Source organism: Pseudomonas sp. GL-RE-26 (genome assembly GCF_019956275.1).
GTDB classification, from domain to species: domain Bacteria; phylum Pseudomonadota; class Gammaproteobacteria; order Pseudomonadales; family Pseudomonadaceae; genus Aquipseudomonas; species Aquipseudomonas grandcourensis.
Window position 1 is genome coordinate 1 of sequence record NZ_JAHBDI010000003.1, and the last position, 54,015, is coordinate 54,015.

General features: G+C 57.7%; 63 protein-coding genes and 3 pseudogenes (1 of these 66 only partly in view). 42 read left to right on the top strand and 24 right to left on the bottom strand.

All coding sequences use genetic code 11. From position 1 onward, the window contains the following. Both KGB07_RS01755 and hutC read right to left on the bottom strand, forming a co-directional pair. Positions 1 to 178: pseudogene (locus KGB07_RS01755) on the bottom strand (urocanate hydratase); the annotation flags it as partial. 391 nt (positions 179 to 569) lie between these two features. Beyond that, positions 570 to 1,322 (bottom strand): histidine utilization repressor, encoded by a 753-nt coding sequence (hutC, locus tag KGB07_RS01760; protein WP_046038586.1) that lies wholly within the window; start codon positions 1,320 to 1,322, stop codon positions 570 to 572. A gap of 529 nt (positions 1,323 to 1,851) precedes the next feature. On the opposite strand from hutC, the gene KGB07_RS01765 reads away from it, so the two are divergent. Then, a complete protein-coding gene (locus tag KGB07_RS01765) occupies positions 1,852 to 2,211 on the top strand; it encodes a RidA family protein (protein WP_046038584.1) in 360 nt (119 codons plus the stop codon). A gap of 53 nt (positions 2,212 to 2,264) precedes the next feature. Beyond that, entirely contained in the window at positions 2,265 to 3,236 is a 972-nt protein-coding gene (locus KGB07_RS01770; RefSeq protein WP_046038582.1) for a threo-3-hydroxy-L-aspartate ammonia-lyase, read from the top strand. Between the two features lie 175 nt (positions 3,237 to 3,411). Here the strand turns inward: KGB07_RS01770 and KGB07_RS01775 are convergent, their stop codons facing one another. From KGB07_RS01775 to KGB07_RS01785, 3 genes are read right to left on the bottom strand one after another with little or no spacing between them, the layout of a single operon-like run. Next, positions 3,412 to 3,804, bottom strand: coding sequence for a DoxX family protein (locus tag KGB07_RS01775; RefSeq protein ID WP_046038580.1), 393 nt, complete (start codon positions 3,802 to 3,804; stop codon positions 3,412 to 3,414). Between the two features lie 9 nt (positions 3,805 to 3,813). Continuing rightward, a complete protein-coding gene (locus KGB07_RS01780; protein ID WP_046038578.1) occupies positions 3,814 to 4,299 on the bottom strand; it encodes a YybH family protein in 486 nt (161 codons plus the stop codon). 17 nt (positions 4,300 to 4,316) lie between these two features. Further along, positions 4,317 to 5,303, bottom strand: a complete 987-nt coding sequence (locus KGB07_RS01785) for a zinc-binding alcohol dehydrogenase family protein (RefSeq protein ID WP_046038577.1) — start codon at positions 5,301 to 5,303, stop codon at positions 4,317 to 4,319. Positions 5,304 to 5,439: 136 nt separating this feature from the next. Here KGB07_RS01785 and KGB07_RS01790 point away from each other — a divergent pair, with 136 nt between their 5' ends. Beyond that, positions 5,440 to 6,327: a LysR family transcriptional regulator gene (locus KGB07_RS01790; RefSeq protein ID WP_223464282.1), complete on the top strand. Its 888-nt coding sequence runs from the start codon at positions 5,440 to 5,442 to the stop codon at positions 6,325 to 6,327. 22 nt (positions 6,328 to 6,349) lie between these two features. Here the strand turns inward: KGB07_RS01790 and KGB07_RS01795 are convergent. The 3 genes and pseudogenes from KGB07_RS01795 to KGB07_RS01805 all read right to left on the bottom strand — a co-directional run. Further along, a pseudogene (locus tag KGB07_RS01795) lies at positions 6,350 to 6,472 on the bottom strand (IS30 family transposase); the annotation flags it as partial. Positions 6,473 to 6,621: 149 nt separating this feature from the next. Beyond that, a complete protein-coding gene (gene puuE, locus KGB07_RS01800; protein WP_223464285.1) occupies positions 6,622 to 7,515 on the bottom strand; it encodes an allantoinase PuuE in 894 nt (297 codons plus the stop codon). After that, positions 7,515 to 8,387, bottom strand: coding sequence for a GNAT family N-acetyltransferase (locus tag KGB07_RS01805; protein WP_223464287.1), 873 nt, complete (start codon positions 8,385 to 8,387; stop codon positions 7,515 to 7,517). Before KGB07_RS01805 ends, puuE begins: the two co-directional genes overlap by 1 nt. A gap of 706 nt (positions 8,388 to 9,093) precedes the next feature. Between KGB07_RS01805 and KGB07_RS01810 the strand changes: the two genes are divergently transcribed. Further along, positions 9,094 to 9,438 (top strand): DUF6124 family protein, encoded by a 345-nt coding sequence (locus KGB07_RS01810; protein ID WP_223464289.1) that lies wholly within the window; start codon positions 9,094 to 9,096, stop codon positions 9,436 to 9,438. Positions 9,439 to 9,604: 166 nt separating this feature from the next. Here the strand turns inward: KGB07_RS01810 and KGB07_RS01815 are convergent, their stop codons facing one another. The 4 genes from KGB07_RS01815 to KGB07_RS01830 all read right to left on the bottom strand — a co-directional run bounded on the left by KGB07_RS01815 (position 9,605) and on the right by KGB07_RS01830 (position 13,971). Beyond that, positions 9,605 to 11,344 (bottom strand): dipeptidase, encoded by a 1,740-nt coding sequence (locus KGB07_RS01815; RefSeq protein WP_223464291.1) that lies wholly within the window; start codon positions 11,342 to 11,344, stop codon positions 9,605 to 9,607. Positions 11,345 to 11,504: 160 nt separating this feature from the next. Continuing rightward, on the bottom strand, positions 11,505 to 11,804 hold the full coding sequence (locus KGB07_RS01820) for a hypothetical protein (RefSeq protein WP_080925276.1): 300 nt from the start codon (positions 11,802 to 11,804) through the stop codon (positions 11,505 to 11,507). A 167-nt stretch (positions 11,805 to 11,971) separates the two neighbouring features. After that, entirely contained in the window at positions 11,972 to 13,186 is a 1,215-nt protein-coding gene (gltS, locus tag KGB07_RS01825) for a sodium/glutamate symporter (protein WP_223464293.1), read from the bottom strand. Positions 13,187 to 13,410: 224 nt separating this feature from the next. Next, positions 13,411 to 13,971: a YSC84-related protein gene (locus KGB07_RS01830; RefSeq protein WP_046038566.1), complete on the bottom strand. Its 561-nt coding sequence runs from the start codon at positions 13,969 to 13,971 to the stop codon at positions 13,411 to 13,413. Positions 13,972 to 14,907: 936 nt separating this feature from the next. Between KGB07_RS01830 and nirB the strand changes: the two genes are divergently transcribed. The 4 genes from nirB (at position 14,908) to KGB07_RS01850 (ending at position 19,065) form a co-directional block, all read left to right on the top strand. Beyond that, positions 14,908 to 17,469, top strand: a complete 2,562-nt coding sequence (gene nirB / locus KGB07_RS01835; protein ID WP_223464295.1) for a nitrite reductase large subunit NirB — start codon at positions 14,908 to 14,910, stop codon at positions 17,467 to 17,469. Continuing rightward, a complete protein-coding gene (gene nirD, locus KGB07_RS01840) occupies positions 17,469 to 17,855 on the top strand; it encodes a nitrite reductase small subunit NirD (RefSeq protein ID WP_046038565.1) in 387 nt (128 codons plus the stop codon). Before nirB ends, nirD begins: the two co-directional genes overlap by 1 nt. Before the next feature lie 101 nt (positions 17,856 to 17,956). Continuing rightward, a complete protein-coding gene (locus KGB07_RS01845) occupies positions 17,957 to 18,397 on the top strand; it encodes a CBS domain-containing protein (protein ID WP_046038564.1) in 441 nt (146 codons plus the stop codon). A 146-nt stretch (positions 18,398 to 18,543) separates the two neighbouring features. Further along, entirely contained in the window at positions 18,544 to 19,065 is a 522-nt protein-coding gene (locus KGB07_RS01850) for a DUF3016 domain-containing protein (protein ID WP_223464297.1), read from the top strand. A gap of 437 nt (positions 19,066 to 19,502) precedes the next feature. Here the strand turns inward: KGB07_RS01850 and KGB07_RS01855 are convergent, their stop codons facing one another. Beyond that, positions 19,503 to 19,754 (bottom strand): cold-shock protein, encoded by a 252-nt coding sequence (locus tag KGB07_RS01855; protein WP_411741521.1) that lies wholly within the window; start codon positions 19,752 to 19,754, stop codon positions 19,503 to 19,505. Positions 19,755 to 19,926: 172 nt separating this feature from the next. Here KGB07_RS01855 and KGB07_RS01860 point away from each other — a divergent pair. Continuing rightward, positions 19,927 to 22,685: pseudogene (locus tag KGB07_RS01860) on the top strand (autotransporter outer membrane beta-barrel domain-containing protein). 265 nt (positions 22,686 to 22,950) lie between these two features. On the opposite strand, the gene KGB07_RS01865 reads toward KGB07_RS01860, so the two are convergent. Next, positions 22,951 to 23,853: a LysR substrate-binding domain-containing protein gene (locus tag KGB07_RS01865; protein ID WP_223464307.1), complete on the bottom strand. Its 903-nt coding sequence runs from the start codon at positions 23,851 to 23,853 to the stop codon at positions 22,951 to 22,953. Between the two features lie 110 nt (positions 23,854 to 23,963). Here KGB07_RS01865 and KGB07_RS01870 point away from each other — a divergent pair, with 110 nt between their 5' ends. The 6 genes from KGB07_RS01870 (at position 23,964) to KGB07_RS01895 (ending at position 29,004) form a co-directional block, all read left to right on the top strand. Beyond that, positions 23,964 to 24,830, top strand: a complete 867-nt coding sequence (locus KGB07_RS01870) for a pirin family protein (protein ID WP_223464309.1) — start codon at positions 23,964 to 23,966, stop codon at positions 24,828 to 24,830. Positions 24,831 to 24,906: 76 nt separating this feature from the next. Then, positions 24,907 to 25,587 carry a hydrolase gene (locus KGB07_RS01875; RefSeq protein ID WP_046038558.1) on the top strand — a complete coding sequence of 227 codons (681 nt, stop codon included), beginning with the start codon at positions 24,907 to 24,909 and terminating at the stop codon, positions 25,585 to 25,587. Between the two features lie 76 nt (positions 25,588 to 25,663). Continuing rightward, positions 25,664 to 26,290 (top strand): isochorismate family cysteine hydrolase YcaC, encoded by a 627-nt coding sequence (ycaC, locus tag KGB07_RS01880; RefSeq protein ID WP_046038557.1) that lies wholly within the window; start codon positions 25,664 to 25,666, stop codon positions 26,288 to 26,290. A gap of 155 nt (positions 26,291 to 26,445) precedes the next feature. Then, on the top strand, positions 26,446 to 27,384 hold the full coding sequence (locus tag KGB07_RS01885; RefSeq protein WP_223464311.1) for a pirin family protein: 939 nt from the start codon (positions 26,446 to 26,448) through the stop codon (positions 27,382 to 27,384). A gap of 31 nt (positions 27,385 to 27,415) precedes the next feature. Continuing rightward, positions 27,416 to 27,577: a hypothetical protein gene (locus KGB07_RS01890; RefSeq protein WP_185754748.1), complete on the top strand. Its 162-nt coding sequence runs from the start codon at positions 27,416 to 27,418 to the stop codon at positions 27,575 to 27,577. A gap of 5 nt (positions 27,578 to 27,582) precedes the next feature. Beyond that, a complete protein-coding gene (locus tag KGB07_RS01895; protein WP_223464313.1) occupies positions 27,583 to 29,004 on the top strand; it encodes an OprD family outer membrane porin in 1,422 nt (473 codons plus the stop codon). Positions 29,005 to 29,333: 329 nt separating this feature from the next. On the opposite strand, the gene KGB07_RS01900 is transcribed toward KGB07_RS01895, so the two are convergent. The 3 genes from KGB07_RS01900 to KGB07_RS01910 all read right to left on the bottom strand — a co-directional run bounded on the left by KGB07_RS01900 (position 29,334) and on the right by KGB07_RS01910 (position 31,536). Beyond that, positions 29,334 to 30,383, bottom strand: a complete 1,050-nt coding sequence (locus tag KGB07_RS01900) for a tyrosine-type recombinase/integrase (protein ID WP_223464314.1) — start codon at positions 30,381 to 30,383, stop codon at positions 29,334 to 29,336. Between the two features lies 1 nt (position 30,384). Beyond that, complete coding sequence (locus KGB07_RS01905) at positions 30,385 to 30,627, bottom strand: DUF4224 domain-containing protein (protein WP_150756586.1); 243 nt, start codon at positions 30,625 to 30,627, stop codon at positions 30,385 to 30,387. Between the two features lie 129 nt (positions 30,628 to 30,756). Beyond that, positions 30,757 to 31,536, bottom strand: a complete 780-nt coding sequence (locus tag KGB07_RS01910; protein WP_223464315.1) for a DUF2786 domain-containing protein — start codon at positions 31,534 to 31,536, stop codon at positions 30,757 to 30,759. Positions 31,537 to 31,620: 84 nt separating this feature from the next. Between KGB07_RS01910 and KGB07_RS01915 the strand changes: the two genes are divergently transcribed. After that, complete coding sequence (locus KGB07_RS01915) at positions 31,621 to 31,953, top strand: hypothetical protein (protein ID WP_317850401.1); 333 nt, start codon at positions 31,621 to 31,623, stop codon at positions 31,951 to 31,953. Between the two features lie 96 nt (positions 31,954 to 32,049). After that, a complete protein-coding gene (locus KGB07_RS01920; protein ID WP_223464316.1) occupies positions 32,050 to 32,298 on the top strand; it encodes a hypothetical protein in 249 nt (82 codons plus the stop codon). Here KGB07_RS01920 and KGB07_RS01925 read toward each other — a convergent pair whose 3' ends face one another. From KGB07_RS01925 to KGB07_RS01955, 7 genes are all read right to left on the bottom strand, one after another. Further along, on the bottom strand, positions 32,299 to 32,622 hold the full coding sequence (locus KGB07_RS01925) for a hypothetical protein (RefSeq protein ID WP_223464317.1): 324 nt from the start codon (positions 32,620 to 32,622) through the stop codon (positions 32,299 to 32,301). Positions 32,623 to 32,703: 81 nt separating this feature from the next. Further along, a complete protein-coding gene (locus tag KGB07_RS01930) occupies positions 32,704 to 33,165 on the bottom strand; it encodes a hypothetical protein (protein WP_223464318.1) in 462 nt (153 codons plus the stop codon). Beyond that, positions 33,162 to 33,434, bottom strand: coding sequence for a hypothetical protein (locus tag KGB07_RS01935; protein ID WP_223464319.1), 273 nt, complete (start codon positions 33,432 to 33,434; stop codon positions 33,162 to 33,164). The genes KGB07_RS01930 and KGB07_RS01935 overlap by 4 nt, the downstream gene beginning before the upstream one ends. A gap of 150 nt (positions 33,435 to 33,584) precedes the next feature. Then, a complete protein-coding gene (gene csrA, locus KGB07_RS01940) occupies positions 33,585 to 33,785 on the bottom strand; it encodes a carbon storage regulator CsrA (RefSeq protein ID WP_223464321.1) in 201 nt (66 codons plus the stop codon). A 265-nt stretch (positions 33,786 to 34,050) separates the two neighbouring features. After that, positions 34,051 to 34,500 carry a tellurite resistance TerB family protein gene (locus tag KGB07_RS01945; protein ID WP_056724262.1) on the bottom strand — a complete coding sequence of 150 codons (450 nt, stop codon included), beginning with the start codon at positions 34,498 to 34,500 and terminating at the stop codon, positions 34,051 to 34,053. A 318-nt stretch (positions 34,501 to 34,818) separates the two neighbouring features. Beyond that, complete coding sequence (locus tag KGB07_RS01950; RefSeq protein ID WP_115947873.1) at positions 34,819 to 35,067, bottom strand: DUF1654 domain-containing protein; 249 nt, start codon at positions 35,065 to 35,067, stop codon at positions 34,819 to 34,821. 162 nt (positions 35,068 to 35,229) lie between these two features. Then, the gene (locus tag KGB07_RS01955) at positions 35,230 to 35,952 is read right to left on the bottom strand and encodes a S24 family peptidase (RefSeq protein ID WP_056724264.1); all 723 of its coding nucleotides are present in this window, start codon (positions 35,950 to 35,952) and stop codon (positions 35,230 to 35,232) included. Positions 35,953 to 36,058: 106 nt separating this feature from the next. On the opposite strand from KGB07_RS01955, the gene KGB07_RS01960 reads away from it, so the two are divergent. The 25 genes from KGB07_RS01960 to KGB07_RS02080 all read left to right on the top strand — a co-directional run. Continuing rightward, a complete protein-coding gene (locus tag KGB07_RS01960; protein WP_056724266.1) occupies positions 36,059 to 36,280 on the top strand; it encodes a Cro/CI family transcriptional regulator in 222 nt (73 codons plus the stop codon). Positions 36,281 to 36,320: 40 nt separating this feature from the next. Beyond that, complete coding sequence (locus KGB07_RS01965) at positions 36,321 to 36,818, top strand: YmfL family putative regulatory protein (protein ID WP_223464323.1); 498 nt, start codon at positions 36,321 to 36,323, stop codon at positions 36,816 to 36,818. Position 36,819: 1 nt separating this feature from the next. Continuing rightward, on the top strand, positions 36,820 to 37,671 hold the full coding sequence (locus KGB07_RS01970; protein ID WP_223464325.1) for a hypothetical protein: 852 nt from the start codon (positions 36,820 to 36,822) through the stop codon (positions 37,669 to 37,671). After that, the gene (locus KGB07_RS01975; RefSeq protein WP_223464326.1) at positions 37,652 to 38,434 is read left to right on the top strand and encodes an ATP-binding protein; all 783 of its coding nucleotides are present in this window, start codon (positions 37,652 to 37,654) and stop codon (positions 38,432 to 38,434) included. The genes KGB07_RS01970 and KGB07_RS01975 overlap by 20 nt, the downstream gene beginning before the upstream one ends. Then, positions 38,434 to 38,934, top strand: a complete 501-nt coding sequence (locus KGB07_RS01980) for a hypothetical protein (RefSeq protein ID WP_223464327.1) — start codon at positions 38,434 to 38,436, stop codon at positions 38,932 to 38,934. The genes KGB07_RS01975 and KGB07_RS01980 overlap by 1 nt, the downstream gene beginning before the upstream one ends. A 29-nt stretch (positions 38,935 to 38,963) precedes the next feature. Next, complete coding sequence (locus tag KGB07_RS01985) at positions 38,964 to 39,173, top strand: hypothetical protein (RefSeq protein WP_223464432.1); 210 nt, start codon at positions 38,964 to 38,966, stop codon at positions 39,171 to 39,173. Beyond that, the gene (locus tag KGB07_RS01990; RefSeq protein ID WP_223464328.1) at positions 39,170 to 40,447 is read left to right on the top strand and encodes a tyrosine-type recombinase/integrase; all 1,278 of its coding nucleotides are present in this window, start codon (positions 39,170 to 39,172) and stop codon (positions 40,445 to 40,447) included. The genes KGB07_RS01985 and KGB07_RS01990 overlap by 4 nt, the downstream gene beginning before the upstream one ends. A 39-nt stretch (positions 40,448 to 40,486) precedes the next feature. Then, positions 40,487 to 40,807 carry a hypothetical protein gene (locus KGB07_RS01995; protein ID WP_223464330.1) on the top strand — a complete coding sequence of 107 codons (321 nt, stop codon included), beginning with the start codon at positions 40,487 to 40,489 and terminating at the stop codon, positions 40,805 to 40,807. Positions 40,808 to 40,811: 4 nt separating this feature from the next. Beyond that, positions 40,812 to 41,201 (top strand): antiterminator Q family protein, encoded by a 390-nt coding sequence (locus tag KGB07_RS02000; RefSeq protein WP_223464332.1) that lies wholly within the window; start codon positions 40,812 to 40,814, stop codon positions 41,199 to 41,201. 221 nt (positions 41,202 to 41,422) lie between these two features. Further along, complete coding sequence (locus KGB07_RS02005) at positions 41,423 to 41,869, top strand: hypothetical protein (RefSeq protein WP_223464334.1); 447 nt, start codon at positions 41,423 to 41,425, stop codon at positions 41,867 to 41,869. 822 nt (positions 41,870 to 42,691) lie between these two features. Next, positions 42,692 to 43,015 (top strand): phage holin family protein, encoded by a 324-nt coding sequence (locus KGB07_RS02010; RefSeq protein WP_151213748.1) that lies wholly within the window; start codon positions 42,692 to 42,694, stop codon positions 43,013 to 43,015. 81 nt (positions 43,016 to 43,096) lie between these two features. Beyond that, a complete protein-coding gene (locus KGB07_RS02015; RefSeq protein ID WP_223464336.1) occupies positions 43,097 to 43,837 on the top strand; it encodes a hypothetical protein in 741 nt (246 codons plus the stop codon). Positions 43,838 to 43,998: 161 nt separating this feature from the next. Continuing rightward, positions 43,999 to 44,553, top strand: coding sequence for a terminase small subunit (locus tag KGB07_RS02020; RefSeq protein WP_151213746.1), 555 nt, complete (start codon positions 43,999 to 44,001; stop codon positions 44,551 to 44,553). Continuing rightward, positions 44,516 to 46,597, top strand: coding sequence for a phage terminase large subunit family protein (locus KGB07_RS02025; protein ID WP_223464338.1), 2,082 nt, complete (start codon positions 44,516 to 44,518; stop codon positions 46,595 to 46,597). The genes KGB07_RS02020 and KGB07_RS02025 overlap by 38 nt, the downstream gene beginning before the upstream one ends. Continuing rightward, positions 46,588 to 46,800 carry a hypothetical protein gene (locus KGB07_RS02030; protein WP_056724288.1) on the top strand — a complete coding sequence of 71 codons (213 nt, stop codon included), beginning with the start codon at positions 46,588 to 46,590 and terminating at the stop codon, positions 46,798 to 46,800. Before KGB07_RS02025 ends, KGB07_RS02030 begins: the two co-directional genes overlap by 10 nt. Next, positions 46,797 to 48,341 (top strand): phage portal protein, encoded by a 1,545-nt coding sequence (locus KGB07_RS02035; RefSeq protein ID WP_223464340.1) that lies wholly within the window; start codon positions 46,797 to 46,799, stop codon positions 48,339 to 48,341. The genes KGB07_RS02030 and KGB07_RS02035 overlap by 4 nt, the downstream gene beginning before the upstream one ends. Further along, the gene (locus KGB07_RS02040; RefSeq protein ID WP_223464342.1) at positions 48,280 to 50,346 is read left to right on the top strand and encodes a ClpP-like prohead protease/major capsid protein fusion protein; all 2,067 of its coding nucleotides are present in this window, start codon (positions 48,280 to 48,282) and stop codon (positions 50,344 to 50,346) included. Before KGB07_RS02035 ends, KGB07_RS02040 begins: the two co-directional genes overlap by 62 nt. 68 nt (positions 50,347 to 50,414) lie before the next feature. Beyond that, entirely contained in the window at positions 50,415 to 50,735 is a 321-nt protein-coding gene (locus KGB07_RS02045; protein WP_057714287.1) for a capsid cement protein, read from the top strand. Beyond that, a complete protein-coding gene (locus tag KGB07_RS02050) occupies positions 50,732 to 51,097 on the top strand; it encodes a hypothetical protein (RefSeq protein ID WP_223464343.1) in 366 nt (121 codons plus the stop codon). The genes KGB07_RS02045 and KGB07_RS02050 overlap by 4 nt, the downstream gene beginning before the upstream one ends. Further along, the gene (locus KGB07_RS02055) at positions 51,090 to 51,629 is read left to right on the top strand and encodes a hypothetical protein (protein ID WP_223464344.1); all 540 of its coding nucleotides are present in this window, start codon (positions 51,090 to 51,092) and stop codon (positions 51,627 to 51,629) included. Before KGB07_RS02050 ends, KGB07_RS02055 begins: the two co-directional genes overlap by 8 nt. After that, positions 51,610 to 52,170, top strand: coding sequence for a phage baseplate assembly protein V (locus KGB07_RS02060; protein ID WP_223464346.1), 561 nt, complete (start codon positions 51,610 to 51,612; stop codon positions 52,168 to 52,170). The genes KGB07_RS02055 and KGB07_RS02060 overlap by 20 nt, the downstream gene beginning before the upstream one ends. Positions 52,171 to 52,228: 58 nt before the next feature. Further along, a complete protein-coding gene (locus KGB07_RS02065) occupies positions 52,229 to 52,450 on the top strand; it encodes a hypothetical protein (RefSeq protein WP_218497384.1) in 222 nt (73 codons plus the stop codon). Positions 52,451 to 52,463: 13 nt separating this feature from the next. Next, positions 52,464 to 52,790 carry a GPW/gp25 family protein gene (locus KGB07_RS02070; RefSeq protein ID WP_223464440.1) on the top strand — a complete coding sequence of 109 codons (327 nt, stop codon included), beginning with the start codon at positions 52,464 to 52,466 and terminating at the stop codon, positions 52,788 to 52,790. Continuing rightward, positions 52,787 to 53,665, top strand: coding sequence for a baseplate J/gp47 family protein (locus tag KGB07_RS02075; RefSeq protein ID WP_223464348.1), 879 nt, complete (start codon positions 52,787 to 52,789; stop codon positions 53,663 to 53,665). Before KGB07_RS02070 ends, KGB07_RS02075 begins: the two co-directional genes overlap by 4 nt. A 1-nt stretch (position 53,666) precedes the next feature. Continuing rightward, on the top strand, positions 53,667 to 54,015 hold the 5' portion of the coding sequence (locus tag KGB07_RS02080; RefSeq protein ID WP_223464350.1) for a phage tail protein I. 263 nt of this gene lie beyond the right edge of the window; the window shows 349 of its 612 coding nt (coding positions 1-349); the start codon lies at positions 53,667 to 53,669; its stop codon lies beyond the right edge, outside the window.

Consider the following 54,015-nt stretch of genomic DNA (forward strand, 5'->3'; position numbering starts at 1 on the left):
CAGCGCGACCGATACCACCGTAAACCACCAGTTCTTTAGGGTTCTCGGCGACTTCCGGGTCGAGGTTGTTCATCAGCATGCGCAGCGGCGCTTCGGTCAGCCAGCTCTTGGCGGTCAGCTTGTTACCGCGGGCAGAGCGGATTTCGACATCACGCAGGCGAGTGGTCTTGGTGGTCATGGTTATCTCCTCATTCAGTGGTGAACGGGGTGGTAGTCACGCTTACGATGTCTGTATGCGCTTATACCAACCTGTATGTACAAGTGAATGCAAGTGAAGGGCCAAATGCGCCTGATGAAAGCCGAATGAAAATTAGAAAGTAAATAAAATAGTTTTAAATCAAATAGTTAATATTTATACGAAATTTCTGAGCGGGGCGGGATGGACGAAAATGTTGTTGCAGCTTTTCGATAGGTAGTCACGGCAGCTGCGCGTTATGTAACACTTTTACGCGCTCGGCTTGAGGAGTGTCACCATTCTGCCAATTGGGTCGGCACGGGTAACAGCTTCAGAGGGATGGCTAGGGGGAGATGTCTATCGAGCGGCAGGCGGGGGCCGCTCGACCTGTGAGTCAGTTGCCGAACTTGCCTTCGAGGCGATAGCGCGAACCTGGGTAAACCAGGCGTGCGCAACCCACTTGACCCATTGCCGCCCATGTACGACGGCGAATCAGCAGGCACGGTTCATAGCGATTGATTTGCAGAAGCTTGCACTCGGCAGATTTGGCGTGAATCGACTCGACCACGTGCTCGCCTTCGGTCAGCGGGGCCAGTTGAATCAGATAGGCGTAAGGCGTGACCTTGGTAAAGTCCTGCTGCAGATAGGCGGGTGCGACCTCGGCATTGACGAAGCGCTCTTCGATCTGCACCGGCACATCATTTTCGTGATGCACGACAACCGAATGGAACAAGCGCTTGACCCCCTCGAGGGGAAAGGGCATCGAAGCTCGCGCCCGTTCAGGCATCTCTTCAAGCACGACCACTTCACAGCGATGCTCATGACCTCGGGCCGCAATCTCTTCCGCAATGTTGTGGATCTCGAAGAGCGCCGCATGGCCTTTTGGTTCGGCTACAAAAGTGCCTACACCCTGCATGCGCACCAGCGAACCCTCAATGGTCAGTTCTCGCAGCGCCCGGTTGATGGTCATGCGACTCACACCGAGCAAATTCAGCAGTTCACTTTCAGAGGGCAGTTTGGAATTGGGCAGCCACGCACCGGAGCGAATCTTCTGCATGATGATTTGCTTGACCCGTGCATAAAGCGGGGAGGGGCTTTCGAGCGAAAAGGGCTCGAGGGATGCATTATCCTCAATAGGTTTGGACACAATAATTCCCAATATAAAAATGAATTGCTCCGATAGGCCTGGAGCGAAGTTTACTCTGCAGCCAAGGATACGCCTATGCATGCAATGCATCGACGGGGTAAGGGGGCGCTGTTCTGAACAACCACTTGAGAGCGGCCTGCCGCCAATACTGGAAACCCGGAAGTCCAACCAGATTGAGGCGGGGTGATGGGCAATTAACTCAAGATGTACGCGGCTCCTGAGCAAGCGCTGTTAGCCCGGTCGTAACATGGGTTCAGTTGAACGTGAGGGGCCGCTTCTGGCCGAGAGCTGCCTGTCGCGAAGGGCAGCTACCCAAAGCAGTCATTCGTCGTCGACTGCCATCCCCAAGCTGACAATGGAAATCGAGGTCTCATAGGGTTATCGCCCGGACCAGCAGAGCCGAACTATGCGGGATACCAGCGGTCAGTCCGTGGCGCGCTCGCGTAGCCGTCCCCCCAGCCCGGCAAGCGATTTTTTTCAAGACATAACGTCCAGCTTCTGGACATATTGATAATTTGACAGTCGCTCTATCAGTCCTCCCGCGGGGCACTATGCTCACCTCTGCATCGTCGGCGGGTTTGTGATGAATTCGGGACAGTTGCCTGTCAATGCCCAAGGGCAGGCGTTGGCAGACAAGAGTTTCGAGGAACAGAACCGCCAGGTCCTGGCCAATCTTGAGCATTGTCTGACTCGGGCGGGTGTGGGCAAAGACAGCCTGGTGCAAATACGCGTCTATGTCACCGACATTGATCAATGGCCAGCTTTCAATCGTCTCTACGAGCAATGGTTAGGTGATCACCGGCCCGCCCGAGCCGTTGCAGGAGTGTCTCAATTGCATTTTGGCTCAGCCGTCGAGGTGGAAGCCATGGCACTTGCGGCGACTGCCTGAGCGTATTAATTGCGCACACTTCTGAAAATTTTCATATCAAAAGCGAGGGCCCTATGACCACGACGCAACTGACGCTCCCTACCTATCAAGACGTCCTTGACGCCGCCGAACGTATCCAGGGCCACGCTCATCGCACCCCGGTGCTGACCTCACGTACGTTGAACGGACAACTGGGTGCCGAGGTGTTCTTCAAGTGCGAGAACTATCAGCGCATGGGCGCTTTCAAGTTCCGCGGTGCTTTTAATGCATTGGCCCGTTTCGACGAGCGCCAGCGTAAAGCCGGCGTGGTGGCGTTTTCTTCCGGCAATCACGCCCAGGGCATCGCCTTGTCTGCACGTATCCTGGGTATTCCCGCGACCATCGTGATGCCCCATGACGCTCCGGCCTCGAAAATGGCAGCGACACGCGAATACGGAGCCAGTGTGGTGCTCTATGATCGTTACAGCGAGGACCGCGAAGCCATTGGTCGAAAACTGGCTGAGGAGCATGGTTACACCTTGATTCCATCCTATGACCACCCGGATGTCATCGCGGGACAAGGGACGGCGACCATGGAGTTATTGCAAGAGACCGGCCCGCTGGACGCACTGTTCGTTTGCCTCGGTGGCGGCGGACTGTTGGCGGGCGGTGCCTTGGCAACCCGTGCACTGTCGCCTGACTGCAAACTTTACGGTGTAGAGCCGCAGGCGGGGAATGACGGTCAACAGTCGTTTCGCAGGGGAGAAATTGTACATATCGACACACCAGATACCTTGGCCGACGGCGCCCAGACCCAGCATCTGGGGCACTATACATTTCCAATAATTTGCCGCGACGTTGATGACATCCTGACTGTCACAGACGTACAGCTGGTCGAGGGTATGCGTTTTTTTGCCGAGCGTATGAAGATGGTCGTGGAGCCTACCGGATGCCTGGGGTTGGCCGCAGTACGTGAGATGGGCAAGGTGCTGGAGGGTAAACGCGTCGGTGTGATCGTGAGCGGAGGTAATATTGACTTGGATCGGTATGCCCGGTTGCTGGCGTAATTTTTAGCGCTGACGCTAGTCGATCTCTTCGGGGCGGAGCCGAAGAGATCCTGTGCGATCTGTGGCTTCTTTTAGCGACCGCTGCGATTGCTGCCTTTCACGAAGGGCTGAAACCGACCCGTATCTGCCGGTGGTTTCCCACCGGCATTTTCTATTTCGCCTTATGACAGCTGAGTCAGACTGAAACCCTACGAGCGTCGAGACTAAACGCGCCGGGTCCCGCGACTGCCAACAGCACAAATCCACCAGCCATTGCGACGTTCTTGAGGAACATCACCATCTGGATTTGATCGCTGAACTGGCTGTGGAAAATCGCGCCCGTCGCCAGACTGAAGATAGCCAGCGACGCAGCGGTAACGCGGGTTCTGAAGCCGCCAACGATTAACAGCCCGGCACTAATCTCGAACAGGATCGTGGGCCACAACAATGCGCCGGGCACATGCATGATCTCCATGTAGCCGCGTATGGCATTAGCTTCGCCGATCTTGGACAGGCCGGACAAGATGAAAATCAGCGCCATCAACGTTCTGGCCGCGGCCATCACATAAGACTCGATCTTGGTATTCATGTCGGACTCTCACGGCAACCTGGGTGGATTGGTGGTCGAGAAGATGTAGCGCGCAAAGCGCCATTGACCATCGGTTTCTCGATGCATCAGGAAGATTTCCTGGTTGCCTTCGGCGCTGGCCTGCCGGTCGCCGGACAGCAGCTTGGCCGTTCCGTTAGAGCGCGTACGCGCAAACGCCCAGTCGCGTGACAGCGGTCGGATCTCATCGATGGTAAAACGTATGTCGAGCTTGATCGTGTTGAAGACCTGGCGATACGCCGCACGCACTGCGTCACGGCCTACGGCCGGCGGGCTGTGCTGTGGCATGAACACGGCATCGTCTCCATACAAGGTCATGACACTGTCGACGTCGGATGCGTTCAGTGCGGCTTCATAATGGTTGATTTGCTGGGTGACGGCAGTCTTCACCGCATTCTCGGAGGCGGGCTTGGCGGCCTGAACCGTCATGGGTAGTAGAAACGCGCCGAGAACCAGTGCGATCAATGCGGTACGCATGGCAGTACTCCTTAATGTCAGAGCAAGACGACGAGCTTGCCAAGTGCGCGATCGCTTTCCATCAAGCGGTGCGCGTGGCGGACCTCGTCGAAGGCGAAGGTTCGGGTATGGATGGAAGGCATCCGCTTGGCTGCGAGTTCCTTTGCGAGCCACGGCAACGGCGTGTCCTGCAATGGCAAGGCCGGTGTTCCCAATAAGCCGCTCGGGAAGAAGTTCAGTCGCGTTCCGCCAGGCAGGTCCTGTATCAGGTGGAATTGCTCCACTACCGGCGGGCCGCCGAGCAGGCCGATGACGCTCACCGCACCGAACGGTCGCAACGTCTTGATCGTGTCGCGCAGTGTTGTGGCACCGACGACTTCAAGTGCGGCATCCACGCCTTGAGGAGCGACTTCGCGAATACGCTGCGCGATGTCACCGCTGTCGATGACGACCTCGTCGGCCCCTATTTCGTACAAGCGTTGGGTGTTCGCAGAGCTGCGCGTTGTGGCGATCACTATTAATCCGCGGGCCTTGGCATAGGTGATGGCGGCCTGGCCTACTGATGAAGTGCCTCCCCGTACCAGCAGAGTCTGGCCATGTTGAATGGCTAAACTCTTGTCAAGCGCCCCCCAAGCGGTGAGATACGCCTCCGGCAGAGTGGCAAGTTCTTCCCACGAGAGAGACGTGTCGTCCAGTGAGATCACGTTGTTGCGCAGTACCGTAACCTGCTCGGCATAGCTGCCATTGCGGCTGAACTGCATGCCGCCCATGGCCGTGGCCACGCGCTGGCCGGTGCGCAAGACACCGGCGGGGTCATGGATGACTTCGCCCACGGCCTCGATGCCGGGCACGCGTGGTGTGGTGATGTCACCCATTTTGCCTGCGCGCAGGTAAGTTTCTGCGCGGTTGAGGCCAAACGCACGGACGCGGATCTGCACTTCGTCCGGAGCTGGCTCGGGTGACGGGATATCTCGCAGTTGCAGGACTTCAGGGCCGCCCGGTTGTTCAATCACATAAGCTTTCATGGTCGTTTTCTCAGGTACGTGGCTGGTTGGTTGAAACGTTGTTTTCAAGCAAGTGAGTGCACTATCCACTACTCGTATATGGAAGATAATCCACGCTAGAGATAAGCTTTATCTCAAAAATGAGAGGAACGCTGTAATGGACTTCAACGCCGTCCGGATGTTTGTCAGCGTGGCGCAGACCGGTAGCCTCTCGGCCGCAGCTGAGCGCCTGGACATTCCGCTACCTACCTTGAGTCGACGCATTCGCGAGCTTGAACAGCAGTTGAAGGTGCAACTGCTCGAACGTTCTGTACGTGGCACCAAACTCACTGATTCGGGGACGCGATTGTACGAACATGCGAGCCGTGGCATTGAGGCTTTGATTGAAGGCGAACAGGCCGTGATCAGTGATCAGGCGCATTTAAAAGGGCGCTTGCGGCTGTCATTGCCGCCGTCGTTTGAACCGTGGTGGGAGGTACTGTCGGCTTTCCAGCGCCGCTATTCGCAGATCCAGATCAGCGTCTACACCACCGAGCGCCGCATCGATCTCATCGAAGATGGTGTCGATGTGGCGCTGCGCGTAGGCATGATCGCGCACGAGACTATGGTCGCCCGCCGCATGCTGACCTATCGTCACATTCTCGTGGCCAGTCCGGCATTGATTGAGCGACTAGGTGCACTTAGCAGCGTCGAGGCTCTATACGGTTATCCATGTGCGGTCTGGAGCCAGGGTGCCAATGCGACATGGCAGTTGGGGGGAGTGGTATTCAAACCTGAGGCGATGCTGTCCACCAACGACTATGCGCACCTGCGCAGCCGGGCATTGATCGGTGATGTGGTAACGGAGCTTCCGCCATTTTTGGCGGCGAGTGCCATCCGGGAAGGGAAGTTACTTGCGCTACTTCCCGAACATCCACTACCGGAACAGCAAATCAACTTGCTCTACCCATCACATCGTCACCCGTCTGCCATTGTGCGGGCGTACCTGGACTTCTCGCAGGAGTACATGGGATATCTCGCAGAGGTGTCGTCTACTTCCGAGTAAAGGGCCGCTTTTGGCTGTGGATTCAACCGGTCGATGCAACAGATTGGCTAAATCGTTCAGCGGGCGTTTCGTAGTTTAGTGTTTTCCGAGGGCGGCTATTTAGCTGCCTTGCCACTTCATTGAGCGTGGCTTGCGAGTGAACAGAGTGGCTATCACTTGCGCAGTGGGGTAGATGTTCGGGTTGTCGTTCACCTCAGCCGAGACGAGCGCGGTCGCGTCTTTGTTACTCGAAAGGGGTAGTGATTGGAGGGTGATACGCCAGCGTGGCTCAGGCCGTTGCGAACCACTTGCCACTCACGCGGGGAATTGGGCTATCCAGTGCCTGGCAATCTCTTCGCGCCGGCAGATCCACACCGCATCGTGGCCTTGCACGTAATCAAGAAAGCGCGCCAGCGCCATCGCACGACCGGGATGGCCACTGATCCGCCCATGCAGGCCGACGCTCATCATCTTCGGGTGTTGCGCGCCCTCCTGCCACAGCAGGTCGAAAGCATCCTTGAGCAGCCCGAAGAAGTCTTCACCGCTGGCGAAACCATTGGGCAGCAGATAGCGGGCGTCATTGTTGACCAGTGTGTAAGGGATCACCAGGTGGGCGGGCGAGCCTGGGAGCCAATAGGGCAGATCATCGTTGTAGGCGTCCGAGCTATAGAGAAACCCGCCTTCCTCACGCAACAGGCGGCGGGTGTTCTGGCTGACCCTTCCTGTGTACCAACCTACGGGGCGTTTACCGCAGATCTGCTCGATCACGTCGAGGGTGAGGCGGATATGGCGCCGCTCCTGGTCTTCAGGCATGTCGCGATAATCCAGCCAACGGTAGCCATGCCCGGCAATCTCATGCCCGGCAGCGCAGAGCGCATGGCCAATCGCCGGGGTGAGTTCCAGTGCCCGGCCGACGGCGAAGGCGGTCAGCGGCAGGCCGCGGGCGCTGAACAGCTCCAGAATGCGCCACACACCTGCGCGCGATCCGTATTCGTACATGCCCTCGACGCTCAAGTCCGGTTCCCCCCCACGCGGCGGACGGCCAGGAAGTTCGTGAAGCCAGGCTTCCGACTGGGCATCGCCATTGAGGATGCATGACTCCGCGCCTTCTTCGATGTTGAGTACGAACTGGACCGCGACGCGTGCCTCACCGGGCCATCGCGGGTGGGGTGGGCAGCCACCATATCCGATGAGGTCGCGAGCGGCCATCAGCCCAACTCGAAGGTCGTGACGCCGAACACACGTTCGTGCGCGATTGCCGGAGGAGGGCCGAGGTACATGCGTGCGCAGCCGAAAACCTCGACCATGCCCTGTTGGTGCACGAGCGCCATCGCGGCGGGGTTATTCTGCGGGGCATCGAGAAACAGCGGGCCACCCTCGGCAAATTCCGCCAGGCGCGCGTAGATGGCATTGGCTGCCAGGGCGTCATCGGCGAACAAGGGGCCGATCTTGTAGCCTTCCCGGCAGCGCCTTACTACGCCATAGCCGCTTAGCCTGCCCTCGCGCCGGCAACCCACGGCGAGCGCGTCGGCCTGGGCTATCCACCCGCTCAGGAAGCTTGTGCGCGCGGCGGGGAAACAGGTGCGGTCGTAAGCGACAACCTGATCGAACGGGAAGGAGGCCAACGGGACTATGTCCTGGCCGTCTACCTGCGAGGTCGTCGGGCGGGCGGTGGGATTGGCACGAAAACGCATGTTGCGATGGGAGAAGACGAAACCACCTTTGGCGTAGTAGTCCTGCATCGCGAAGACGCCGTCCATGCCGATGCTCGCGCCTGGGCGCAGGCGGGCGAGGAGTCGCTCGCGGCGTGCGTGCCAGAGGGTATTGCCCAGACCTTGACCGCGATATTCAGGCCGGACGATGAAAAAACCCATGAAACCGAATTCGCCATTGTAGGAGGTGATGGCACCGCCACCGATCATTTCGCCGTCCTGGTACGCCGCGATGAAGGCGGCAGGGTCCGTAGCCCAGAACAGCTCGGCATCGTGAAGGCCGGGATTCCAACCTTCACGGGCAGCCCAGTCGACGAGCTCGTCCAGCTCGGGACGGGTCATGTTGCGTATGACCAGCTGATTCGACACCGCGAAGTTCTCCTCAGTCGCTAATCGAGCGTGTGGTCCATCCCACTCAGAACCCTTTCGGTATAGCTTCAACCTGAGTATTGATCCAGGTCGTCACGCCATTGTCGCGCATTGCGAGCTGAGTGGTCCCGCGGATCGACTGCCTGTCATCCGAGAGCAGAAGATCGCACGTGCCCAGAACAAGACGATGGGCACGTTGATGGTCAGGCTGCACGTCAGTGATATCGGCTGGGTGCAGGACCGCTGGGGAAACAGTAAGCGAGCTAACGGGTGAGCACTAGACGGGTAAATCGGTAAGGGTTCATGAGGTTTGTTCATCAATCCGGACAAGTGCGCCATGTCACTCAACATCGCCGGAGAGCGCTTGTTTAAAGGCGTTTAAGGTTGCTTCATGCAAGCTACAAGACCTTGCGCCGTTGCCTACGGTTACGCCAGAATCCGCCGGCTTGTGCGCCTTGGAGGCCGTCGGTAACTTGCTTCGTGTCACTGCTCATCAGTGATCGGGTTTAGTCGCCCGGTGGTTTCACGAAGCGTATTTGCATCCAGACAGTCAGGTCATTTCTTGCCTGCACTTCATGGTAGCTGTGCGCAGGGCGCCTTCGGGCGCGCCGGTTTCGTGTCTCCCCGGTCGACTAACCTGCGTACAGCTGCCACCCCCTTGTTTAGTCGCAAGTCGGTGATGGCTCCATTTTTTGGAGACAGAAATATGTTCAAGGTAACGCCAAACCCACCGGACGCCGATCCGGTCTCCCCACATGAATCCGACTCAACCAGGCTCAACGAAGCCACCCTCGATTTTCACATCCCCTCGATTGCCGATATCAAAGCCACACCGCGCACACCCAGTACCCTGTTCACCGTGAACCCGCAGGCGAGTTCCGAAACCTTGATGGTTTATCTGGTCGAAACCCTCGCGTCGGTCGATGTGATGGTCCATCAGTTGGTGGATCACCTGGACGGTGGATCGCGCAATGCATTGCTGGGTATTTCCAACAGCGTGATGCTGGCGGAGCTCACGGCGAACCGGGTGCTGGATCAAATCGCCCCGTAGGAGCGAGCTTGCTCGCGATGGTGGGTAACGATGACGCGGGAAGCCAGACTTACCGCGGCGTCCTCTGGTTTTTCGCGAGCAGGCTCGCTCCTACAAGGGCCGGCATGTGATTTGGGAGTGGGAGTGAAAGCAAAGGACCCGCCAGGGCGGCGGGTCCGAAGGGGGATCACAGTTTCGGCAATTGCCCGATGCGGCCCATCATTTCGGTCACGATCTGCAGGTCCAGCAGGAACTGCTCGGTGGTCTTGAACTCGTTGTCGTTGTGGCCGGTGTATTTGACGTCCGGCATGGCCAGGCCGAATTGCACGCCGTTGGGCAGTTCATGTACGGAGGTGGCGCCGGCGGAGGTGCCGAACTTGTGTTCCATGCCGAGGTTTTCGCTGGCCACCGCGAGCAGGGCCTTGACCCATTCACCCTCGGGGTTGCGGTACATCGGTTCGGCAATCGACAGGTCGAAGGCTGGTGCGATGCGGGTCTTCTTGCTCCAGGCGTCCAGCTTTGCTGCGATTTCGGACTTGAGCACTTGCGGCGTCTTGCCCTTCGGCACGCGCAGGTTGACCGCAAGCTTGAAGGCTTTGTCGTCCATCCCGACATAGGTCAGGGAGGTGGTCAGCGGACCCATGAATTCATCGGCAAAACCGACCCCCAACTTGCCACCCAGGTAGTCCAGCCCCCAGTTGTCGGCGGCGTAGCGGGCGGCGTCCGTGATCTGGTTGTGCTTGAGCGCGACCTTGCCGTCGAGGCCATTGAGGAAGTCGAGCATCCTGGCCACCGGGTTGACGCCGGACTCGGGCTCGGAGGAGTGGGCGGACACACCGGTGACCGTCAGTTTGACGTCCTTGCCGTCGACCTTGGCGGCGACCTCGAAGTTGCCGCCGTTACGCTTGGCATATTCGGTGCCGGCCTTTTGCAGGCTGGCGGCCAGTTCGGCGGGCTTGTCGGTCACCAGGGTCGCGACCGATGTCGACGGAATCTGGTTGGTGGCCAGGCCGCCGGTCATCGAGGTGATTTCCGCGCCCTTGCCCTGCGCTGCGCGCTTGGCGAAGCTGGCCATGACCGTGCCGTAGCCTTTCTCGGCGATCACCACCGGGTAGCCGCCATCCAGTGCCAGGTTGTAGTTGGGGGTGGGGTTGCGTTCGAAGTAGTAGGGGATGGCGTCGCCCGTGGTCTCTTCAGTGGTGTCCACCAGCAGTTTGAAGTTGCGGGCCAGCGGCAGCTTCTCTTCCTTGATGATCTTCATGGCGTAGAGCGCCACCACGATGCCGTTCTTGTCATCCTCGGTGCCCCGGCCATACATGCGATCGCCGATCAGGGTGACCTTGAACGGATCGAGGCGGGTGCCGTCCTGCAGTACCCAGTTTTCCGGCGTCACCGGCACCACATCGGCATGGGCGTGGATGCCCACGACTTCATCGCCGCTGCCTTCCAGGGAGATCTCGTAGACGCGGTTGTCGATGTTGCGAAAGTTCAGGTTGAACGCCTGGGCCAGGCCCTTGATCTTCTCGGCAATCTTGATGAATTCGGGATTGTCGTGCTGGGCTACCCCGTCCACGTTCACGGTGGGAATGGCCACCAGCTCCTTCAAGGTTTCGGTGGCCGCGCTGCCGTATTTCACCCGGGCATAGAGGCCAAGCAAACGATGGATTTCGTTTTGCTGTTCAGCGCTAAGCGTCTTGTTGTCGAGGAACGCGCTGATGGCCGAGCCGAGGTCGTCGGTCTTGGCGATATCGCTCTTGGCCAGGCTTCCCAGGAACTGCCTGAAATCCTTGACCGACGCATCGCTGAAGGTCTTGAGGATGATCGCGTTCTGTTGCGGGGTGATGTTGGCGTGGGCAGCGGTGGTGAACGACGAAAGGCTGGCGAGCATGAGGGTGGTCGCAGCCAGATGCTTGAGGGAAAAATCCATTGCTGGGGGCATTCCTTTGCAGGCGGTTTGTAAGAAATATCTGATCGGTCGATCAGAAACATTTCAAAACTAACACCGCGAGCGTGTGAAACGGGAGCCCCTGAAGTGGGATCTGTCGCACAAAAATGCAAAAGCGGCGCAGAAATGAAAAACCGCTCTATCAATGCTTACATTCCGCCATCACCACGTGGCAGGTATTCGGCGTGCCGCCGGAACGGCCCGCATAACGGATGCAATTATCCATGGATTTCTGGCGAGCCATGTCCAAGGTGTCCGCCCAGGCGAGGCCACCTTCGCCGACAGTGGGGAGGGCTTTTGCGTAGCAGGTTGAACCAGTGTTTGGGGCTGAATATCGAGCCGTGGTGGCTTTGCCTGAACATCCCGCTGTCAGTGCCAGGTCGATGGCGAGCAGGGATAGCAGGATCCATGACGAGCATTGGCGCACAGTGTGTCCCGTCATCCCGGTTCCCCTGTAGCAAGAGGCGCATTTGAGATCGTACCTGGCCGGATCAGGGCCGGGGTACACTCTTACTCTGAGCCTATCCTTGCGGCATCGATCCTGCTGCTCCTTTCGTCCGCTTTCCTGAGTTCGGTGTGTCTGGCCGTCCAAGAGTCCAGTTGAGGTCGCTACAGACCACTGAACATGCTGATGATCACGGCATTGACCAGGTCAATGAAAAAGCCGCACACCAGCGGCACGATCAGGAAGGCCTGGTGCGCCGCACCGTACTTTTGCGTCACGGTCGACATGTTGACGATGGCCGTTGCCGTGGAACCGAGGGCAATCCCGCCGAACCCGGAAGCAATCACGCTGGCTTCGTAATTGCGCCCCATAAAGCGGAAGACCACAAAATACGTATAGGCGACCGTCAGCAGGATTTGCAGGGTCATTGCGCACAGAATGAACATCAACGCGCCGTTGAGTTGCCATAGCTGAAGCCCCATCAGGGCCATGGTCAAGAACATGCCCAGGCAGATGTCGGAGATCAGCGACAGGCCCAGGCTGGCACCGCTCCAGGTTTTCAGTCGCTGATCACCTACAAAGGCCAGAACGAGGTGGTGAATGACGATGCCCGCGAACAGGCAGCTGACAAACTTGGGCAGGGTGACGCCGGCATCGACCAGCACCAGATTGAGTCCGTAACCGGCCATCAGGGTCAGGTTGAGCCACATCCAGGCCCAGAGCACGTCGTAGTAGTCCAGCGCCTTGCTCGGTTGTTGCTCGAGAATGCCGACTTCCAGCTCCGCATCCCTGGACGGCGTCAGTTGATAACGGCGTATCAACTGGTTGGCGATAGGGCCGCCGATGACGCAAGCGGCAATCAGGCCGACGGTGTTGCTGGCGATGCCCAGTTCGTGGGCGTTGCTGATGCCCAGTTTTTCGACGAAGAGTGGTGCCCAGGCCAGGGTGGTGCCCACGCCACCCGTGAGGGAAATGGAACCGACCATCAAGCCCGCCTTGGGATCAAGCCCAAACGCCTGGGCCACACCCATGCCCAGCGAGTTCTGCAACAGGATGAACACGGCGGCGAGCAACAGCAGGATCAGCAGCGGGCGCCCCCCCTTGAGCAGTTGGCGCATGTCCGATTTCAAGCCAATGCCGGCAAAGAAATAGAGCAGCAGGGTGTCGCGAACTTGCAGGTCGAATTCGATCTGGATCTTCAGGCCGAAGTACAGCAAGGACGTCACCGCCGCACAGACGAAGCCGCCGACCACCGATTCCGGGATACAGTATTGACGCAGAAAGGTGTTGTGCTGGACGAGGGTCTTGCCGAGGAAAAGCAGGAGGATGGCGAGTGTAAAACTCACGAGGCCGTGAACCTGGAAGATCTGTGAAGTCATTTAAGGCCTACCTAAAAACTGGAAAATCATTATCAGGATTCGCTCGTTCAATGTTTAGACCTGTATCAATGAACGGTCGAAACAGCCTTGCTCGTCCAGATGGCTTCCCAATCATCAGGTGCGTCTGTGCGCCAGGAGTGAGGACAGCCTAGCCTAAACGGGTAAACTCATCCGGGTTGGCATAGGCCGCCATCACGCTCCCGATGGCCAGTCAGACGCAGACTTCAGCGCTTGATCAGCGAAATCTTCGTACCCTCGATACTGATCCCCGCCATTAATCCTTGCTGGTCGAAGATGAACGCGTAGGCGTCGTCTTTCAGTGTCGAGCTGGACAGGTTCTTCGCAACCCCTTCATCCACCACGACAACCGTTGGTCCCACACCGATTTCCCAGCCCTTGGTTTCAGCGACATATTTCACGGCTTTATCGGTCATCAGAAAAACCGCATAGCCGTACGACTGGGCGCCGGCCTGCAGCCCCCATGAACCGCTGACGGAGTTGTAGTAGTTCTCGACTTTCGAGCCTTTCATCAGTACGCCTTCGCCGTAGCTACCGCCGAACACGAGACCGGCCTTGATGATGTTCGGGAATACCAGTACGGCTTTGGCTTGGTGCGAGATGGTTTCGGAAAAAGGATGGGTCTTGTAGAGCATCTGCAACGCTTGTCGTGCGTCGGCATTCAGATCCTCGGCGGTGGCTGCTCCGGCATTGTTCAGGAAACCAGCCGATGCCAATGTTGCAATCGCGAAGAAGAACGAGAGGAAGAACCGCATTGATTGAGTCATTTGCGTACTCCGCTGAGGGAGCAGGGGGATGAGAGCAGCGGCAAGTACCTGCGTCATGCAGGAACCGAACCCACTGAGGTTATCCGGCGCGCCCTGAAATGTGTGAATTGCAGGCAGCGCTCCTGAATGAAGTCGGCTCTGGGCCACTGATCGTTTACGCTGCCATCAGCTGTTATGACCACTGCGTAATGGCCAGGTTCGCTGTCAGTTCTGCTTCTGGCCGCCAGTTTCACCTTGCGAAGGGTTGAAATCGCTTCGTCACGCGCTCAATGCAGGCAGCAATAGGCCCGCGCAATGGCGGGCCTTCTGTTTGGGGTCAAATCCTTTTGTGCTTTCAATCTGCGCTCCATCTTGTGAGCGTTTCGTGAAAAACATGTCGTAGCAATGAAAAAGTCCGGCGTCGGCCAGGCTCTTTGTAGATGGGCCAAATCCTTTTGGCTGATCCCATTGTGCGTGGTGGATGTGACGACGACATGACAGGGCTGACAGGAAAAGCTGATCACAGCCAGAAACAGGGTTTCGTTGCAGCGAGCTGTGGAATCGAGCTGTACATGCACTTTTATAAAGCGCCATGCGCAACAACGTGCACCACTCGGAAGCGCCGCAAAGCGCTTTCGCCTGCGGTAGCTCCAGCGTTGTGACAACCCCCCCTGGCTCAAAAGTCCGTGTTTCCAGATAGTTGAAGCCTCTCTGTGGCTGACTGGCACAAAGGCTGCAAGGCTGACATCAGGTCCACCTGGAGAGCATTCGTGTGGACAGCCCCCTCGGTCAACGACGATCGATTGGCCGAACAGGTCGTGGGCAGCATCGGTGGATCAGGCATAGATGCCTGGTTTCAACACCGCAAAAGAACAGGCAAAGACGCCTGGAACCGAAAGGTTTCAGGCGTTTTTTTTTGCTTTTAAAACCGTGATGGGCTCGGGCTGGGTGCTTTCTATGAATTCCAATGTTGCCACGTTGAACAAGATGCAAACGCTGATCGTGATCGGTAATGGCATGGTCGGACATCATTGTGTCGAACAGCTGATCGAGCGGGGAGCGCTTGACCAATACCGGCTGCACGTCTTCAGTGAAGAGCCGATGCGTGCCTATGACCGTGTGCATCTTTCCGAGTACTTCGCTGGTCGTGATGCCGAGTCGCTGGCGCTGTCCGATGCGTCGCTCTACCGGACGCCCGGCGTTACGCTGCATTTGGGTGTACCGGTATTGGAAATCGACCGCGTCCGTCGCCAGGTGGTCACCTCGCAAGGTTGCGTCCCGTATGACAAATTGGTCCTGGCCACCGGGTCTTATCCGTTTGTTCCGCCAATCGAAGGCGCCGAAGGTGAGTCGCGTCTGGTCTATCGCACCCTGGAAGACCTCGATGCCATTCGGGCTGCTGCGGCCAATGCCCGGCGTGGTGTGGTGGTCGGCGGTGGCTTGCTGGGCCTGGAAGCTGCGAACGCGTTGAAGAGCCTGGGCCTTGAAGCCCACGTGGTGGAATTCGCGCCGCGCTTGATGCCGGTACAGCTCGATGACCTCGGTGGCCAGGCGCTCAAGGCGCAGATCGAACGATTGGGCGTCGGTGTACATCTGTCCCGCGCCACGCAATCGATCAGCGCGGGTGAGCAGTACCGCTATCGCATGAATTTCGCCAATGACGAATTCCTCGAAACCGACCTGATCGTGTTTTCCGCCGGTATCCGCGCTCAAGACGCGCTGGCCCGTCAATGCGCGCTGGAGATCGGTCCGCGCGGTGGCGTGGTGATCGACGACACGTGCCTCAGTTGCGACCCGAACATCTACGCCATCGGTGAATGCGCTTCATGGAACGGCAGCCTGTTCGGCCTGGTCGCGCCGGGCTACCAGATGGCACGCAGCGTTGCGGCTCGTCTGTGCAACGAAGTCGCCGAGCCGTTCACCGGTGCCGACATGTCGACCAAGCTCAAGCTGCTGGGGGTGGATGTCGGCTCCATCGGCGACGCCCACGGCAACACCCCGGGCGCACGCAGCTATCAATTCATCGACGAAACCAGCGCCAGCTATCGCCGCCTGGTGGTGGATGGCAGTGGCAAACACGTCCTCGGTGCGGTGCTGGTCGGTGACAACAGCTATTACGACACCCTGCTGCAATACATGCAGAACGGCATCGCCTTGCCAGCAGAACCCGCCAGCCTGATTCTGCCGTCCAGCGAAGGCGCGCCGACCCTGGGCCCGGGTGCGCTGCCCGAGTCGGCCACGGTGTGCTCCTGTCATAACGTCACCAAGGGCTCCATCTGTTCGGCCATCGACGGCGGCTGCACCGACCTGGGCCAACTCAAGTCGCAGACCAAGGCCTGCACCGGCTGCGGCGGTTGCGCCGGCCTGCTCAAGCAAGTCTTCGAGCATGAGTTGATTGCCCGTGGCGTCAGTGTCGACAAAAGCCTGTGCGAACACTTCGCCTACACCCGCCAGGAGCTTTATGCGCTGGTACGGGTAGAGGGCGTGATCACCTTCGACGAACTGTTGGCCAAACATGGCCGTGGCCACACCGGTTGCGACGTCTGCAAACCGGCGGTGGGTTCGATCCTCGCCTCGTGCTGGAACCAGCCGATCATGGACGCGTCGCTGGTGCCGTTGCAGGACACCAACGACACCTTCATGGCCAACATGCAGAAAAACGGTACCTATTCGGTGGTGCCACGCATCGCCGGGGGGGAGATCACGGCGGACAAGCTGATCGCGATTGGCGTGGTGGCGAAGAAATACGACCTCTACAGCAAAATCACCGGCGGGCAGCGCATCGACCTGTTCGGCGCTCAGTTGCATCAGTTGCCGGACATCTGGGCCGAGCTGATTGCAGCGGGTTTCGAAACCGGGCACGCCTACGGCAAATCGACCCGCACGGTGAAGTCCTGCGTCGGCAGCACCTGGTGCCGTTACGGCGTACAGGACAGCGTGAAAATGGCCCTGACCCTCGAGGATCGCTACAAGGGCCTGCGCTCGCCACACAAGCTCAAGTTCGCGGTTTCCGGTTGCACCCGTGAGTGCGCCGAGGCGCAGAGCAAGGACGTGGGCGTGATCGCCACCGAGAAAGGCTGGAACCTCTACGTGGCCGGTAACGGCGGCATGCGCCCGCGCCACGCCGAGTTGTTCGCCACCGACCTCGATGACGCCACCCTGATTCGCTACATCGACCGGTTCCTGATGTTCTACATCCGCACCGCCGACAAATTGCAGCGCACTTCGGTCTGGCGCGAGAGCCTGGAGGGCGGCCTGGATTACCTCAAGGACGTGATCATCAACGACAGCCTGGGGCTTGGCCTTGAGCTCGAATCGCAGATGCAATTGGTGGTCAACCGCTACGAATGCGAATGGGCCAACGCCCTGAAAGACCCGGAAAAACTCAAGCGCTTCCGCACCTTCGTCAACGATCAACGCCCGGACCCGGACATCCATTTTGTCCAGGAACGCGGTCAGCGCCGGCCGATCATGGCCTCTGAACTCCACCTTATCCCTGTCATCGAGGAGATTGCCTGATGAGCCAGTCCGATACCCAGCGCGCCTATTGCAGTTCCTCCCTGGTCAATCCCGATGCCTGGCAAGCGGTGTGCAGCCAGGAGGATCTGGTGAGTAACTCCGGCGTCGTCGCCTGGCTCGACGGTGCACAAGTGGCGCTGTTCTACCTGCCGGATGCCGAAGGCAAGACCCTCTATGCCGTCGATAATCATGACCCGCAATCCGGGGCGAATGTCATCGGTCGGGGGCTGATCGGCAGCATCAAGGGCGATCTGGTGATTGCCTCGCCACTCTACAAACAGCATTTCCGCCTTGAGGACGGCAGTTGCCTGGAGTATCCGCAGCAGCGCCTGCGGGTCTGGCCGGTGCGCCTGAACGCAGGCCGGGTGGAGGTCGCGGTGGCCTGACCCCATGGATTTCGCCGGGGGCTGAGCGCTTATTCAATCAATGAATCATGCCAGGCTCCGGCGGAGTCGATGATCAATGAAAAACAGTATCGGAGGCTCGTATGAAAACAGCCGCACAACTGCTGAAACTCAAGGCCGTGCAGAACCGGCGGGTGCATAGCATCGCGCCAGACCAGATGGTGCTTGAAGCGTTGAAGATGATGGCCGAAAAAAACGTCGGTGCCCTACCGGTCATAGAGGAGGGGCAGGTGGTCGGCGTTATCAGCGAACGCGACTATGCGCGCAAGATCGTTCTACAGGGGCGCTCTTCGGTCGGTACGCCGGTCCGGGCCATCATGAGCGCCCCCGTCGTGACAGCAGACAGTCAGCAGAGTATTGAGCGTTGCATGGCGGTCATGACCGACAGTCATCTGCGCCATCTGCCGGTGGTGGAGGGCGACCAACTGATCGGCCTGTTGTCGATTGGTGATCTGGTCAAAGAAGCCATCGTCGAGCAGGCCGAGTTGATCCGGCAACTGGAACACTACATTCGCGGGCATTAAAGCGACCGGGGCAGGGTGGATCACCTCAGGTGTAAACTAGGGGGCGTTCTCAATTAGTTTTCCCGTCGCGGCGTGAAAACTAATTGAGAGCGCCCCCTAGACACGGTGCAGCATGCGTTGAAAAGCGCTGCACCTGGAGGTGAGCCATGCGCTCAATTACCCTTTACACCTCGATCGCACTGCTGGCGCTATTTATGGTGCCACTTGCCACCGCAGCGACTTCGGTCGAAGTCGTCTTCAAGAACCCCGAAAAATTCAGCGATGCCAGCCTTGATCGTCCGGGCTATGAACGTGGTGCCGATCCTTATGTCATGAAAGAGCTGCGTAGCTACATCCAGAAGCTTGGCGAGCGGTACCTGCCACCCGGCCAGCAGTTGCAAATTGAAATACGCAACATCGACCTGGCCGGTCGCTATGAACCTTGGAGGCCTGATGCCTACGAAGTGCGCTTCATGCGCGACATCACCTGGCCGAGCATCGATCTACATTACGTGCTCAAACAAAACGGCCAGATCGTCAGCCAAGCCGACGCCAGGGTCATGGATCAGCTCTACCTCCAGCGTCCGGGGCGTGTCAACAGAAGTGACAGGCTCTACTCCGAGAAAGCCATGCTCTCGGACTGGTTCCACAGACAATTCGCCGGGCAACATCAGAGCGGGTTGAATTGAACCACCCTGTACTCTGCTGACGCTACTGCCGCTCGCGCTTCTACTGACGGCGTGCGCGGAGCGGTCGACAACCTTGCCGCTCGCCTCGTAGCCAAACGCGCTGACCAGCGAGCGAGCGACTTGGCTGCAATTGCTGACCAAGCCAGAGCCCGGGGAGTGACCTGCGAGCAGGCGTACGACGGTCTTCTAAAGTAGGGATTGTATGAGGTCCGCTGGACGCCGTAGGAGGGAATGAGCATATACCAATTTTTATACCGCTGACCGTGTAGTCAGGGGGGAAAGCGGGTAATCCAAAGTAAGGAAGTGCCTGGCTTTATTGATCCTGAGTACTTTGTGTTACCCAATAAGAGTCGTGGTGTAATTCTGCTCGGACGGAATTAGGCCAGTTGCTGTCTGTCGTGAAAGGCTGCAATCGACCCATACAGTTCGGTTGAAAACTAGTTCAATGGGTCTTGTAGCGGCCGAATGAGATCGGCCTGTAGTCCGTTCGGACCATGCGCAATCTCGAACTCTACTCTTTGACCCTTAGATAGTGTCTCAGAGCCATCACCGCATATACTTCTAAAGTGTGCAAAAAGGTCTTGCCCACCTTCATCAGCGATGATGAGCCCTGTACCTACCGCATCATCGAACCATTTCACTACGCCTGTCGCCATGCCATAACCCTCCTGGTTGTCAAACTCTCCCATTCACAGGCGAGAGAAAACGACGAATAAAACATTCCCGATCCGAAGTGCGAATTAGCTCACACACTCACCAAAAAACATCCAATAACTTGTGGATTGAATATCCATGAGCTAAACATAGCCCCGAAGTCAGGTTTACCACAATCAATAATAACGTTCAGAACTAAGGGGGCTTATGAGCCTTGCCGTGCGCGTAGGAAAAAACGGGCTGCTCCAAGTAGGAGCATTGTCAATATTAAGCTTGGCATTACAACAAGCACAGGCGGCGTGTAACTTGGTGAGCAGTGTCGGTGACACTGCCTACACCTGTGACAGCGGCACCAGTGCTCCGCTCACCGACACCGACGGCAACAACACATTGACCTTTCCGGCCAATGGAAACGGCACCGTCAACGGCAATGTCATCTTCGGCGACGGTGTTGACCGAGTAGTGATGGACTCCGGCCTCATCACCGGCAAGCTTGATCAACGTAATGGCGCAGACTCGTTGCAAATATCCGCCGGCCAGATCAATGGCGCGGTGATACAAGATGACGGTACCGATGATTTCATCATGACCGGCGGGCAGATCCAGTCCCTGGCCCAAGGGGGAGGGCGCGATACCTTTCTGATGACGGGTGGCAGAATCGTCGACGCATTTGTCGATGGCGATATCGCGAAGATGACCGCCGGTAGAATCGGTCGCGTCGACATGAAGCTGTACACCAACATTTTCGACATGTCTGGCGGTGCGATTGACGGCAACCTGGTCACAGGGTTCGACAAGGACACCATTATCGTGTCGGGCGGCACCATTGGCGGCAACATCAGCACCAGCGGTGGCGATGACAGCATCACCGTCTCGGGGGGGGGGTGACCAATGGTGAAATCCGTACCAGCGTCGGCAATGACCAGTTCAAGTGGACGAACGGCGGCCAGATCAAATCAGCGGTGCTCATGGGCGATGGTGACGACACCGTCCTGCTCGGCGACCTGAACGAAAGCCTGCTGAGCCTTACACCCTTCATCGACGGCGGTTTGGGCGACGACCAATTGACCTTAGACAAAACCACGTCGGCCACGCCTTCCCGGTACATCGGCTGGGAAAGCGTCAATCTCACCAACCATTCGCACTTCGACTTGGCCGGGGATTTTTTCCTCGGCGACAGCGCGACCGAAACCGGCGAATTCTCGATTGATGGCAGCAGCACCCTGGCCGTGACCCAAGGCAGCATACGCCCCTATACCGCGGGCCAATTGGCAACACTGAACAACGCGGGCGCCATCGACATGACCACTGGCAGCAACAGTGCAACCGACTTACTCACAGTCCACGGCAACTATGTCGGCAACGGTGGCCAATTACTGCTGCAAACGGTGCTCGGCGACGACAGTTCCGCCAGCGACAAACTGGTGGTCTCCCAGGGCACCATCAGCGGCAACACCCAATTGGGCGTTACCAACCTGGGCGGACTTGGCGGGCTGACCCGGCAAAACGGTATCGAAGTGGTACAGGCGCGAAATGGTGCCACTAGCAGCATCGACGCCTTTGCCCTGAAAGGTTCGCTATCTGCGGGGGCTTACGAGTACTACCTGTTCAAGGGCGGAGTCACGGCCGGCTCTGAGAACAACTGGTACCTGAGATCGTCGGTGGCGGCCGTGCCACCTCCCACAGTACCGCCCGTGGTGACGCCGCCTCCCACGGTACCGCCCGTAGTGACGCCACCACCCACAGTACCGCCCGTAGTGACGCCACCACCCACGGTACCGCCCGTAGTGACGCCACCACCCACAGTACCGCCCGTGGTGACGCCACCACCCACGGTACCGCCCGTGGTGGACCCGGATGAACCACCTGTCGAGCCACCGACCGCACGCCCTGTCGTCCCCACCGAGCTGGCCGAACCCGCCCCTACGCAGCTCACCGCCGTGACGTCGCCAACCCCCGCCGCCACCACACCGCCGATCCCTACGGCGGTCGCAGGCGCAGACCCGATTCCGCTGTATCGCGTGGAAGTGCCGGTGTATTCCGTGGTTGTTCCCGCCGCGCAACTGATGGCTTTGCAAGCACTGGGCACCTTCCATGAGCGCCAGGGTGAACAAAGCCTGTTGGCCGAAACGGGCAGTGTTCCCGCAGGCTGGGGCCGGGCCTATGGCAGCAACCTGCAGAAAAGCTGGACCGGCACCGTGTCGCCAAGCTTCGATGGCTCACTCCAGGGCTTCCAGATCGGCCATGACCTGTACGGCTCGCAGACCAGCGGTGGGCAGTTGCAGCGCGCCGGGCTGTTTGTCGGCCACACCCATCTGCAAGGGGATGTCGATGGTTTTGCCGAAGGCTTTCAGGACCGCCGCTCGGGTCGGGTGAAGCTCGATGGCGATCACTTCGGGGCATACTGGACCCTGATAGACCCCACCGGCTGGTACGTGGACACCGTGGCAATGTGGTCGCGCCTGGATGGCGACAACAGCTCCGAGCGCGGGGTAAAAATGGACACCAAGGGCGATGCGGTGACCCTGTCGGCTGAAGCGGGATATCCCATTCGCGTCTCGGAAAACTGGGTTGCAGAACCCCAGGTACAGATAATCAACCAGCAGATCGATCTGGATGATCAGAACGACGGAATTTCCGACGTGTCCTTCGACTCGCAGGATTACTGGACGGGCCGCCTCGGCACCCGACTCAAAGGGCGTTACCAGGCCGACAACATCCCGCTGGAACCGTATGTGAGGGCCAACCTCTGGCGTACATTTGGCGGTTACGACACCGTCACCTACGATGATGTGGACCGGATCAAGACCGAACACAAGTCTTCATCCGCTGACATCGATGCGGGGATTGCAGCCAAACTGACTTCAGATATCAGCGTCTATGGCAGCGTCGGATACAGCTTCAATCTGGACGGCAATGATCTGAGCGGTACGACGGGCACCGTGGGCCTGCGCATGAGTTGGTAGGTCGTGGAAACGTTTGTTGGTCCCTAAGTGAAGTTTGCACTAAGAGTGGTACTTGGTGAGTACCTTGCTCCTTCTTTGGGTTGCGTCGCTCTGGCGCGACTCAAGGGAAGGGGACTCGCTCTACCGCGTTGCGCGGTGTTTGTGGCGGGACAGTTATTGGCCGATTGCTGTCCGTCGCGGGAGAATCAGGTGTGATTCAAACTGGTAAGTCTCAATCGTGTGAGTAAAGCGTCTGTTTTTTTGTCATCGCATCTCTCGACAGGCGTCACGCGGGATGCCCCTCGAATGATTTCGCAAGGAAATCAATCAGTGCCCGCACAGAAGGGAGCAACCCTCGGCGGGAAGGAAACACTGCCGTGATTACGCCCTCAACAGGCTGCCATTTTTCGAGCAGCGTAAGTAAGCGGCCATCAGCCAACTCCTGACTGACCGTTGTCAGTGGCAACACCGCAATACCGACACCTTCGAGTACAGCACCTTTGAGTACGGCAATATCGTCACTGACCAGACGCGGGAAATGACTGACCTGGGCGGTTTCGCCATTGGGGCCGCTCAGCTGCCAGTGGTAGTGCGATTGAGCCGCGCCCCAGGCAACACTAGGCAGAGCGCTCAAATCTGCTGGCAATTCAAGGTCAGCAAACTGCTTCGCGATGGTCGGACTGGCAACCAGTATCTGAGGGCTTTTCGCCAACACTTTCATCACCAACTCACTGTCTTCCAATGGTGGAAAGCACAGACTCAAGGCAAGGTCATACCCTTCGCTGATGACGTCGACCCGTCGGTTAAAGCTTTTCACGTATAGCTCGACTGACGGGCACTGCGCCATGAACCGGCCCAGTACTGGGGCGATCCAGAAATTCAGCAATGGCGTGGTACAACTCAAACGGATCACACCGCGCGGTTCCGAGCGATTCTGCTCGATCACATCCTCTGCCGATTCCGCCTCGGCCATCATCGCCACGCAATGCCGGTAGTAGGCCTGGCCAATGTCAGTGACTTGAAACTGCCGTGTCGAGCGCTGGATCAGCCGTACTCCCAGCCGACTCTCCAGCTGATTGACCCGGCGACTCAAAGTTGACTTGGGCATGTCCAATGCGCGGCCAGCAGGGGCGAAACCGCCGTGTTCAACCACTTTGGCGTAGATGAAGAGTTCGTTCAGATCAATCACGGGAGGTCTCACTGTTCCATTTTCAGGACTGTGAAGTCTAATCCGCCGACTACCGACATCCAAGTTCGGCGACTAAGGTTAGTGCCTGGCTTCATCAGGGGCGATGATCCATGAAGAAGATTCTGGGTATCTACGGCAGTCCCAAGCGGCACTGGATGGGCGATGGCTTTGCTGTGCGGTCATTGTTTACGTACAGCATATTGGGGCGCCATATCAGCCCGTTTTTAAGGCTTGATTATGCAGAACCCACGGATTTTCCGGCCTCGAGCCATAGGCGAGGGACAGGCCAGCATCCGCAGCGCGGGTTCGAAACAGTGACGATTGTGTATCAGGGCGAGCTGGAGCATCAGGACTCCACCGGTGCTGGCGGCAAGATCGGCCCCGGAGATGCTCAGTGGATGACAGCGGCGGGCGGGATACTTCATGAGAAGTATCACTCAGCGGATTTCAGTATCACCGGTGGAACACTGGAGATGGTGCAACTGTGGGTGAATCTGCCCGCGAAAGACAAGATTTCTGTACCTCGATATCAGACGATTTTGAATCGCGACATCGTGCAAGTCAGCCTGCCTGACGATGCAGGTCAAGTGCGCGTGATTGCCGGTGAGTACGCCGGGCGCAAGGGCCCCGCACGGACATTCACGCCCATGGATGTATGGGACATACGTCTGAACGCAGGCAAAAGCATTTCCCTGCAATTAAGGGCTGGCTTCACTTGTGCAGTCGTCCTGCTCTCTGGGGGCATTGGGGTCAATGGCCGCGCAGATTTGCGGGATGCACAGGTGGTGCTGCTTGACCCTGCTGGCGTCAAGCTGCTGCTGGAGGCCAGTAGCGATTCGAAATTGGTCCTGCTCTGTGGAGAACCCATCGATGAACCCATCGTTGGCCAAGGTCCGTTTGTCATGAATACCCAAGCAGAAGTAGTCCAGGCCATCACAGATTTCAACAGCGGCCACTTTGGACAGATGACCCCGTGATCATTTTCGGAGTGTCATTGGTTGACATTGCGAAGTCTGTCGGCGGCTGAGCCGTCTTTTCTCAAAGGAGAACGTCATGAGTACCCCGGCTAATTTCAACAACCAGAGACCTGTCATAGACCCATCCAATGTCGCCATGCTACTGATCGACCACCAGAGTGGCTTGTTCCAGACAGTGGGCGATATGCCGATGCCCGAGCTACGCCTGCGCGCCGCGGCGTTGGCCAAAATGGCGACATTGGCCAAGATTCCGGTCATCACCACCGCCTCAGTTCCACAAGGCCCAAACGGCCCGTTGATCCCCGAAATTCATGAAAACGCCCCACACGCCCAATACGTGGCGCGCAAGGGTGAGATCAATGCTTGGGACAACCCGGAATTCGTCGCCGCCGTGAAGGCCACGGGCAAGAAGCAGCTCATCATCGCAGGCACCATCACCAGCGTTTGCATGGCCTTCCCGTCCATCAGCGCCGTCTATGACGGTTATCAGGTCTTTGCGGTGGTCGATGCCTCCGGCACCTACACCAAGATGGCCCAGGAAATTACGCTTGCTCGAGTGGTACAGGCAGGTGTTGTCCCGATGGATACCGGCGCTGTTGCATCTGAGCTACAAAAAAGCTGGAACCGCGACGATGCACAACAATGGGCGGAGGTTTACACCAAAATTTTCCCGGCCTATCAGTTGCTGATCGAAAGTTACATGAAGGCTCAAGCTGTAGCGAGCAACCATGAAGTATTGGACTCCCAACGCAAGTAACTGAATCCAACACGAGGGGAGTACTCCCTCATCAGTGGAGGCCATCGGGGCTTCCGTTGTTCACCTGGAGAATGAAATGTCCACTGCATACAAGCGTCTCGACAAAGATCAAGCGGCTGTGTTGCTGGTCGACCATCAGACCGGTTTGTTGTCGTTGGTACGCGACATCGATCCGGACAAGTTCAAGAACAACGTGCTGGCGCTGGCCGATCTGGCCAAGTACTTCAAACTGCCGACTATTCTCACGACCAGCTTTGAAACCGGCCCGAACGGCCCGCTGGTGCCGGAGTTGAAAGCACTGTTCCCGGATGCGCCTTATATTGCGCGCCCAGGGCAAATCAACGCCTGGGACAATGAGGATTTCGTCAAGGCCATCAAGGCTACCGGCAAGAAGCAGCTGATCATCGCCGGGGTGGTGACCGAAGTTTGTGTGGCGTTCCCGGCGTTGTCGGCGATCGAGGCGGGTTTTGAGGTGTTTGTGGTGACTGACGCCTCGGGCACCTTCAATGCCCTTACCCGTGATTCTGCATGGAACCGCATGTCGTCTGCCGGTGCACAATTGATGACCTGGTTCGGCCTGGCCTGCGAGCTGCACCGCGACTGGCGCAACGACATCGAAGGGCTGGGAACGCTGTTCTCCAACCACATTCCGGACTATCGCAACCTGATCACCAGCTACACCAAATTGACTTCCGATAAGTAAGTTCGAGTCAGGAGCCACGTCAGCATCAGTGGCCACTTACAAGTGTGTTGAACAGGCCCTGATCTATTGGGGCCTGTTTCAGTCGATGCGGTTTGCTTGAGGCTTTTTATGTCTGGATCATCAAGCATAAAGCCTTGGCCGCGAGAGAGATAACAATGAGCAATCAAGAGCCCCAATGTCTGCTGTCCTCTTCCTTGGATTGTCCGATGGAGGAGGGCATTAAAGCCATTCAACGAATCACTGCGCGCTCTGCCGAAGTCGGTGGCGGGATCACCGTCAACCGATTGATGCCCTCGCGCCAGCGACGAATGATCGGCGCCTGGTGTTTTCTCGATCACGCCGGCCCTGCGGTGTTTGAAAAAAAAGCGGGCCTGCGCGTCGGCCCCCATCCGCATATCGGCTTGCAGACCTTCACTTGGATGATCAAGGGCAAGGTGCTGCACCGCGACAGTCTGGGCAACGTCCAGATCATTCGTCCGGGTCAGGTCAACCTGATGACGGCCGGACGGGGTATCACCCACACAGAAGAGTCGCTTCCTGACGAGCACCATCTGCACGCCGCGCAGTTATGGATTGCCTTACCGGAAGGTGACGAGAACTGCGCTCCCACTTTCGATCACTATCCGGACTTGCCTGTCTGGGATGACGGTGGCGTGAAGATCACCCTGCTGGCCGGAAGCTTCGACGGTCGCACCGCCCCCAGCCGCATTTTTTCGCCGCTTGTAGGAATGGACCTGGCGAGTCAGGGGGCAGCCTCTATTCGATTGGCCGTGGAGCCGCTATTCGAATACGGCATCCTACCGCTGGAAGGCACGTTCACCATCAACGGCCAGACCATTTTCCGCAATGAACTGGCCTATCTGGGACGCGGCCTCAGCGAGATTGAGTTGTCATCCACCCAGGGCTCGCGCGCCTTACTGCTGGGAGGTGAACCTTTTGCCGAGGAAATACAACTGTGGTGGAATTTCGTTGGCCACAGCAAGGAGGAAATCGCCGAGGCTCTTGAGGCCTGGAACAGCCGGGACCTGGAGCGCTTCGGTGACGTTGAGGGTTTTGACGGGGAGCGTCTGGTCGCTCCGCGGTTGCCGTGGTAACGCGTGTGATGCCACGGGAAAGAGCCTTTCAATGTCCCCCCTGATCTATTACATCCAGATCGTGTTCAACCCCGACAAGATGGTGCTCCTGTTTGCCTTGCACGCCGTTGCCGCAGGACTTAGAGGACGCCTGCGCGCAGGTACCATAGCCACGGTAGCGTTGCTTGAGAGCTCTCACCCTAAGAAGGAGTAGCGTCGATGACCAATCCCCTGAAACGCCTATTGGGTGTTTTTCTTTCGGTTGGCGTTTCATTGGCGATGAGTCATGCCGAAGCAGACAACTCGCTGGGCCAGCGGGACAACCTCAGCACCGGAATCAATGATCGGCAGAAAGCTGAAATGGCGGTGCCGGCCGGTTTTGTCAATGGCTCTTCGCTCAATGGACTGTTGCGCAACTATTACTTGAGCCGCGATAACCACGATACCCCGACGCGTCTTGACCAGCGTGAATGGGTACAAGGTGCTTACCTGTCCTTTCGCTCCGGGTACACCGATACGCCAATTGGCGTCGGCATTGATGTTCACGGGTTTTATGGACTCAAGCTTGATGGAGGAGGGGGCAGTGGTGGCGCTGGACTGCTTCCGCTGAACTCAAAAAAAGAGCCGGAATCGGATTTTTCAGCTGCAGGAGCAGCGATTAAATTCAGGGGCTTTGGCAGCCTCGTTCAGGCCGGTGATCAGTATCTGGAAAACCCTGTCGTTGCAGGCGGCGTCAGCCGGGTATTTCCCCAGACCTTTCGTGGCGTCGCGTTGAAGAACTACAGCGTACCGGACCTGACGCTTGATGCCGGCTGGGTCGACTCCACACGGCTGCGCAATCAAAGTGGCCAGAGCCACCTGATTACCAGTTATGGCTCGAGCAACAAGGCGGGTGTGCCTGCCGACCGAGAAAGTCCGAACATGATCTGGGCGGGCGGTGTTTACAGCGTTCCGGGTACCGTGACGCTGACGGTCTATGGCGGACAATTGAGTGACATCTGGAATCAATATTACGCGGGAGTAAGCTGGCCTCTGACGTTAACCCATTCGCTGACATTGACACCGTATCTGCATTATTTCAAAACCCGTGATCAGGGCCGGAGCCAGCTCGGGGGCATTGCCAACGATACCTACAGTGGTGGTCTGACGGTGTCCGGCGACGGGCAGAGCCTGACGTTGGGCCTGCAAAAAATCGATGGCAATACGCCGTTCGACTATGTGGCACAGGATGACAGGTCCTTCCTGTATCTGAGTAACTCTCAGCAGTTCGCCGACTTCAACGGCCCGGGGGAGAAGTCCTGGAAACTTCAGTATCAGACCAGCCTGAAGTATCTGAACGCACCTGATGTCCAACTCAGCACGTCCTATACCCGAGGTGAAGCCGATCTGACCCGGGTAGATCCTGCGAGCAAAGGGTACGGCTACATCTTCAATGCTGATGGAAAAGACGCCCACCATTGGGAGCGCGATGTAGCCCTGCGTTATGCCGTGCCGGCCGGCAAGGCCAAAGGGTTGAACCTGACGCTGCGTTGGGCTACTCACCGCACCGGTGACGGCTACACGGCACCGGGCAATACCCGTGGCAATTCGAACGCCGATGAATACCGGGTGATCGTGGACTACCCGTTCAGTATTTTTTAGCAGGTTGCAAGAAGGCAGGGCTGAAAATTGGCTGAGCTCTGGAACACCTCCAGAATAGTTATGGAGCACATGCCCTGCGCCAAGATTCTTTCCAAACCCCAGAAACGACAAAGCCCTGAATAATCAGGGCTTTGTCGGTACAAATATGGCGGAGGCGATGGGATTCGAACTCATGGACCTGTTACAGTCGACGGTTTTCAAGTCCGATATGCAAGTTCCTTTATTCTGCGGCGTGCAGCTCATTTTCGTTCTAATACGAATTTTTTTTGCCACCTCTACAGGCCGCATTCTACAAGGGGTGGTATTAGGGTTTTGTAACACTTTTTTGGCTATTTTGAGGGCTTAGCAATGGCGCCGACACGACGGTAAACGCGCTCGGTAATGTCGCCCTTGGTATGTCCTAGCAGCAAGCTGGCTTCACCAATATCCGTGATCTCTGATGCCGCTTTAGGACGGATGTCTCGGAATTGAAACTCTGCAATCCGGCTCGCCAAGGGCGTGTCACTATTATCAAGTGCCGCCTGCTTCGCCTTCTCTCTTGCCTCATCCCATCGTTTACGCAGCATCGTAGCCGTCATCCGTTTTCCTCTTTGACTAACTATCAGATAGCTCGACAGATGCTGCGCATTACGGTTGGCGATCTGGGCGATCAGCAAGCCCAAGCTGTTTGCAGAGCCGTCAGTGGTCGTCTGTATTCGAAGTTTTTTGCTGGTTTTGTTTTGCTGAACCATCAGGAATCCTCCCTCGATGTCGTCCTTGCGCATTACTAGTACGTCCGCTGGCCGCTGACCGGTCAGGTAAGCCAAGTCCATGGCATCTTTCAGCTCTTGACCTGCTTTCTGGTACACCGCATTCCAGACCGCATCGTTTGCGTAGTAATCGCGTGGGGTTTCCTTGTTTTTACGGACTCCTTGGCACGGGTTTTCCTTTGAGGTTAGACCCCATTCTCGTGCCATGTTGAATACGTGGGAGAGGGTGGCGATTTCGCGATTTGCCCGTACTTTTGCCGAGCGTGCATCCCTGTAACCGGCAATTGCTGCAGGTGTTATGGCATCGATAGGTGCACTGTCGAACATTGGTCGTAGTTGCTTGATCTCTGAGAGGTTGTCCTTCTGGGTGCGTGCTGCTTTTTTTGGGACAATATCGCGAATGTACCTATCGAAGATGCCCTTCATGGTTCGCAGATCGAGAGGCGCCTCCTTGGCTTCGAGTTCAGCCCATTTGATCCTGGCCTTGTCGAGGTCTTTGCCTAGCGGTATCGCCTTTCCCGACATATCCAAGTAGTAGTAAGCAATCCAGGTTTTTCCGCTTTTTCGGGGACGTGTCCACTGATACATCCTTGGCGGTAAGTTGCGTGTTTCGGCATTGCGGGGACGCATATCAGTTCACTCGTGAGAAGTCTGGCGTCCATGCTGGCGCCGCGGGAGTGGAGGGCGGGTTGAGAGCGGTAGGTGACACCATGCCCAACTTCATGCGGACATAGTGCCGACCAACCAACGGGCGCTTGCCTCGGCTTTCGATGAAGACCCATTGGTGGTCGATCAGCCAGCGTCGCTGGGAAGCCCTGGCCTTGTAGCCGGTGATAATCGCCAATTCTTCGTCCGAAAGAATTTCGGATTCCATGTGATGCTCCATGCTGCGCGTGGCGGCAGAAGGTGGTTTAACTTGCTCGCGTTTTAAACGGAGGCAGTGAGGCGAGGATTGGTATGTATGCCGGGGCTACCCGGGAGGTGGAGGGTGGTGAATCGGTGGTCAGGCAATCGCACTTAGCGCGAGAACGGCATCGCCGCCGCGCGCAATACCTGCGTGCAGGTCTACATCTCGTCCCGCGAGCATGCCCGCAATTTGGGCGTTCAAATCGAGCTCGGTCTCACGCGCCTTACGGGCTTTACCCACGCGGTTTTTAGCTAGGTACTCGGCGATCAGCGCCTTGTCCTGTGATTGCAGAGCCACTAGATCACGACCATCACTTGACGTGGCGATACTGTCATCCTCGCCTTGCGGGATCAAAACCCGAAGCTTTCCATGGACCTGACCGACCCAAGCAAGGGCGAAGTGGTCACCAGCCGTTTCGGCAGAATACGAACTGCAATGTTTGCCCGACCGAACACCAGCGGCGTACTCCTTGCGCGCCGTGGTTAGCTTGGTCAGTAGTGCCTCGTAGGCATACAGCGCAATATTCTGAGCCGGTGTAACTCCGACGAATGATGCGCGCTCAACTACTCGTTGCTTGGTTTTGCACCATTGTTTGTTGCGCAGTGAGGTGCAACTGAACACTTCGGCAACAGCGCCGCTCAACTGCTGATCCCACATAGGCCTACGCTCGTTGCGAGAGAATTGAGATTCGATCTCTCCGACGTCGCTGAGCTTCACGTCCATTTCGGTCAATCGATATTCACGCATCAGCGCTTGTGCTTGCCGAAGTGCCGTGGTCGCTTCGTTCTCATTGGCGCTCGTGGATAGGGCCAAGCAGTGCTTGATTTTACGGAGCGCTCGCTCGAGTTTCTTTTCGTCGATGTGATTGTCGGACATAGGGGGTCCTCGCCGGCTGGCGTGATTCGTTGAAGTGGGGTATTTGTGTTCCGCCCGGCATGGAGCCGGATCAAGGAGAGTGTTGTGGCGAACAATCCTGCAGATTCTGAACTTCACGCTATGAGAATTCGCAAGTTGAATCAGGACATAGCGGACGCGAAGCGCCTGGATATTTCTCACCGCTTCATGCACATATCAGCACTTGCCCCAAATAGCCGCGACGAACATGTCGCCAGGCATGGAGAGCTTTTTACTGGGCCGGAAATGCTTGAGTGGTGGGGGCTTAATGATAACGACGTGGGATGCCGATGCGCTGCAATCATGGTTCTCACCGATGAAGCAGGTAATCCACGGACCCCAGTTTTAATTTCTAGGGCGAAATCTAAGCTGGAGAGCCACAAAAACCGCGCCAAATAGCGCCTGTACGGTTTCCAGCGACCGGATGCGACAGTGGCAATTTGGTTTGTGGTGAGTTATTACGGATGACCGGCATGGGCCGGATAGGGAGATAAGATGGCTACTGATTACAGCGCTGGACGCTACAACGTGTACGAAGGTCGTGGACCTGGAGCGCCATTGATTGGGCGCATCGACGAAGACGAGTTCGTTCAGTCGAATGGAGGTCTGCTCTATCGGATTGATGGTTCCGAGTTCTACGACATGAGCGGCAAGTATCTTGGCGAGATCGTTGAGTCAGGCGAAGGTAACGCCATGGTCATCGATGGCAATCATTACTGCCTGTTTGTGATCGTGCCAGAGTAACTATTCGTCTCGGTAGACCCGTAGCGACTCGCGGTTGTTGGCCAACTCCAACGTACGCGACACGTTTTCGCTGATTGTGATTTCGTGTCGCGACATGTTGGCGAAGCGGGCGGACTCATCGTCTGGCACAGCAGCGAGGTTGATCAGGAACGTTGATACCGTCTCTTGCCATTCCTCGAAGTCGTGGCGTAGGCCGAGCATCTGAAGTGCATCAGCAAGCGTCTTCGACACAATGAGCGTGCACTTCTCGGCACCGATCCGCTCCAGCAGAGCTTTCTCCTTGGCGCACTTGTCCCGCTGAATCTGCGCATTGTCTTTGGCCATGGCCTGTCTCTTCAATTCCGTGGGCCGGTAGATCCGGCCATGCCTGTCGTCGGCGCTGGCGCACTTGGTTGCTGATGCGTCTCATGCTGCCTTCTGCTGACTCCAGGCACCGACGGCGTCGAACATCTGTGCGGCCTGTACTTCAGTCAGCGAGATTTCGGCGGGAATGGCGATCCAGCCCGACGCGACTCGATGATTCGGATTGCTCTCGGCGACCAGGGCTTTGTAGGTGTCCTCGATCACGTCTTCGAGGTGGGCCGCCAGATAATTGCCTTGAGGGGCGACCTCCACCGATTTGGTGTAGCGGTGGCCGCGCTGATCTCGACACTGGACGCTGACATAGATCGTCCAGCGATGGGCAAAGTCGCAGACTGCTTCGGCCATGCGTTGTCCTGGCGGGATGCTCTTGCAGTTCTTCCTGTTGATCATCCCTTGGCGTCCGCTGGGGTCGATGTGGACCACCGCGACGTGATTGGCATTGAGCAGTGCCCGGCTCGCTCGCTCTATCCGGGTACGCATGTTGTTGGGCTTTCGCTTTTTCATAGCGCCACCGTAATCTGGCGATTGGCCCTGGCTTCAAACTGCATGGCAAGGTCGTGAGCGGCCTTGTAGTCGTTACGGAAGGCGCTAGTCTTGCCGGTGGTGAGGTCTTTAATCTGATACATGCCGAAGCTTCCGCCGGCGACTTGGTAGCGCACCGGTTTGGCCGGGGCTCGTCGATCAATACGACTGTAGAACCCGGAGCGGGCGGCCTTTGTTCGTTGCAGCAGCTCACCGACTTCATCGATGCGCTCTTGAAATGATGGATGCATGGTTGATCCCTCGGAGTAGGTTAGGTGTATTCATCAGCACTCCGACCACCTGCTGGTGGCCATTTGGCCAGGAAGGGAGCTGATTGATAAATTGCAGGCGTAAAAAAGCCCGATCGGAACCGGGCCATTGTTTGCGTCACAAAGACCTGCTTAAGCGATCGCAGGTGTTGCCATCTCGGACTTCGACAAACCCGCCTGAATGCGCTGCGTGATTTCTTCTCGATGCACTGCGACATCCTTGGGCGCGCTTGTCCCGATGCGTACCTGTTGGCCGCTCACACCCAGTACGGTGATCGTGATGTCATTGCCTATGTTGATGCTTTCACCTGCTTTACGAGTCAAAATCAGCATTGTCCATTTCCTTGCATTAGTTGGTTTCCCAATGCCGCCTTGTAAGAAGCGGCATCAGTGAAACGTCACTGCATTACGCGGATTTCATTACGAGGGAACCACGCACCGTCGAGCTTCACCATGCAGCCAACGAAGGCGGCGTAGCGAGTCTCTCGATCGGTCTGGAAGCCGTAGTAAGAGCAAGTAGCTCGTGAGGCAAGACCACTCAGCAACATGCAGCCCACGATCAGTGTGAGCAGGATCAGCAGAACCTTTGTCGCGTACTTCACGCCTCGATACCGTAGTCAGCCAAGCGTAGACCGAAGTGCATGCCTATTTCCTTCAACACCACCAACTCTGCTGGCTCGATCTGGCCGTCAGCCTGGGCAACGGCAAGAATGTTGACGAAGGCTTCCTCCGCGTCGGCCGGAAAGTTTTTGATGTCGGCCAGTTCCCGCTTGATCGCCAATCGCCCTACTTGAAAGTTGGCGTTCAACTGGCCTGTAAAACGATTGATGGTTTCGGTGATCTCGCTGCCGAAGTGCGTCAAATTCGGGTTGGAGCGAATCAACTCATCCAGCTTGGAAACCTCGCTGGCTTCAATCTCACCATCAGCCGCAGCGACCAATAGGCCGCCACCGACAATGGCCTGCATCAAGTCGCGGTTAACGACCTTCTTCATTTCGGCCTGGGCGTTGCCGACTTGTTTTCCGAAGAGTTTTTTCATTCCGAACATGGTGTTTCCTCATACAGGGGAGGGGATTTCCCACATGGCCCTATTGCCAAGGCTATGAAGTGAAATCTGATTGGGCTGTCAGCGGGACTCAGATACGGCGCACTTAGGTGGGAGTCGCCCACGCCTGGTGCGTTAGTCTTTTTGCAGCTGACAGCTTTGAGTCGATTGGGTTGTTAAAGAGCGGCGGGTGGCCCCGTATTGCCGCTACGATTCACTGCGACGAACAAATATTGCCGCCGGGGATATTTAAAGTCAATGCCGCCGGAGATATATTTTCGAGCTATGAAAAAAGCCCGTACTGGACGGGCATGCCTTGGGCTAGATATTTGCGGGGAGATCCCAAGAGATACGCGCGGCGCAGTCATCTTCTCGACGCACTAGTACGTGCTCGGTTTCTGCTATCTCTTCAAGGAGCCGTTTCCAGTCCTCAAGGCATTCATCTGCTCCCTTGCAAATGACTGCCGTTTTTCGTTTTTGGGCAGCGGGGGCGCTGATGATTTTTTGGATGCGGAGTCCAAGAAGCTCAAACGAATTTGACGGTGTTGGTTTGTTTTTTGGCTTTGCCATTGCACTGCTCCTTTTTTGTATGGATACACAGTGAATGGCTTGAACCCTAAGCGCTAAAGATTAACGATTAAAAACAATTATTTAACAGAGAAAAGCCCGTAATTTGCGGGCTTCAGGAGGGAGGTGTCCAGGGGAATTAGAGACAAATCGAAGGGCTCAAATTTAGATTCTTCCCAGCACCTTGCTGGGGGCAAGAATTGCCCCTACATAATGGATTTTCTCGATATCAACCCGAGCTACTGTTAGCCGCTCGCCGTAAGCCGAGTTGATCGACATGAGGCTGACCTCTTCTTCGGTCTCGAAGAGAAGTTCTTTAACCATGCTTTGCCCATCAACGGTGGTGACCATCACATACTCACCCGGAACTAGACGGTGATTGGGTTCGCAGACAGCGACCCATCCGCTACGGATCGCTGGTGCCATTGAGTCACCCTTGAGTCGGAGTGCGTAGGCGTTCTCATCTCTGGAGTAGGTCTCAACCCAGCCTGCTGCCTGGTCAAGGCTTGTCCAATATCCCTCACTGCCGAGCTGTGCGGTGCCTTCGATATTGATTCTGCGAGGTGAGGAATAGATGGGGGGGCCAGCCTCAACATTGGATTCAAAGCTGGACTGCGCCATTTTCGCAATCTCATCAGCCAGTCGAGGGCTGAATGACTCCACGGGCTTGGAAATCAATCCGGCAATTGCGCTAGCGACTTTCGCATTCAGTGCGTTGTAGCCGTTCAGGTACGAACTGACGGAGCCCTGATTTATGCCTAGGGCATCTGCGATCTTTCCCTGAGTCAGGGCGTCACGCCGCGACTTGCCTGTGTTGAAGGCATCCACAGCCGCTTTGAGTGCCAAGCACTCTTCTTTTTCCCAGTCTTCGAGTTCGCGTTTTTTCATTCCACGATTATTCCTAGCGGCGATATTTAATCAAATGCCGCCGGGCTTGATTAATTAAATTCCGCCGGAGATACTTGTTGGGTGTTTAATAAAGGAGATCGGCGAGATGAGCCGAAAAAGTCTGGATGAGTTTGCTCGTGCACGCGGGCAAACCAACGCAGCAAATCTGCTTGGGATGTCCCAAGGGTCGCTCAACAAAGCTCTGCAGGTTGGCCGTGACATTTTTGTTACTGAGCACGCAGATGGCTCTTTCACAGCTGAAGAGCTCAGACCATTCCCGGTCCAAAGCGCAAAAAGGTCGCGTCGCCGGATGCTGCCCATTTCATGAGCAAACTTTGAGCGCAACGGCGCCGAGAGAAAACTAGACGATGAAATCGCCAGTGCTAGACACCCGTCGCAAAGCAGTCATTGCCTCTGCCAATGCATTCCCTGGCGGACTTGCATACGCCTCTGACTTTCTTGGCGAAGAGAATCTCAAGCGCTTCAAAAACCGGATTTACGAGTCGGCAGGCGTCAAACCTCTCACCGACGATGAGGTCTGCACACTTGAGACTGAAACCAAAACCACCTTCTTGCCGGACTACATCTGCGCGATGTACGGCGGCGTATTTGTTCGTCTGCCTGAGGTTGGCGATCTGGACAATGTAGACATGCACCAGCGCTCGTTGCGTACTTCTGTGAAGCGCGGTCGGGTTGACCAGTTTCTTGCCCTGGCGCTGGAGGACGGCGAAATCACTGCAGCGGAAGCCGCAGAGATTCTGGCCCTGCACGCGAAGCACTTGGCTGCCCGGCACGAGGAGGTGACCGCACTGATTGAGTTGCACAAATCGAAACGCTCAGCCCGACCGCCAAGCGGGAAGGGTTGATATGCAGTTCACGATCACGATCAACCAGGTGAAAGCACTGGAGTGGGGGTTGAACTCCCAGCAGGCGCTGCTGTTTTCGTTTGTCTACGAGTGTCCTAGCTGGGCAAGGCCAATCAAGACCGATAGGGGGATTTTCTTTGCCTTGAGCAAGGCAAAAATCGTGGAGGAATTGCCCTTGCTCACCGACAAACCAGATACAGCGTACCGACTTCTCAAAGGGCTCGAGACCGCCGGGCTGATCGAGCTATCCCACACTTCCAACATCAGTTTGTTTCGTTTGACCGAAAAGGCCAAAGAGTGGAATCGCAAGTTGGACGGGTCGGAAAAATATCCGACCTCTGAGGTGTGTGAGGGTCGGAAAAAAATCCGATCTACCTCGGAAAAATCTCCGAGCAAGGTCGGAAAAATATCCGAACAGGGTCGGAAAAAAATCCGAGGAGGGTCGGAAAAATTTCCGACAAATCAGGGTACCAGTAATCAGGGTACCAATCAGGTAACCATTAATCAGGAGAAGCAGGGCGCTAACGCGCCAGGCAAATCGACAAAGTTCGACCCGCTAACCGCCAAGCCGGAAAACGTCAGCGTCGAGGTTTGGGCCGACTGGTGCCAGCACCGCAAGGAAATCCACAAACCCCTCACCGCCAAGAGCTGTGAACAACAGGCCAAGGGCTTGGCGAACCATTCAGCTCCCGATTGCGTTCTGGCCCTTTCGATCAGCAACGGATGGACGGGGATCTTCCCCGACAAAGCAGTCATCCCCGCACCACTTCCGACCAGTCGCCATTCCGGCTTTGAAACTCGCGATTACAAGGCCGGTACCAAGGAGAACGCCAATGGCACCTTCCGTCTCTAACTTCGGCGCTCACATGGACCGAAAATTCGGCGTCATCGGCCGTCAGCAAGCGAGCTGCTTCGATCATGGCGAATATTCGGCGGTCATCCTCAAGGGTGGCAACCTGTCTGGGTGTCCCATCTGCGCGAGCAACAAGCGCGACATGCAAGAGCTCGAGCGCAAACGCTGTCAGTTTCGGATAGTTCAGCAATCAATCGCCCGGATTCCGAAGCGTTTCGCGGAAAAGACATTTGCCGATTTCGTCGTGTCGAATCCGGCCCAGCAGATCGCCCTGGATGCGTGTACCGACTACGTCGACAACTTTTCGAAGCATCGCCGGGAAGGTCGCTGCATGTTGCTGCTGGGGAAGGTCGGCACCGGCAAGACCCACCTGGCCATTGCCTCGGCCAATCACCTGATCAACGAATGCATGGTCAAGGCGATCTACCGCACGGTGGGCACGCTCATCGGCGAGATCCGGGCGACGTTCAATGAGCGCTCAGGCGAGTCCGAGGCGCACATCTTGCGTGAAGTGATCGGCGCGGACCTGCTGGTGCTCGATGAAGTCGGTGCTACCAAGCAGAGCGAGTTCGAGCTGGCCACCCTGTTCAGCATCATCAACGGTCGTTACGAACAATGTCGTCCGACGATCATCGTCAGCAACCTGTCTCCCGCCGAATTGAACGACGCCATTGGTGCGCGCTGTGTCGACCGCATTCGGGAAAACGGCTGCATTGGCGTGGCATTCGAGTGGGAATCTCAACGCGGTAAGGAGGGCTTCTGATGAACGCCGCCAAACAACAAAACATGCTCGCGGGGCAATCGTCGCTCGCCCGCAAAGTATTTCAAGTCGTGCCAATCCAGGAGCGCTGGAGTGCTCACGATATTTTCAATTCGTTGATGGTTGCCGAAACCACTGGTGCCCAGTTTCCGACCGTACGTCGCGGCCTGGGCGAGTTGAAGGACGCAGGCCTCATACGCGAACCCGTTAACGGACACTTCCAGCGCACCGCCATCACAATCACGCCCCAGAGAGAACAGAGCATGTCGAAAGAAACCAAGCCGGCCTTGGCTACCACCAAGAAACCCGAGGGTAGCGCTCTGGATACATTGGCGGTGCTGTCTGGCGAGGTCATCAGCTTTGCCGAGGAGGTCGGTCAGCGCATGAAAAAGCTCGCCGCGCGTATCGAGGAGGTGGCTTTGTCCGTTGAGGCAGAGCGCGAGGTCAATGCTGAAGCACTCGACAAATTCAAGCTCCTGCAATCTTTGCTGAAGGGGGGCTAATGGGCAAGCGCATGGGGATCACCTTGGAGATGCCTGATCGCCGCTTGGCTATTCCGGATTCGGTAAACTATCGGTTTGCCGTGTTCTGCTGTTCGTACAAGGTGGACTTGGGCAGCACCCCCGATCACGCATTGGCGTTGTTCGTTGACCAGGCAATGGCCGAGCGCTACGGCGCCTGGATGTGGCCCTCGACATTTGAAGTGGTCGACCTGCTTGGAAAAAGGGGTGATGACAAATGACTGCTCCTTTGAAAACCCTGACTGTGAAACTGTCTGATTCCGTCATCAAGCAGCATGCCATCGACCCTACCATTACCGAGCTGAAGGATCCTCGCCACCCGCTGCGCTTTCGTTACCGTCACGACCGCAGCAAAGGCAGTTGGCACCTGGTGCGTTTCGACAAGGGCGCCAAATGGAAAAAGGCTGCCAACTGGCCCGACGTGCCGGCGCGGGTCATGCTCGACAACTTGCCGGTAGTGCAGGCCCGGTTGTTGGCCGATCCGTCAGCTGCTGCCACGGTGGATGGCTGGGAGCGGGTCGGGCAGGTGTTGGAGTGGTATGCCGCACGCCTCAACACCGATAACAATTTGTCCAAAAGCCGCCGGGGATCGTCATTGTCGGCGATCCGCTGCCAGTTGTTGCCCGCACTGGGTGATTTACCCCTGTGCAAACTCAATGCCGATACCTTGGACCGACACTTGGTCTGGCACATGCAGGCCGAGTACAGCCTTTCCTACGTCAAGTCGGTGTTGGACGTACTGAAGGTGGTGTTCGGCGTCGCCTTGACGCTGAAAAAGATCACCGTGAATCCACTGCTTGGGGTGTCGTTCAGTCACTTCACCAAGGCCAAAATCAAGCCCAAGGGCGCGCGCTTGCGACACGTCGCCGTGGTGGACCTACTGGCCGAATGGGGGGAAGCGTTCACCACGGAACCGGCGGCCGTGTCGCTGCTGGTGTTGATGCTGACCCATGCCACGCGGATCACGGAAACCCGTCTGGCCAAGTGGAAAAACATCCACCTGGATGCGGGGGAGTGGTTCATCCCGGCCGATGACACCAAATCCAAGCGCGACCACCTGTTGCCGTTGACCACGCAGGCAGTGGCTTTTCTGGAACGTTACCGTGCGCAGCAGCGGGCCCAGGGTTACGAGGGGGCGTACCTGTTTCCAGCGACTTCACGTGTGGGGCGCCCGATGTCACGCAGCCAGGCCTTTGCCATTTTTGCCCGATTGGGGGCGGGCGAGTGGACCAGTCACGACCTGCGCAAACTGGCGCCTTCCATCTGGGCCAACCTCGGTGTCGATTCATTGGTGGGAAAACTGCTACTCAACCACGCCCTGACCGAACTGGAGCGCACCTACTTTCAGGCGATGGGCGAGGTGGTAAAGCGCAACGCCCTGGAGCGGTGGCACGGCTGGCTCGACGCACAGGGTTTTGATGTATTGCAGGACAAGACAGGAGCAAGACGCGCGAATAAGCCGGTTGCCCTGGACCCCTCGGGCTGGTTGGCCTGAAGCCGAAAACAGAAATTAATCTTACAAGAGGATTCAAACATGCAGAAAGGGCAGGGGATTGGCATTAAGAGGGAGCGGATCGAGCTGGAGCCTTGCTCGATCTGCAAGCGCAAAGCGGTAGTGGAAGGGGTGTTTTATGAGCAGATTTGTACTGCATGCAATGGCTCAGGTTGGGTTGTTTTGGGTAGCAGGTTGGTGCTTTCTTCGGACGAGTTAGTCACCCAGTTGAGTTTCAAATTGCAGCGGGCTCAGCGTGAAATTGAAGTGCTCAAGCAGAGATCGTCGATATCTGACCAGGCCGAGTATCACCAAATGAACAACCGTCGCGGTGCCGGCGGCACAAATTACACAGGGGATTGAGAACATGATGATTCGAAAGCCGGCGGGCCGACCTTTGGGTGATACCGAATACCTGCTGGAGCAGTGGGGCTGGTGGCGGATGGATGGGGCTGGCGTCCCCATCTACATCTCACCGACTTTGGCGCTAATGCGTCAGGCAATGCCGCAAGTGTCGGCGAGCAAAAGCTATTGCATTACTGATGAATGGGCCGGAGCTATTGATAGCGCAGTTGCGCGGCTCTCACACCGTGATCGACAAATGGGCGATATTATTTGGCTTTACTACGGTGCTAAATGGCCCATGGTTCGGGTTGGTAAGCACTACAGCATAAGTGAAGGGAAGGTGCGGGAATTGGCGAGAGCAGGCATTGCTTGGATCGATTGTGCTATCGATGCAATGCGGCAAGCTGCTTAATCTATTAGCCGATTGCTGCCTTTCGCGAAAGGCAGCACAATCAATAGCTGCCAGTCATTAGTGTCTACAGAATGAGGGGCGATTCACATTCCCCATATTTGTGAAAAAGCACCTGCTGTCTAGGAAGTCGGGCATTCAGCATGGCTAGCTCCTTGAGCTACGCTTTAAGGGCTGTGCTCACGGACGTTGAGAGCGGTCCAACGCAGTGCAGGGGAGGCAATATGTCTTGGTCGGTGAAGGTGGAGCGGGAAGCGAAGAGGAGACTGGTACTTGAAAAGTGGGTAGAGCATGTTGCTCAAGCTAAAGCTGCTGGCGAGAAACCTAATAAGCGTAAGTTTATTATGGACTCAAAAGGCGAACCATACGAAACCAACATTACCAGCCTTAATAGTTGGATTGATAAGTACGCTATCCATTCTTCTGGCACCTCCAGGACTGGTGCAGCAAATACCAAAGAAGCCAGTACATCTTACGTCAACTCTGTAGCTGCCCTTGAAGACGACTTCAAAACGTTTCTTACTGAGCGACGGCAGTCTGAAAATCTCTACCGCTTGGACTTCTGCAGAGGACAGCAGAAATTGTTACGTGCTCTGCTGGCAGAAATTGATAGGCAGATTCTTGAGTTGGAGACCAAGCTAGCCTCGAAGCCCAAAGAGCGCCGTCAATGAGATTTACACCCGCTGGCACACCCCGTGCGACGCGATAACCCTGACCAAGTTCTACACTTGGTAGAGCGTCTAACCACAACCGTTAAAAAACGATTTTAGTCACACTCCATACATCGTTCTACCTCAGTGCATTGCTGCCTTCGCTGGTATCGAGGGCAATGAAGAGGTGCAACGCGTGGTTATGCTCGCTTTGCGTTTTGTAACGCTGCCGTGCTTGTGAAGCTGATCCTCCCCACAACCGATTTGCCGTCACTCTGTCCACCGTCCGCTACTGGCCGATTCTGTTGAAAAAGTCGGTGCTTCCAGACTGCCCCTTACTGACCGCTGAAAACGCCTTTTTTGCGCGTCGCTATGCGAAATCTGAGCCCCGAATCCTCTGCTCAAAGTAAAGATTTCAATCTCAAGCGCGTACTTTTCTACTGTGAAAACGATGGCCGACTTTTTCAACAGAATCGGCCGGTTGCCGCCTGTCGCGCAGGACTAACGTGCGTTGTTTTCTGTCCATCATGGTTAAAGCATGATGGGCAAATTCCATGCATCTGATGGTTAGATCGAATGTAATCGTGTGGTCAAGTTGGGTGCAATTTCGCATACGCTGCGAAAAACCTTTTCCGCGCGGAATAGACCTGCTTTTATAGCAGCGTGTATTGCTGTGAACGCAGCGAAACGCCTTTCAAGAACCCGACCATTGAGTCGGGGTTTTTGTACCCTTTTATAAGCCCTGCCATCGAGCGGGGCTTTTTCGTTTTCGGCCCTATGCCTGGCTCTTTGCTCCGAGCGGATGACAGTGACATGGAGGCCGGACCTATTTGAGGACTATAGATGAACACAGAGCATCAGGCTCTCGCCGATGTGCCCCTTTGGCTGTTGGTATTGTTGAGCATGGCCGGTTTGTCTGGGGAGATGTTGAGAGCCTCAGGTTCTGACCTTGGTCTTCGACAGATCCTCCAGCGTGTTGCGCTGCGTTTTCTTGCGTCTGGCCTGTTGGGTATGGCCACGCTGCTGCTCGCGATGGCGCTGTGGAGCAACTTTTATCTTGCCGCCGGCTTGGGCATCGTAATCGCGGTCATCGGTGCTGATGTAACCGGCGGTTTGTACACCCAGTTTCTGGCCAGGAAAGCGGGTATCAACTCCCGTAATTCATAGCGAGGTAAAACAGTGATGGCCTGCTATGACTCGCTCAACGGACCGCCAGACAGCTATGGCACGGCTACCGCGGAAAACTAAATGGTCAAAATCAAAATCACACCCGACATGCTGCCCGTGTCCGAGGCGCTGCTGGAGCTGGAGAAAAAGCACATTCCGCATGTGCTGACCCTGACCGCTACGCGCTTGGCCCGGCGGGTGAAGAACGGTGAACTGGCCGTCATGGCGCAGCGCTTGGACCGGCCAACCCGAACCACGATGAACAGCTTGTTCGTCAAAATGGCCACCAAAAGCAAGCCGGCCGAAGTGTATTTCAAGGACTCTTGGACCTCTGGCATTCCCGCTGATACCTACCTTCAGCAAACTGTCAGAGGCGGGTCACGTCCGCATAAGCGCTTTGAAAAGGCCCTGATTGCTCGCGGATTTATGAAGTCCAGCCAGTTCGCGATCCCTAACTCCAACGTGCTCGACAAGCATGGCAACGTTTCCCGAGGAACGATGACCCGGATCTTGTCGGGCTTGGGTGCCGCCGAAACATCGCGTGGCTATCAAGCCAATGCCTCGAACAGCAAGCGCAGTCAGCGCAAGGGTAATGCCAAGAGCTATTTCTCCGGGATTGTCGGGGGAACGGCCGGTGTGTGGGAGCGCAAAGAGACGGCGTTCGGCGATGCCGTCAGGCCGATATTTGTCTTCAGCCGGAGCGCGCCGATGTACCGCACGATCTTCCCGTTCTTCAAGATCGCCAACAACATCGTCAAGGCCAACTACAGCGCCGAGTTCCGCGGTGCATTTGCCGATGCAATGGCCACCGCCAAGCCCTGACAGAGAGCAAGAAAGGCTGCTTCTGTGCCTGTATTGCTTGACTTGTTTTCCCGGCACGAATTTAACGGGTCCTCCCGAGGGGGTGGGGGCTAGGGGGTAATTCGGGCCCCGCTGCTTCGCTATATATGACCCATTTTTGAATCGAGGTTGTTGTTTAGTCCATGGCCAATCCGACCATCTCCCGCGAGCCTCATTGGCTCAACAAGTCGCGCATGGCTACCAGCCTCGGTATCACGACTCAGGCCTTTGATAAATGGGGCGTTCAGCCCGTTGCGAAGATCGGCCGCGACGTGTTCTACGACGTCCGGTCTGTGCTGGATAACCGACTCAAGCATCAGGTGACAAAAGACCAACCTGTCGACGACAACGGTGATCCGCTCGATCCGCTCATTGAATACAAACAGGCGCAGCAAAAATTGCGACTGACAACTGAGCAGGCGGACGCTCAGGAAATGCGAAACAAGGTGAAGGCCAAGAAGCTGGTACCGGTTGATTTTTGCTTGTTCGCATTGTCTCGTCTGAGCGCAAAGCTCGGGTCAACCCTCGACACTGTGCACTTGAAGGTCAAGCGCAAGTGTCCCGACATCGAGGTGCGTCACCTTGAGGCGATCCAGCGCGAAGTCGCCGTGACGCGTAACGATGCGGTCGGCTTGGCTGATCTATTGCCGGAGTTGCTTGATGAGTTTGTCGACACCTTGGATGAGGGCGCTGGTTGAGGGTGTCCGCAAGGGACTCGCCGGCCTCTATAAAGAGCCGCCGCGCACAGCGGTTGAATGGGCCGATGAGCATTTCTATCTGTCGTCCGAGTCGTCCTATCAGGAAGGCGATTGGACGACAGCGCCGTTTCAGGTCGCGATTCTCAACGCAATGGGCAACGACCTGATCCGTGAAGTCAACGTGCTGAAATCGGCGCGGGTTGGCTACACCAAAATGCTGGTGGCCAACATGGGCTACAAGGTCCAGCACAAGAAACGCAACGTCATCGTCTGGTGCCCAACCGATGGCGACGCTGACGGCATGATGAAGCGGCACATCGAAACGATGATTCGTGACAGCCCTGTGGTGCGCGCCTTGGCACCTTGGTATGGGGTGAAGCATCGCGATAACACGCTGGATGAAAAGCGCTTTGATAACGCCAAAATGTTGTGGTGCCTGGGCGGCACGGCGGCGAAAAACTACCGGGAGAAAAGCCCGGATGAAGTGATTTATGACGAGCTGTCGAAGTTCAACGCGGACATCGAGGGCGAGGGCGCCCCGACCATTCTTGGCGACAAGCGCCTGGAAGGTGCCACGTTCAAAAAGTCCATCCGCGGATCGACCCCGACGACAGTGGTGGTCGCTGACGACAATGAGGAAACCTCGGGGGAGGGCTGCCAGATCACGCGGGCGGCCAATGATTCCCCGCACTTTCTGCGTTTCAACATCAAGTGCCCGTGCTGCGGTACCGAGCAATACCTAAAGTGGGGCGACCCGGCTACGCCGTTCGGTATCAAGTGGGCCGTGGACGAACTGGGGCAGGTGGTGAAGGCCTGGTACCTGTGCGAGTCCGGCAATGGCTGTACCTTTGAATATCACGAAATGGTCGCGGCATCCGTTAACGGCCGCTACATCTGCGAGCGGACCGGCATCTGGACGCGCGACGGCATGGTCTGGTTCAGCGCTGCAGACGAGTCGATACAGCCGCCGCGTTCGGTAACTTTCCATATCTGGACGGTGTACTCGGAGTTTGTGACCTGGGCCGAAGTTGTCACGGAATGGCTCAAGATCAAGAAGGATCGGGGCAAGCTCAAAACCTTCGTCAACACCACCCTGGGCGAAGCGTGGGAAGAGGACCAAGGCGAGCAGTTGGAATGGCAGCAGCTGCACGCGCGACGGGAGATCTACCCGCAAGTGCCGGCCAAAGCGGTTGCCCTGTTCGGCGGTATTGATACCCAGGATGACCGCTATGAAGGCCGGGTCTGGGCGTTTGGCGCAGGTGAGGAAGCATGGCTGGTCCATAAGTTCGTGCTGCAAGGTGACCCGGGCAGCATCGAGCTACGGGCCAAGGTCGGCATCGAGATCCACAAGACCTTCACCCGGGCGGATGGCACGGTGATGGGCGTCGAGCGTTGGTGTTGGGACCAAGGTGGTCACTACTGCGATGAAGTGCGTGAGGAATGCATCAAGCACGGCACCCAGTGGGTGATCCCTGTGTTCGGTGCCTCGACCTACGGTAAGCCAATAGCGACCTGGCCGCGTAAGAAAACCAAGGTCAAAGGCGGACGTGCGTATCTGGTCGAAGTGGGTACCGACAATGCCAAAGAGCTGATTTATGGCCGCCTCAAGATGCAGCCGGACGGTTCGGGTGCGCCTGTGCCTGGCTGTATCCATCTGCCTGCTAACGAGATGATTTGCGGCGAAGACGAGTTGCGGCAACTGACTGCTGAGCGCCGCAAGTGGGTGATCGTCAAACACCAGCGCGTCCAGCGCTGGGACGCCGGCGGGCGACGAAACGAAGCGCTCGATTGCCTGGTGTACGCCTTGGCGGCGTTACGCATAACGCAGCAGCGCTTTGGCATGAATCTCGACCTGCTCGCGCAGCAGTTGCCGTCAGGCACCTGGGCTGTGCCGATGAGTCACGAGCAGAAAAGCAAACCGGCCACCGTTGCCGCTCTGACACCGGCCACGGTGTCGGTGCCTGAGGTAGAGCCTGAGCATTCACCCGACCAGCCCGCCGAGTCGGGCGGCTGGCTTAATACAGGACAAGGCGCATGGCTATAACCGCTCAAGACATGGTGGACCGCTATCTGGAGGCCGAACTGGCCATCCTGCAGGGCAAGGAAATCCTCTTTAACGGTCGCAAGCTGATCATGGATGACCTGGAAGAAATCCGCGCCGGCCGACTGGAATGGGAGCGCCGGGTGCGAGCGCAACAGTCAGCGGCGGCGGGGCAGCCACCGTACGCCCTGGCGACATTCCGATGAACCTGCTGGATCGCGTGCTGGCCCCGGTGTTTCCGGGGCTGGTGGCTGAACGTCTGCATGCCCGTCACAAGATCATGGCCTTTGAAGCCGCGCAGATGACTCGTACGCACCAGGCCAAGAAACAATCCGCCAGCGCGGACCGCTCGCTGCAGCGTTCGGCGCGTTCCCTGCGCGAGCAATGCCGCAAGCTGGACGAAGACCACGACATCGTTACTGGTTTGTTCGATCGCCTGGAAGAGCGCGTGGTGGGCGGCATGGGCATCGCGGTCGAGCCGTTTCCCTTGAGCTACGCCGGGGAAGTACATCTGGAGTTTGCGGCGCAGATTAAGGCCCGCTGGGCCGAATGGTCGTTGCGCCCGGAAACGTCGGGCGAGCTGTCCCGCCCGCAGATGGAGCGGCAAGTGTGCCGAACCTGGCTGCGCGACGGCGAAGCCTTGGCGCAGAAGCTCAAAGGGCGGGTGCCCAGCTATGAACATTTGAGCGTGGTGCCCTTCGCTTTGGAGTTGCTGGAGCCGGATTACCTGCCGTGGGAATACAACGATGAAGCCAAGGGCATTGTGCAGGGGATCGAGCGCAATCAGTGGCGGCGGGTTCGGGCCTATCACCTGGTCAAACATCACCCGGGGCATGCCGCCGGTTACCAGTTGACCTCGGCCACCAAGCGCGTGCCTGTCGAACAGATGATTCACATCGCACACCGTAAGCGCATCGGTCAAAACCGCGGCCAACCGTTGCTGCATGCGGTGCTGATTCGCTTGGCGGACATCAAGGATTACGAGGAAAGCGAACGGGTTGCCGCACGTATCAGCGCTGCACTGGCCATGTACATCAAAAAAGGCACGCCGGACGACTACACCACGCCATCCGCAGTGAATGGCCAGACTGCCGCTGCCCGCAGCATTCCCATCGGTCCGGGCATGGTGTTCGACGGCCTGCTGCCCGGCGAAGACGTCGGCATGATCGAAAGCAATCGGCCCAACCCCTTTCTCGAAGGCTTTCGCAACGGTCAGCTCAAGGCTGTGGCTGCTGGTACTCGGGGCACCTATTCCAGCGTGGCGCGCAGTTATGACGGCACTTATTCCGCACAGCGTCAGGAGCTAGTCGAGGGGCAGGCGGGTTATGACCTGCTGCAGCACGAATTTATCGACTACTGGAGTCGCCCGGTTTATCGCGAATGGCTGCACATGGCGATTGCCAGCGGGGTGATCCATGTGCCGGTCGACGTCGATCCGGACACCGTGTTTGGCGCGATTTACCAAGGGCCGGTGATGCCTTGGATCAACCCGATCCATGAGGCCAATGCCTGGAAAATTCTGGTTGAGGCCGGTTTTGCCGATGAGTCGGAAGTGGCGCGGGCGCGGCAGCGCAACCCGCAGGAACTCAAGCGTTCCCGGGCTTCGGAAATCAAAACCAACCGCGAACAGGGCCTGGTCTTCAGTTCGGACTTCTATCACGAGATTTATGGAAAAACGCAAACCGATGAACAGCCAAAAAAACCTGTCGTTGATGAGGCCGAGAGCCTCGATAACCCCGACGAATAAACCCGGCGAAAGCTGGTACTCACTGAGTGCCGCGCTGCAACGCGGGGTGGTCGAGGTGATGCTGTATGACGAAATTGGCGCGTGGGGCATTACGGCCAAACAGTTCGCCCGCGATCTGGCCGCCATGGGCGATGTGTCTCAGATTAACCTGCACATCCACTCGCCGGGTGGTGACGTGTTTGAAGGGACCACCATGTACAACCTGCTGCGCGGCCATTCGGCCCGGGTCGTGGTGTACATCGACGGTCTCGCCGCGTCGATGGCCAGCGTGGTCGCCATGGCCGGCGATGAAATCAACATGCCGGCCAACGCCATGATGATGATTCACAAGCCGTGGGGTGGTCAGGTCGGTGATGCCGATGCCATGCGCGAGTACGCCGATTTACTCGACAAAGTCGAGAGCACGCTGATTCAGGCGTACATGCGCAAGTCAGGCAAATCGATCGAGGACATCCAGGTGCTGCTCAAGGCTGAAACCTGGATGGATGGCAACGAAGCGGTGGCCGCCGGTTTCGCTGACAAGGTGCTTGATCCGTTCAAGGCGGCTGCTCAACTCACTTCAAAACGCATGCAGGAGTTCACCAATATGCCTACCTCGGCAAAAAATCTGTTCGATCCGCGCGCTTCCGCTCCAACCCCAGCGCCAACTCCGGCACCGGCGGTCGATCCGGCGCCGGTCGCGTTGACCCTGGATCAGATGCGCGCCCAAGTCATGGCGGCGGACGGTGCTCGCCGCACGGCGATCAATGCCGCGTTCTGTGGCTCGCTGGTCACCAGCCACACCGAGCTGCTCAACACCTGCCTCAATGATCTGAGCTGTACAGCCGAGATGGCGCGGGAAAAACTGCTGGTTGCGCTGGGCTCGACCACCACCCCCACGGGTGGACCTAGCCACCATGGCCACATCGGCAACGGCAACCTGGTCGGCGATTCGGTACGCGCCTCGCTGGCCGGCCGTTTGGGCCAGGCGGAGAACCAGAAAGACAACGCCTATAACCACATGAGCCTGCGCGAGCTGGCCCGCGCCTCGCTGCATGATCGCGGCATTCTGGTGGCCACCCTTGATCCGATGGCCATGGTCGGCCTGGCGTTCACCCATGACTCCAGCGACTTCGGCAACATCCTGGTGGACAGCGCCGCCAAGTCGGTCCTGCTCGGCTGGGACGAGGCGCCGGAGACCTATCACCTGTGGACCAAAAAGGGCCGCTTGAGTGACTTCAAGGTGGCTTCCCGGGTTGGCATGGGTGCGTTTCCGAGCCTGCGTGAAGTTCGCCCAGGGGCTGAATACAAGTACATCACCACCAATGACCGTGGCGAAAAAATCCGCCTGGCCACCTACGGTGAGATGTTCAGCATCACCCGTCAGGCGATCATCAACGATGACCTCGACCAACTGAGCACCGTGCCTTACAACATGGGCCTGGCCGCACGCGGCACCATTGGCGATCTGGTCTACGACACGCTGATCCATTCGCCGGTGATGAGTGACGGCAAAGAGTTGTTCGATGCCTCGCGCAACAACCTGTTCACCGGTGCCAGCGCCAATATGTCGATTGAAGCGCTGAGCAAGGCCAAGACTGCCATGGCCTTGCAGAAAACCCAGGTCGAGGGCGGTAAGCCCCGCACCCTGAACATTCGCCCTGCGTTTGTCCTGGTACCGGTGGCGCTGGAAGACAAGACCAACCAACTGATCCGCTCGGCGTCGGTGCCTGGCGTCGACACCAATGCTGGCATCGACAACCCGATCCGCAATTTCGCCACGGTGATCGCCGAGCCACGCCTGGACGATGATTCGCCGGTCACCTGGTATGAAGCCGCCCGCCAAGGTGCGGACACCATCGAAGTCGCTTACCTGGACGGCGTTGAACAGCCGTACATGGAGCAGCAACAGGGTTTCACCATTGATGGTGTGACGAGCAAGGTGCGGATCGACGCCGGGGTCGCGGCGCTGGACTATCGCGGCCTGAACAAGTCGGTCGGTGCGGTAGCAACTAAAGCCCGCTGACAGCAGTGATTCACCTCAATACCCCCGCCGCGTGCGGGGTTTGTTGTTTCTGTACAGGAGAAATGCGCATGTCCAAGAATTATTCGGGTCCCGGCAGCACGCTGACTTTTGTGGCGCCAGACGGTGGCGCGACGGCGGGGGTGCCGTTGGTGCTGGTTGATACGGTGGTCATCCCGATCGCCAGTGGCGTGGCGGGTGATGTCCTGGTCGGCCATCTCGACGGCGTCTGGCGCCTGCCTGCCGATGCAGCGCTGCTGCAGGGGCAAAAGGTGGCTCTGCAAGCCGGCGTGCTGGTTGATCCGCTCACGGCCACTGGTGACACGGTGCCCTTCGGCAAGCTGATGAGTGCTCCGGTCGGCGGGATTGCCGAAGCGTTGTTGATCCAGTGACCACGCTGGGCCGCTTTCGCGACGTCACGGCCCGGATGGATGCAGTGTTGGTCGATCGCCTCGGCGATCGCGCCATCAAGCCGGACGGCCTGCCGCTGTCCGGTGCGTTCTTCTCGCCTTTTGTTGGTGCGGATGTGGGCGGCAAATCGAAGAGTGTGCGCCTAGGCAATGCCATCGTGACGGATAACGTTCTGGCGCCGACCTTCACGGCTCGCGTGGTGGAGGCAATGGGCATCGAGAAAGACACCTTTCTTACCATCGATCTACCGGTGGAGCAGGGCGGTGGTCGTTACAAGGTCAGCAAGCGCGAGCCCGACGGCGCCGGCATGGTCACTTTCATACTGAGTTTGAACAATGGATGAGCTGACGACCTTACACAATGCGATCGAGGCCACGTTCCGTGCCGGCTTGCCGTCGGTGGTCAGCATCGAGGCGTTCCCCGAACTGAACGCTGAAGTCGGTCTGCCGGCGGTGTTGTTCGCCCTGACGGAAATCGGCGAAGCACCCGACAATGGCAGCGGCAAAACTTCCCTGAGCGGCCGCTTCCAGGTGTGCATCATGGTCGATTCCACCATCAGCAAAGCGGCCTTGCAGGCGGCCATTCTGGCCGCCGAGATCAGCAAGATTTTGCGCGGGCAGTATTGGGGGCTGGACTTTGTCGAAGAGGTGCAGGAGGTGCGTGCATTCCCGGACGACTCGATGCCGGAGCTGGCGCAGTTTGTGGTGTGGATCGTTGAGTGGAAACAGGTGTTCCAGATCGGCGAAACCGAATGGTTATGGGCGGTCGAGCCGCCCGGTTCCCTGTACCTGAACGTCGATGGCTGCACCGGTACCGGCAACGAAGACCACTACTTTCAGCCGGAGGACCTGGAAAATGGGGTACCCCAGCGCTGAACATGACCGGATGATCGCCGCCATGCTAATGCCCTGCGTGGTGGTCGGCGTCGATCTAAGTGCCGGCCGGGTGCGGGTCAAGGCTGGTACCTGGGTCAGTGCCTGGGTGCGTTGGCACAGCCTGGCGGCGGGCAAGGCTCGCCATTGGCGGGCGCCGAGCCTGAATGAGCAGGGCGCGTTGTTCAGCCCGAGTGGTGATCCGGCCATGGGCACGTTTATCCCGGGGCTGTATGGCAACGCTGGGGCTCCGCCGGACAACCGCGATCACGTCGAGGCGTGGTACTTCGACGATGGCGGCTCACTGGTCTACGACTGGGAAGCCGGCAGCTATAGCATCGCGTTACCCGACGGCAGCCGCGCGACGATCACGGTCGGTGGCTCGCAGTTTGACGTGACGCCGGAGCAAATCCGGGTGACGGCCAGCCAGATCACCCTGGCGGGTGAGGTGAGCATCGACGGTGCGCTGAGTGTGTCCGGCGACATCAGCGGTGCCGGCACGATCATGGACGCAGGGGGCAACAGCAGCAACCACTCGCATTGAGTGAAACATTCACCTTCAGCCCGCCGCGTGCGGGTTTTTTTATACCTGGAGTAAATCCATGACAAGCAAAACCAAAGAAGTATCAGCCGCCAGTGAGGCACCCGCGCCGGCCACGCTGAGCCTCTTTCGCGACACGCTGTACACCTCGCGGGTGCTGGTCCTGCTGGACGCTGAGCGCACCTTGAAAGTGGAAAAGGGGCAGGTTGCGGTGGCTTCGGATGACACGGTCGCGCTCGAGTATTTGCATGGTCGCAAGGATTTTGTCGCGGTCGAGGGCTGATCGAATGATCGGGATGATCGGACTGGATCGCCGCACCGGCCAGCTCATTTCCGGCGTCGATCACCTGCGCCAGTCCATCGAGGACATCTTGTCCACGCCCTTGGGCAGCCGGCGCATGCGCCCGGAATACGGCAGCAAGTTGCGGCGCTTTGTCGACCTGCCGGTGAATGACGGCTGGAAAAGTGCCGTGCAGGCTGAGGTGGCCAGCACCCTAGGCCGTTGGGAGCCACGCCTGAAGCTAGGCCGGGTGCGCGCCGTGGCCATCCTCGACGGGCGTATCACCTTTGAGCTGACCGGGCAGTACCTGGGCAGCGATGTGACTTTGGAGGTGTCCGCATGACCATGGAACTGGCGGCCCTGCCGCCGCCGCAAGTGCTGGAGGACCTCGACTTTGAGGAGGTTTACCAGGAGAAACTCGAAGCCTTCCGCCTGAGCATGGGCGACAACTGGAGCGCGGAGCTGGAAAGCGACCCGGTCCTCAAACTGATCGAGCAGGCCGCGTATGGTGCCTTACAGAACCGGGCGCGGGTCAACGACGCCGGCAAGGCCTTGCTGTTGGCGCACGCCGAGCGGGCCGACCTCGATCACCTGGCCGCCAACGTCAACCTGCAGCGCCTGGTGATTCAGGCCGGAGATCCAAGCACGGTGCCGCCGACGCCGCAGGTGCTCGAAGAGGACGATGCCCTGCGCGAGCGGGTGCAGATGTCGTATGAGGGACTGACCACCGCGGGGCCGCGCAATAGCTACATCCTGCATTCACGTAACGCCTCGGGTTTGGTGGCTGATGCCACAGCGGAAAGCCCGTCGCCGGCCGTGGTAATGGTCACCGTGCTCAGCCTCGAAGGCAGTGGTGCGGCTTCGCCTGAACTGCTGGAGCAGGTCCGGTTGCACCTCAATGACGAGGACGTGCGGCCGGTGGCCGACCGCCTTACGGTGCAGAGTGCCGTGGTCATCGACTACAACATTCAAGCGGTGCTGTATCCGCAGGCACCCGGCCCGGAGAACGAAGCCTATCTGGCCGAAAGCCAGAAACGTCTGAGCGAGTGGATCAACCCGCGTCGTCGTTTGGGGTTGGAAGTGGCGCGTTCGGGGATCGATGCGCAATTGCACATTCCCGGCATCGCTCGGGTTGAGCTGCTGGGTTGGACCGATATCAAGCCGAGCAAGGCTGAGGCGGCGTATTGCACGGGCTACAGCGTGACGCTGGGGGCCTGACATGAGCAGCCAGTTACCGCTCAACAGCACGCCACTGGAGCTGGCCGTGGAAGCGGCCAACTACGAAAACACGCTGATTCCGCTGCGTAGTTTGTACAACGCCGATACCTGCCCCGAACACTTGATGCCGTACCTCGCCTGGTCCTGGTCGGTGGACCGTTGGAACAACAACTGGGCACCGGAGGCCAAGCGCACGGCAATCCGTTCCGCGTACGACGTGCATGCGCGCAAAGGCACCATCGGGTCGCTGCGCCGGGTGGTCGAGCCTTTGGGCTACCTGATTGACGTTGTGGAATGGTTCGACACCGTGCCGGAAGGCGTGCCCGGCACGTTCGCCCTGGAGGTTGGGC

Excerpts from the sequence above, each read along its gene's own strand:
- KGB07_RS02065 (WP_218497384.1), top strand. The coding sequence starts at position 52,229 with ATGACAAGCAAAACCAAAGAAGTATCAGCCGCCAGTGAGGCACCCGCG.
- KGB07_RS01975 (WP_223464326.1), top strand. The coding sequence starts at position 37,652 with ATGGCACCTTCCGTCTCTAACTTCGGCGCTCACATGGACCGAAAATTC.
- KGB07_RS01885 (WP_223464311.1), top strand. The coding sequence starts at position 26,446 with ATGAGCAATCAAGAGCCCCAATGTCTGCTGTCCTCTTCCTTGGATTGT.
- puuE (WP_223464285.1), bottom strand. The coding sequence starts at position 7,515 with ATGGCCGCTCGCGACCTCATCGGATATGGTGGCTGCCCACCCCACCCG.
- KGB07_RS01770 (WP_046038582.1), top strand. The coding sequence starts at position 2,265 with ATGACCACGACGCAACTGACGCTCCCTACCTATCAAGACGTCCTTGAC.
- KGB07_RS02060 (WP_223464346.1), top strand. The coding sequence starts at position 51,610 with ATGGGGTACCCCAGCGCTGAACATGACCGGATGATCGCCGCCATGCTA.
- KGB07_RS01960 (WP_056724266.1), top strand. The coding sequence starts at position 36,059 with ATGAGCCGAAAAAGTCTGGATGAGTTTGCTCGTGCACGCGGGCAAACC.
- KGB07_RS02075 (WP_223464348.1), top strand. The coding sequence starts at position 52,787 with ATGACCATGGAACTGGCGGCCCTGCCGCCGCCGCAAGTGCTGGAGGAC.
- KGB07_RS01930 (WP_223464318.1), bottom strand. The coding sequence starts at position 33,165 with ATGAAAAAGCGAAAGCCCAACAACATGCGTACCCGGATAGAGCGAGCG.
- KGB07_RS02015 (WP_223464336.1), top strand. The coding sequence starts at position 43,097 with ATGGTCAAAATCAAAATCACACCCGACATGCTGCCCGTGTCCGAGGCG.
- KGB07_RS01950 (WP_115947873.1), bottom strand. The coding sequence starts at position 35,067 with ATGGCAAAGCCAAAAAACAAACCAACACCGTCAAATTCGTTTGAGCTT.
- KGB07_RS01845 (WP_046038564.1), top strand. The coding sequence starts at position 17,957 with ATGAAAACAGCCGCACAACTGCTGAAACTCAAGGCCGTGCAGAACCGG.
- KGB07_RS01905 (WP_150756586.1), bottom strand. The coding sequence starts at position 30,627 with ATGGAATCCGAAATTCTTTCGGACGAAGAATTGGCGATTATCACCGGC.
- KGB07_RS02000 (WP_223464332.1), top strand. The coding sequence starts at position 40,812 with ATGATGATTCGAAAGCCGGCGGGCCGACCTTTGGGTGATACCGAATAC.
- KGB07_RS01985 (WP_223464432.1), top strand. The coding sequence starts at position 38,964 with ATGCCTGATCGCCGCTTGGCTATTCCGGATTCGGTAAACTATCGGTTT.
- KGB07_RS01925 (WP_223464317.1), bottom strand. The coding sequence starts at position 32,622 with ATGGCCAAAGACAATGCGCAGATTCAGCGGGACAAGTGCGCCAAGGAG.
- KGB07_RS02030 (WP_056724288.1), top strand. The coding sequence starts at position 46,588 with ATGGCTATAACCGCTCAAGACATGGTGGACCGCTATCTGGAGGCCGAA.
- KGB07_RS01875 (WP_046038558.1), top strand. The coding sequence starts at position 24,907 with ATGAGTACCCCGGCTAATTTCAACAACCAGAGACCTGTCATAGACCCA.
- KGB07_RS02005 (WP_223464334.1), top strand. The coding sequence starts at position 41,423 with ATGTCTTGGTCGGTGAAGGTGGAGCGGGAAGCGAAGAGGAGACTGGTA.
- KGB07_RS01830 (WP_046038566.1), bottom strand. The coding sequence starts at position 13,971 with ATGACTCAATCAATGCGGTTCTTCCTCTCGTTCTTCTTCGCGATTGCA.
- KGB07_RS01790 (WP_223464282.1), top strand. The coding sequence starts at position 5,440 with ATGGACTTCAACGCCGTCCGGATGTTTGTCAGCGTGGCGCAGACCGGT.
- KGB07_RS02040 (WP_223464342.1), top strand. The coding sequence starts at position 48,280 with ATGAACAGCCAAAAAAACCTGTCGTTGATGAGGCCGAGAGCCTCGATA.
- KGB07_RS01890 (WP_185754748.1), top strand. The coding sequence starts at position 27,416 with ATGTCCCCCCTGATCTATTACATCCAGATCGTGTTCAACCCCGACAAG.
- KGB07_RS01855 (WP_411741521.1), bottom strand. The coding sequence starts at position 19,754 with ATGGGAGAGTTTGACAACCAGGAGGGTTATGGCATGGCGACAGGCGTA.
- KGB07_RS02020 (WP_151213746.1), top strand. The coding sequence starts at position 43,999 with ATGGCCAATCCGACCATCTCCCGCGAGCCTCATTGGCTCAACAAGTCG.
- KGB07_RS01955 (WP_056724264.1), bottom strand. The coding sequence starts at position 35,952 with ATGAAAAAACGCGAACTCGAAGACTGGGAAAAAGAAGAGTGCTTGGCA.
- gltS (WP_223464293.1), bottom strand. The coding sequence starts at position 13,186 with ATGACTTCACAGATCTTCCAGGTTCACGGCCTCGTGAGTTTTACACTC.
- KGB07_RS01815 (WP_223464291.1), bottom strand. The coding sequence starts at position 11,344 with ATGGATTTTTCCCTCAAGCATCTGGCTGCGACCACCCTCATGCTCGCC.
- KGB07_RS01965 (WP_223464323.1), top strand. The coding sequence starts at position 36,321 with ATGAAATCGCCAGTGCTAGACACCCGTCGCAAAGCAGTCATTGCCTCT.
- nirD (WP_046038565.1), top strand. The coding sequence starts at position 17,469 with ATGAGCCAGTCCGATACCCAGCGCGCCTATTGCAGTTCCTCCCTGGTC.
- KGB07_RS02010 (WP_151213748.1), top strand. The coding sequence starts at position 42,692 with ATGAACACAGAGCATCAGGCTCTCGCCGATGTGCCCCTTTGGCTGTTG.
- KGB07_RS01980 (WP_223464327.1), top strand. The coding sequence starts at position 38,434 with ATGAACGCCGCCAAACAACAAAACATGCTCGCGGGGCAATCGTCGCTC.
- KGB07_RS01970 (WP_223464325.1), top strand. The coding sequence starts at position 36,820 with ATGCAGTTCACGATCACGATCAACCAGGTGAAAGCACTGGAGTGGGGG.
- KGB07_RS01910 (WP_223464315.1), bottom strand. The coding sequence starts at position 31,536 with ATGTCCGACAATCACATCGACGAAAAGAAACTCGAGCGAGCGCTCCGT.
- KGB07_RS02045 (WP_057714287.1), top strand. The coding sequence starts at position 50,415 with ATGTCCAAGAATTATTCGGGTCCCGGCAGCACGCTGACTTTTGTGGCG.
- KGB07_RS01935 (WP_223464319.1), bottom strand. The coding sequence starts at position 33,434 with ATGCATCCATCATTTCAAGAGCGCATCGATGAAGTCGGTGAGCTGCTG.
- KGB07_RS01850 (WP_223464297.1), top strand. The coding sequence starts at position 18,544 with ATGCGCTCAATTACCCTTTACACCTCGATCGCACTGCTGGCGCTATTT.
- KGB07_RS01990 (WP_223464328.1), top strand. The coding sequence starts at position 39,170 with ATGACTGCTCCTTTGAAAACCCTGACTGTGAAACTGTCTGATTCCGTC.
- KGB07_RS01900 (WP_223464314.1), bottom strand. The coding sequence starts at position 30,383 with ATGCGTCCCCGCAATGCCGAAACACGCAACTTACCGCCAAGGATGTAT.
- nirB (WP_223464295.1), top strand. The coding sequence starts at position 14,908 with ATGAATTCCAATGTTGCCACGTTGAACAAGATGCAAACGCTGATCGTG.
- ycaC (WP_046038557.1), top strand. The coding sequence starts at position 25,664 with ATGTCCACTGCATACAAGCGTCTCGACAAAGATCAAGCGGCTGTGTTG.
- KGB07_RS01820 (WP_080925276.1), bottom strand. The coding sequence starts at position 11,804 with ATGACGGGACACACTGTGCGCCAATGCTCGTCATGGATCCTGCTATCC.
- KGB07_RS01785 (WP_046038577.1), bottom strand. The coding sequence starts at position 5,303 with ATGAAAGCTTATGTGATTGAACAACCGGGCGGCCCTGAAGTCCTGCAA.
- KGB07_RS01870 (WP_223464309.1), top strand. The coding sequence starts at position 23,964 with ATGAAGAAGATTCTGGGTATCTACGGCAGTCCCAAGCGGCACTGGATG.
- KGB07_RS01780 (WP_046038578.1), bottom strand. The coding sequence starts at position 4,299 with ATGCGTACCGCATTGATCGCACTGGTTCTCGGCGCGTTTCTACTACCC.
- KGB07_RS01810 (WP_223464289.1), top strand. The coding sequence starts at position 9,094 with ATGTTCAAGGTAACGCCAAACCCACCGGACGCCGATCCGGTCTCCCCA.
- KGB07_RS01920 (WP_223464316.1), top strand. The coding sequence starts at position 32,050 with ATGGCTACTGATTACAGCGCTGGACGCTACAACGTGTACGAAGGTCGT.
- KGB07_RS01775 (WP_046038580.1), bottom strand. The coding sequence starts at position 3,804 with ATGAATACCAAGATCGAGTCTTATGTGATGGCCGCGGCCAGAACGTTG.
- KGB07_RS01945 (WP_056724262.1), bottom strand. The coding sequence starts at position 34,500 with ATGTTCGGAATGAAAAAACTCTTCGGAAAACAAGTCGGCAACGCCCAG.
- csrA (WP_223464321.1), bottom strand. The coding sequence starts at position 33,785 with ATGCTGATTTTGACTCGTAAAGCAGGTGAAAGCATCAACATAGGCAAT.
- KGB07_RS02070 (WP_223464440.1), top strand. The coding sequence starts at position 52,464 with ATGATCGGACTGGATCGCCGCACCGGCCAGCTCATTTCCGGCGTCGAT.
- KGB07_RS02055 (WP_223464344.1), top strand. The coding sequence starts at position 51,090 with ATGGATGAGCTGACGACCTTACACAATGCGATCGAGGCCACGTTCCGT.
- KGB07_RS01895 (WP_223464313.1), top strand. The coding sequence starts at position 27,583 with ATGACCAATCCCCTGAAACGCCTATTGGGTGTTTTTCTTTCGGTTGGC.
- KGB07_RS02025 (WP_223464338.1), top strand. The coding sequence starts at position 44,516 with ATGAGTTTGTCGACACCTTGGATGAGGGCGCTGGTTGAGGGTGTCCGC.
- KGB07_RS01995 (WP_223464330.1), top strand. The coding sequence starts at position 40,487 with ATGCAGAAAGGGCAGGGGATTGGCATTAAGAGGGAGCGGATCGAGCTG.
- KGB07_RS02035 (WP_223464340.1), top strand. The coding sequence starts at position 46,797 with ATGAACCTGCTGGATCGCGTGCTGGCCCCGGTGTTTCCGGGGCTGGTG.